The sequence below is a fragment of the Aphanizomenon sp. CS-733/32 genome (assembly GCF_028330045.1).
In the GTDB taxonomy this organism is placed as follows: Bacteria; Cyanobacteriota; Cyanobacteriia; order Cyanobacteriales; family Nostocaceae; genus Dolichospermum; species Dolichospermum gracile.
This window is the reverse complement of the sequence record NZ_JAQMSE010000144.1, coordinates 1-52,944: the sequence shown is the minus strand read 5'-3', so window position 1 is coordinate 52,944 and position 52,944 is coordinate 1. Positions and strand designations below refer to the sequence as shown.

Sequence of the window (52,944 nt, the reverse complement as noted above, 5' to 3'; positions counted from 1 at the left end):
GGTATCCGGTGGTTAATTGTCTGAATCAGGATTTCCAGGATTTCAGGATTTACAGGATGAGGTATCCGGTGGTTAATTGTCTGAATCAGGATTTTCAGGATTTCAGGATTTACAGGATGAGGTATTCGGTGGTTAATTGTCTGAATCAGGATTTCCAGGATTTCAGGATTTACAGGATGAGGTATCCGGTGGTTAATTGTCTGAATCAGGATTTCCAGGATTTCAGGATCGCTGTGGTCAATTGTCTGATAACTTACAGGATGTGATTTATCATTTTAAGCGATCGCTTTCTAGTATCAAACATTAATTATTTAAAAGCTTCAATCTGATCCAAATAAATATTAATTAACTGATGATCAGCCACTAAAATTTCAATTTCTGGCCAAACTCTGGACAGGAGTGAGTGAAATTGACGTTTTCGCACATTCCCAAAGCGTAGATGTACTACTTTAGGCGGGAGTAAATCAACCATCATGCGATCAGAAAAATCTGCATCTTTGGTAACAATTACCAATTTTCTTTCTTTCGCATACTGCCATATTTGGGTATCACTTGGACTGTCACCTAACATGGAAACATGGACAATGGGTAAAGATGGGGTAAATTGAATTTTCACGGGTAGATTTTCATCGAATAAAAACCCATTCATGCGATTTTTCTCACTTCGTAGTGATTCCCCATCAACTTTGCTGCAAATTGAATACAAGCATAAATATCTTCTCGTTGTAGAGAGGGGTACTCTTCCAGAATTTCCTCAATTGAATCACCAGCGCCTAAAAACTCCATAATTGTTTGTACAGAAATTCGAGTATTAGTAATAATGGGTCGTCCATTACAAATGTCTGGATGAATAGTTATTCTACTTTCCATTTTGTTTACTTCTTGTCGTTACTGATTAATTGTAGCATTTGTCTGATAGCGTGGCACAATCCCAGGATTGGAAAGTTGTCAAGTATCCTCTAAATAGTCCCTAATAATCTCTAAAATCACTTGTTCAATCTCTGGAATTTTAGATGGGATAATTTCATCTTTAATATGCTTATGATCTGCGTAGCCCAAATCAGGTTTGTGTTTTGCATTATCATAGCGAAATATTAAGTTGTTTTCATTGTCTTGATAATGGAATGAATAAGAGAGCTTTTCTAATGATTCTTGTAGATCAATATATTCTTTGAAAAATAAGCGACTCCCCCGTGAAAATTCTAAATTTCCCTGGATAAAACCGACATAGTTTGATCTAGCATCTACTGAAAAATTAAAGGATGTAATCCACCCTTGGTTCACATATTTTTGAATAATGACAACAATATTAGCTTGGTAATTGTTGAGTGACATATTCTATGGTATCCAACTTTTGTAAAGCATTAATTAATTTCTCCTTAATTTTAATTTCTCCTGCCCAACTTACATATTCATCGTCCCCTCCTGATAGGTTTTCTGCTGTCCAATTAGTCCAGAAAAATTCCGATGAAACTTGATATTTTGTTTCAAATTCTTGCAATAATTTATTAGTTTTCTCTAAGGATCTTTGTAAATTTTTAATCTCAGATTCAATAGCTCCTTTAATTAGGTTTTGGACGATTTCAACGTCGGGAGCATCAGATTTAATTTGTACTTGTAACATAAGGTTTACTTCTTGTCGTTACTAATTAATTATAGCATTTGTCTGATAGCGTGGGGCAAGCTATATGAGGATTTTCAGGATGAGGTATTCGGTGGTTAATTTGAGCGATCGCTGTGGTCAATTGTCTGAATCAGGATTTCCAGGATTTCAGGATTTTCAGGATGAGGTATTCGGTGGTTAATTGGTGGCGATCGCTGTGGGAATTTGTCTGAATCAGGACTTCCAGGATTTCAGGATTTACAGGATGAGGTTGCTAATTTGAGGATAATTAATGATGAGCGATCGCTGTGGGAAATTGTTTGAATCAGGATTTACAGGATGAGGTATTCGGTGGTTAATTCGAGCGATCGCTGTCCCTAAATCCCTAGATCCCCGATTTCTTCAAGAAGTCGGGGATCTGAATAACCTCACTTGTTGAGCTATTGCACCAAAATTGCTAAACAACACTCAAATTCACTTTCAAAACAACATCGTTGTAATCTTTATCCCCCCCACCTGCTAAATCTTCAAAACCAAAGACGTTATTTCCTAACAGGCGAATATGATCCACTTTATCAGCATTAGCTCCTATATAGGCAAAGTAAGCTTGATCAACTTGTCCATTCAAAACTTGATCCACAGTGCGACCATTAGTAAGAATAAATGGAGCGAAAATACTTCCTCCTGTTAATGTCTTATCTGTAAAACTGGCAGTTCCTTGGTTATCAACTCTGAGGTCAATTCCCGCCACACGATTTTTGATAGCCGCTTGAGCATAACCTGAGTCTCCAGGACGGAAATCAACTGTACCATCAGCATCAACATCAATACCACCATTTTCATCTGCTACTTTATAAAAGCCAACGAAGTTGTTAAAAGCTGCTTCTCTATTCACAGTAAAATCAGCCTTTACATCTTGGGCTATACCTCTTAAATCAAGGACTTCTCCTTGTTGTTTTCCTTGGAGATTTGTACCCAATGGTAATGGGTCATTTGTAGATTTAATGTTGACTACCAAATCTTTGAAGTCAGTATTATTATTAGATCCATCTTTCCAAGCTAAGGAGAAACCATCAGTACCCAAATCTGTAATTTTTTGGCGGGAGAGGTCAGAGAAAAGTATGTCTGAAGTTGGGGTATTGCCATTTTGGACGCTATCAATTGTACCGTTTTTAACTAATAAGAATCTCAGATTATTACCAGATTCAAATTCTAGTATGCTTGTCAGGTTGTTGATATCAAATCCATTGGGAACATTAGCAAGAGTTGAGAAAATCACTTTTGATTTGTTCAAAGCTGCTTGAGTATAACCTGTTTCCCCTGGAGCAATGCCATTAATTTTACCTTGGGCATCGTCAACGGTAAATACAGCCAACTCATTGACTAGATTGGAATTACGTCCCGCAAGGGTAACTTGAAGTTTTGGGTTGCCAGAACCACTAAAAATAGTGAAGATATCATCAGCAGTTTTTGCGAGTGTGGGTGTTGCCAAAGCTGCATTTAAGGTGATAGAGGCTTGGTCATCTTCGTTGGGGTTATTATTATTAGGTGTGGAATCAGGATCGGTTTCATCAACTGCAATCACTTCAGCAGTAATGATGATAGGTTGTACTGAGTTGACAGTTGCTACCATGATCATTTGTACGGTGCTGTTAGGCGCGATATTTCCAACATTCCAGATTCCTGTATTGGGGTCGTAGCTTCCTACTGTGGGAGTGGCTGAAACAAAATCTAATGTTGTTGGTAATATATTCTGTACTTTGATGGCGGTAGCTGTACCAGGTCCTTTATCTGTAAGTTGCAGTGTTAAGGTAATTTTGTCGCCAACATTAGGGTTAGGATTGTCAATGGTTTGAGTCAACTCTAGATCGGCATTAGGGGAGACGATGGAATTAACTTTGTTTATACTCTCAAGAGAATTGTTAGCAGAATTGTAATCTAAGGCATCAGATGTGATACTGGTTTTGCCTAGAAGATTACCCGCAATGAAGGTTTTGCCTGTGAGATTAACAGTTACACTTTTCCCACTATCGAGATTTCCTAAATTAGCTGTCACGACACCATTATTTTGAGTAACTGGTTGGAAATTGGTAGTGGTTGCGGAAAGAAAACTTACTCCTGACGGCAAATTTTCTGTGAGAATGACATTGTTGGCTGTATCGGGACCATTATTGGTGACAGTTAAGCTATAGATGTATTGCTGTCCTAAATCTACTGCTCCTGAGATATCAGTTCGGGTTACTGAAAGGTCAGAACCTACTGGAGTGGTAGGTGTGATTGATAGATTGTAGTTGGTGTCACCATCATATTGATATACTCGAACTAAGTAATTTCCTGCGGCTAAGGCACTAACATGAATAAATTCAGCATCAGAGCCTTGCAATTCAGACATACTGATGATTTCATTAGAGTCAATTACTCCATTATTGTTGGTGTCTTGTGCAAGTTCTACATCTGCATCTCCCGATAGTCCATTGAGTTCTATTTTTAATCCCTTAACATCACCAAGCGTAAACTGATAAAAATCCTCTGGATCGACATTACCGACAAAATCGCTGAAGCTAGCTACTGCATTCAGGGAGCCAATATCAAAGGCGGTGCTTGGTGTATTTCCTGCTTTGTCTGGTGGAATATTTGCTGGGGGTGCAGATAGTTTAAGGTCATAGTTTGTATTACCGCTATTGACTCCCAGATGTAAAATGTATTCACCCGCTGCTAATCCTGTACGGCTTATGCCTTCACTGGTATCTCCTTTTTCGTCAGATGATGCAATGGTTTCATCAAAGTCTAGAATGCCGTCATTATTTTTATCCTGTCCAAGTTCGGCAAATAAATCACCATTTGACAAACCAGTGACCTCAATGCTCAAATCGCTGGTAGAGGATAGAGTGAATCGGTAGTAATCATTGCTATCAACTTGACCGATAAAATCGGATAGCTGAACGTTATTACCAATAACTCCTAAATCTTTGGCAGTATTTACTGTGTTTCCTGCATTATCAGTTGGAACTGGCAGAGGTGGAACAGATAAGTTTAGGTTGTAGTTTGTATCTCCACTTTTTTGAATAACACGGACGTAATAAATATTTGGACTCAAATCAGTTATATTTATCGTTTCGTCGCTATTACCACTCTCTTCAGAACTAGCAACTACCTCATAATCTTGCCGAATATTATCCCCATTAAAATCCTGAATTAGCTCTACATCAACATCAGCACTCAGTCCGTTAAGAAGTAAGCTAAAATCTCGATAAGTGAAGAAATATACTTCGTCCTCTTCTATTGGATTTCCCAATGTGAAACGATAGTAAATTTCTGGATTGGCACTGCTAATTGCCCCAGTCAAATCGACATTGCCTTCAAGCTGACCCAATTCAATAGCATTACTAAAATTGTTATTAACGCTAGAGATTAAAACATTGGTCAAGGGAGAGATTGCCGTGGTGGTATTATTGGCAAGATCAAGCTTAGGTGAAAAGGTTTCAATATTTGAGCTTTGTAAATTAAATCCCGTAGCATTAGCTCCTAATGCTGGAGTTGTGATCTCAAAATGTATGTGTCCATTATGACCCGAATAAAATCCTACAACTCCACCCCAAGTTCGAGGATCGTTGTACAAGACTCTTCCTACTAAGCCAGTATTCTGAAAACTTTGAATTAGAGTTTGTATATCATTTAAATTGTAACCAATATTAGTATTATCTTGAAGAAAGCCACTAATACCATTCAATATTTGCTGATTGTTAAAAGCCTGACTTCCTCTAACTGCATTTACTAAATTCTGAGGAGTAGAAGCAGCAGCTTGATACGTTCCATTAGGATTTCTGATAATAATTTGGTTATTGGATGCGGCTACATACCAAACATTATTAATTCTTGTCTCACGGAAAAAGTTTGCGCCAGGATGGTATCCCTCCTGTGGTCTTGTATCAATATCAACGCCTCTACCTCCATCATGACTGGTACTGGGGTCTCCCGAACCATTACTTCCGGTAACTCCAGTTGAGTTGATATTTATGCCTAAAGCATTCGTTGCACCTTGAATCGCAGAGGCAGAAGAGTTAATCCCAAATCTTCTTTGTGTATCTACAAATGTGAAATTTTGAATGCCGTTTAAATTCGTCCATTTAGGAACATTGCTTGAGTTTATTTCTGATTCTTTCAATGTCGAAGGGTGATTTGTAACCCGACCTCTTCCTCCACTAGCATACGAACCTAGAGGACGCTGACTGGTAGCAATATTAAACAACTGGATTGCCCAAGACAAATCATTATCATTCCCATCCACCACTAAATTATTGCCAGATTGTGGTGGGAATCCTAAATAAGCGAGTCTTTGTTCTTGACGATAAATAGCTAACTTTTTAGTTCCGGTTTCTACCTTATTATCACCAGTTGTAGAAAAACCATCTGTGATATTAAACTTCACAGGAATTTCAATCTTCCCATTAGTTAAAGTTAATGTACTCTGACCAATTCCAACATCATTTCTGGCTTGACCAAATTGAAGGGGAGTTCCAGTTACTTTAGGGACAAAATAGAATATTCCTTTCTGTAAGTTACTAGCATAATCATCAATATTGGTAGCGACACTCCCTCTATCATCAGTGCTTGTTGTGTTTTTTAACCCAAAGCTATTAGGATCTAAATCTAAATCTGAAAGTAAAACCCCAAGTTTTTTTAACTCCTCACCTATATCAACCTTGATAACATCTCCCAAAAGACCATTGACAGTTATTTCAAGAGGAGATGTTGCCACACTAAAATTCCAGGCAGTACCCGCATTAGGTGAAGTAACTTTTATTTCTAATTCATTGGAACTATTTTTTCCGATAATTGTTTTGCCGCTTTTTCCTCCAGGTTGAAGACCTACATCTCCTACAATTCTGTTACCTTCATACAAAATTTGAAACTCATCGGGAATTCCATAGTTTTCCCATGAAAATGTAACTAAGTTGAGATCAGATTGTAAACTAAGCGGATAAATAGATGGAGTTGATCGTTGTCCCCCGCTGTCGGAAACACTTGCTTTTTCAATGTGAATTACTTGCCCATCTAAAGTAATAGTTGTATGATCATCCTTATCCTTCAACTGCTGTAACTGCTCAGGCTCAAATATCTTACTTTGAACAACACCTGAAAAGATCGCTCCTTCATCACCAGAAGCATCTAAAATGTTTATTTTTGCATCTACAGCATGACCAATTTCTTCCAATAATAGTGAAGTAATAGAAGCTATGTTGTTTGAATTTTGGTTGAGATAATCTTGAGATAAATAGATAGTATTAGTGGCTTGAGCATAAGCTCCAATTGCTCCACAAAGTTCAGCCCCAGAAAGAATTTGAATATTGGGAATTACGCTAAAATCTTGATTTTGCCAAGCAATTTGAAAACTATTTGAATCAACTGCAACACCAAAAGCCAATTGCATTTTAGTTTGAAAATCTGGACTATTGGCAAAACTATATAATTGATTCTTTGCTAATTCTAATGCTGATGTTATGATTGATTGATCTTTATCATCGTGTAATAACAAACCGTAATTTTCAGACATTGTATTACCTCACTGGTTTTAGATATATTGATTGCTAGTGAAATTACCCTAAAAATAGGATTAGTTGTCAATTTTTGATACAAAAAATAGTAGCTAGAATAACTAGACTAAAATTCGCTGTATTCAATAACACAAAAGATCCAGTCCCTTTTATAACCCACTGACCTTTTTCCTTTTCTTGATATGTAAATTCGGTTTTTACTCCTTGGGGACCCACATAAATCTTTAGAGCTTGATTAGGAGCAAGTTTTTGGTTTACTCTTACCGTTTTAGAAAACTGACGCCCAATTTTAAAACCGGATTTTTTGGTTTACTCTTACCGTTTTAGAAAACTGACGCCCAATTTTAAAACCGGATTCCGTTTGAAGAAACTTCAAATCTACGGTACCATTCAGACTATATTCATTGGTATACGTTACAGTCTCTGAATATTCACAAGTTCCTCCTTCCACTTTACTCTTACAGACGTGCTTAAGTTCCCCACGACCTTGCAAGAATTGAGTTTTTCCTTTATTAACCCGTTTTTCAGTGCTATTTCTTTGCGAAATACGGTTAGACTGTGGGTTAGCTTTAGAAGAGTTGACATTAACTAAAGTTAAACCAAAGACAGTAGATACAGTAATGGTAGAAACAGCGATCGCAGATGATATGATCTTATTCATGTCAATTCCTCTGTTTAAATAACGTACAAATCTTAATTTTCAGAGATGCCTATTTGATTATTTGATTTTGATAAATCCAGCGTTTTCAATCAGTTCTTGACCCTGATCTGTTAATAACCAACCTGCATAAGCTTTTCCAGCTTGTTCTTCTGATTGACCGTTTTGTTTTATAATCACAAACAAATTGCGGGTGATGGGATAATTTCCATTTCGGAAATCGTCATAGTTAAGTTTGTTACGCCTCTGGGGACATTTGGGTTTTGGTATTACGGGTAATTTATATGGTGGTACCAATGAGGTCTTTATCTGTCCAATTGGCAGGGATTTAATAGTACATTGACTGACAATCTCTGAAGCGGAAGCGTAGTAAATTCCGCCAGGATTACTGGCTATTTCTCTGATGGCTTCCGTAGTTGTACCAATGTAACGAACGTTGTTACCAAATTTATCTTTGTTAAGAACATATTCAATAAAAAAATCTGCCGTACCACTAGCCTCTTGATCACGAGATAAGGGGACAATAGGTAAATCTGGACCACCTAATTCTTTCCAGTTGCTAATCCTACCAGTATAAATATCTTTGAGTTGGGTAATGGTTAATCCAGGAATATTTAAGTTATCATTGACTCCGACCGCAATGGCATCAATTGCTACGGAAATTGCTTTTAAACTAAAACCTTTTTGTTTAGCTTGGATGTTTTCCTCTCGTCTGAAAGAACGAGAAGATTGAATAAAAGCCATTTGATCGTCTATCAGCATTTTAATCCCAGTTACGGAACCTGGGTCACTAGAAGGTGGTTGTATGTAGCGTAAAACAAACTGAGGACAAACTCTTTGCAGTACAGAATCTACTTTTAGGCGAATAGGAGCCCAGCTTGTACTACCACCATAATTAAAAATCCCTTGGGGAATATTGGAGACATCACAATTGTTTTTATGAACAACATTAAACGGTTCTTGAAATTTAGGTAACGGTTTTGCTTGGGACGGTAGTATATTGACATCTAATGTACCCAACAAAATACTAGATACGGTAATGGCAGAAACAGCGATCGCAGATGATATGATCTTATTCATGTCAATTCCCCCGTTTAAATAACGTACAAATTGTTATTGGGAGTAAATGTAGATAAATATGAAATTCACTACCCAACACACAATAAATTACAATAGTTTTCAAACATACTGACTTTAATACGCCCAAAAGAGGATGTCAAGACCTCAAAAGTATGTAAAAACGTGAAAAAGTCTCTAAAAGTAATATTCTGTCACCCATAAAAATCTTTACAAACGCTATTAGTCAAAAATTTATCTCTTACACCAAACCCGCGAAGGCGGGTTTTGTCTGTGTAGCCGTGACTTCCAGTCGCCAGGCTAACAAGTTTCCAACCAGCGCAGATGGGTTTTGTCTGTGTAGTCTCCCCAGAAGATGTATTAAAAGCATGATAGAATATCAAAAAGTCTTGACTTGAAGGGGGGGAGTAGTGTTAAATATTGAACAGATAATTGAAATTGCAGATAACCAAGTCTTTGAGCATCAAGGACAGCATCTCAATGATTTACAAAGAGCTATCCTGGAAGGGACACTACAGGGTAGAACTTACGCAGATATCGCCAAAGAACAGCACCACAGCGAAAAATATATCAAGGATAGCGCCAGTAAACTGTGGAAATCCTTATCTCAAGCAGTTGGGAAAAAAGTTAATAAATTTAACGTCAAGTCAACTTTAGGTAGATGTACTTTCTCTTCAAAAGGTAGATGTAGTTTCTCTTCAACTAATATTTTCACAATCAATAGTGGTAATCTATTTAAAGAATCTGCACCATCACCAGAAAATCATGAAATTATCCATAAACAAGAACAGATAACCTCTCATCTAGATTTAAAAGATGCACCTGAAATCGGTGATTTTTATGGACGCAAAGTAGAATTATCATTACTACAACAAAAAATCCTCCAAGGAAAATGTAATTTAATAACCTTACTGGGTATTAAAGGTATTGGAAAAACTGCTTTAGCTTTAAAATTAGTTGATCATATCAAAGAAAATTTTGAGTTCGTTATTTATAAAAGTTTAAAATCTCTACCCAGTTTAACACAACTAATCACAGAGACAATTTACCCTCATGATCAGCTTATTCCAGATAATTCACCTCATCAACTTTCACAATTTAAAAAAGCCATAGAAAAACACTCTTATCTGATTATCATTGACGATGTTAACTATATTTTTTCAAAGCATCAAGTATCAGGTAAATATCAACCAGGATATGAAGCATACGGGAATCTATTTAAATTATTATCAACAACCAAACATCGAAGTTGTCTAATTATTAATAGTAGTGAGGAAATTCGTGAATTATCGCTCCCTAGATCCCCGACTTCTTTGAGAAGTCGGGGATCTAAATGGGATCTAAATTAAATTGTATCTGGATCAATATTTAATTCTCGCAACTTTGCTGCTAACCGTTGAGCTTTTTCATCAAACATTGTTGCTCTTTGAGCTTCAATTGCTGCTCTTTGTGCTTCAAATTCTGCACTTTCTTCCGGTGTGGGAACTAAAACTCCATCTGGTGTAAAATACCTTAATAAACCCTGAACAATTCCTAAATATAAACCCAGTTCTTGACTCCATAAATGTCCCTTTTCATTCGGTTCTACAACTTGATATTTACCATGTATTAAATAAAAACCTGCAAATTCTAAAGTATAGGGATCAAACCAAAAATACTCAGGTGTGCGGAAAATATCTTGATAAAGTTCTTTTTTAGTTTCTCTGTCAGTTTTCGCTGTAGTTGGTGAAATAATTTCCACAATCAGGTTAGGATATTTACCATTTTCTTCCCACACCACCCAACTTTTTCTAGTTTTTCTTTCTGTTGCTAACACCACGAAAAAATCTGGACCTCTAACATCTTTTGATTTCTTTTGATGGGGACTATAGTAAATACTGAGATTTCCGACAGCATAAAAATCATTTCTCTCTTTCCACAACCATTTGAGAGATTTTATTAAGAGCATTATTTGTTCGAGATGCAGTTCTGTTTCCACGGGAGGTTCATCACTATATAAGTCACTGGGTGGGAAAATTATCTCTTCTGATATATCTTCTAAGGTGTTAGATGGGGATTCTGGCGCTTGAGTAATCATCATGATATGATATCAAGTAGTTATTTGTTGATTATAACATGACTCTGAAAATGTTAAGTTATACCTACACAACACCAAAAACATTTCTAATTATGTTTATGAAAATGTTACGATATCACTGGTAGTAGAGGAGGAAAACAAATGAAAAAAGCATTGATGATCAAAATACTCATTTCATCCCTAACTTGCTTAAATATATTTACTCCTCATCAGGTTGCGGCTCAACTTTTACCACAACCTTGGGTGACGGTGGGAAGTAAAGATAGTGAAGTTACTTATGGTGCGGGTGTTAAGGTTTTAGGTTTTGGTGTTGAAGTAGGAACGGGTCCTCAAGGTGCTATGGGAGCAGATTTTTTAAAATTCTTGAGTTTACCATTTATTTCACCTTATGTCGGAATTGGTTGGTATTCGGAAGATGAAGGAGTGGCTGTTTCTGGTGGTGTACAAGTAGTCACTAGCGATCATGTTTTTGTGGGTGCTGGTTACAATTCTGTGCGAGGAGTTAATGGTCAAATCGGTGTGAAATTTTAGTGAATATTTGGATTTTTTAATTCTTTTTTTCAATTCCCTTGTCGTCCGTTAAGCCTTCTATTTCTTCTTCAGTAAAAATAGGAGGCCATAATTCAGAAACAGCTAATTCCCAACCCGGAAAAAGTTCTGGTAAAGTTAAAATATCGCCATTATGAAAAACTATTGGTTCACCTTGAGAACGATAAACTGTTACTGTTTCTTCATCAGGATCAATTAAAATTCCAATAATTGCACCTAATTTGATCAAGTTGAGAATCTTATTTTTTAATGTTTTAATTCTATCACTTTGAGATTTAATTTCTACTACTAAATCTGGTACAAGTTCGCCAAAATAGCGGGGACTTTGACGCAGACGTACAGCCCGAACAAAAGAAACATCCGGTGCGGTGAGGTTGCTATCAGGTAAAATAAAACCACCAGCAGAATCAAATACTCTTCCTAAGCGACGAGGATTTACCCAAGCGAAGAGAAAAGCAATTAAACGACTGCTAATTTCACTAGATACAATATCTGATGGACCCACAATAGAAATTCTCCCGTTTGTTAATTCAACATCGTAATCTAAACCAGCTTCACTAAAAGCAGTTTGAACTTGTTCTACATCTTTCAGGGTCATGATTGACATAAATTTATGCTCCTTGTTATAAATGTCAGTTATTAATATTTTAAACCATTTGTCAGAATCAGGATATCCAGGATTTTAGGATTTACAGGATGTAATTGATTATTTTTTTGATTTTTTCAAATTATGTTGGGTTGCGCTGTTGCTTAACCCAACCTACCGACTAAAAATTTTATCCTTTGTGCTTTCAACGCTCGTTTGTTAAAATCAGGACTTACGCAAAATATCTCTCAAACCCTCATTTCTCTGTGTTCTCTGTTGTTATGGATATTAATACTAAAAAACACCTAAAACACCTGATATAACTAGGTTTTGCTAAAAAAGAATCAAAAATTTAATAAGAATATGATTTCTGATTATTGAATCCCTTACTATGTAAGGACTTAACCTGATATCAAGTATTAATTTTCTCTAACTAGTCTAGGAGAGCCATTTAGTCTAGAAAATCAAAGCAAAAAAAGTTATTCAATTTTACCAAACCACCAAACATCAAAAATTAATAACTTAATAAAACCTGGAAAAGTCACCCTTTCACCACTTGCAGTTATCCATAAACAATGTTATAATAGAACATAATAAAATCAATTTAGGCTAAAAACTGAAATATCAAAATTGCCCAACTAAAAAACCTCCCAAAAAACCTTAAACTAACGCACCTTTCCAGCAACATAATCAAGTTCGGAGTAATCCCAAGAGTGCATTTGACGGAAAGGAAGACCCATCTTTTGGAAGACATACTTCTCTTTCACACCGGAAGCAACTAAGTCTGGCTTCAATGCTTTGATGAATTCTTCAAATTCGTAAGCGGTAACGTCGTCATAAACGATAGTTCCGTTTTCGATGTAGTGAGTAGTCCGTTTATAGTCGTCACTGTGAGCGAACTCATAACCAGTACCAATCATCTTCATTCCCAAATCTTGGAAAGCGGGAACAACGTGACGGGGACGTAAACCACCAACCATCATTGCAACTGTCTTACCTTCCAAACGGGGGCGATATTGCTTAACGATCGCATCCATAGTAGGTTGGTACTTAGCAATTACTTTCTCAGCATTTGCTTGAATTTTGGCATCAAACTTAGAGGCGATTTCACGTAAAGATGCAGCAATCTTGGTAGGACCAAAGAAATTATATTCTAACCAGGGAAGATAAATCGGCAGTTGCTATAACCCTTTCACAGCGATAGTTTTGATTTGCAGATATTTTTGTGGCTTACTTTTAGCTTAAAACTTGATTATTTTTTATCAAAAACCATGATTTCATCAGCATTGCATCAATCCACGTCGCGGCTTAATTTGCTTACAGAAGCCAAAGAATTGTTACAACAGTTAAAAAACATATTCATCCGTAACATCTTTTATGTTTCCGAGTAAAATTTGACAGCATAGATAATTTTCAAAAATTGAATGTAGTAAAACATTGTCTGATGGTAGCCAGATTTGAAGAAAATATCAAGGTCTTGTCCAAACAGGAAGATGTAGTGGTGGTCAAGCTAAATGAGATAATTTCCGAGTCACGGCAAACAGATAATAAAGATGGCGGAACTGGAAATGTGGTAGTTACTATTTTACGTTGGTCACTGTTCCCGGAGTGCGATCGCTTTTTTCATTCTCATTAAGCATCTGTACTATTGAGAATCAAAAACAACAACTCAAAACCCACAGACAGCCCATGTTCGACATCCTACAGCGATTTCCAATCATATAAGGTACATCTTAGCCCCCTCATCGCTTGCGGGGAGGGGGTTGGGGGTGGGGTTCTTGTTCCGGGTTTGATGACAATTTGCTGTAACATTATTGCAATGCCTCCTACCAGAAATAAAAGTTTCCAAATTGCGCCACGATACAGCGTTATATCCTTGGGCAAATCACGAGGTTGATGAAAGATGGGATCATCCACTCCGTATTCACTTGTGATTTTTTGAGTTAATGGGGACTCAACAACTCAGACACTTGACGACGTGCCAACGTCAACTTATAGAACTCAATCTCAGCCCTCAACCGCGCGTTTTCCTCTCTCAAAGCCTCAATATCATCTTGCTTATTAACAGCCATCTTGATCACCTTTTTGCGATTATCAAGACTAAACCACTTCTGATAAATCTCAGTGTGAATCTCCACTGAATGCCCCAAATTATCAGCAGCCGCTTTAATAGGAACTCCCATAATATGCGCCCTAATCGCCCAAGCATGGCGTAAATCATAGGGAGTAAATGGAATAGTTACCCGCCTAAACCACGATGAACAATTAACTCGAATAGTATTAATATCTGAAAAACTGCTTCTATCATCAGTTTGATTTTTCAGTAGTCGCAAAAACTCAGGATTCTTTAAATCAAATAATTCCACCCAGTCAGGATGTAGGGGTAAAGCTTCTCTATATCCTGTCTTAGTGTCTGGGTGAACCTTCCAAGTATTATCTTTATTTTCGGAACTCAACCACCAATCAATATTAGGGTTTACAAATAATTCTCTAGGACGTAACCCGTATGTAGCAAGCATTCCATACACCCACTGCCACATCTTCCAGCTATCCAAACAACTTTTCTTAATAGATGGTTTTCGAGATTGGGAGTAGTTTAAAAAATTCTGAAAAAACTTAACCACATCCTCATCACTGGGAATATCCCTAGCTTGAGGTTGTGGTTTTTTAATTTTGATGTTTTCTAGACTGAACGTAGTTAAATTTAAAGTATTCCTGAAAACCTTCAGGGTTTTAACAGCATTTTGTTTAGCGTGTTCATTCTGTAAATTTGTAATTACTAAATCTATGGATGCTTGGTCAAGTGCGGTATCTAGTCCAACGTAGCGTTTCAGGTAGTCCAGATAGTAAGAAAATGTGTGTTTGCTTTTTTCTGTCAACTTGTGAGTTCTAAAATATTGTGTTTCAAAATCCTTGAGAGTTTCACCAACAGTTTTGAGATTTTCAGATTTTGACAACTTACCTAAATATTTATCAGTCCACTCAAAGGTTTTTCTGGCGATCGCCTTTCCTAATTCCTGCGCTTCCTCTTCGGCAGTCCGTAAACCATCCAAATTAGCGGGGATACTCAGGGAAATTTTGTACTGCTTGTATCCAGTCCCCTTGGTATCTCTGTCACCGGGCTTGATTGGTAAAGATGCCTGGAGTTGAATAGTTCCGTTACTCACCACCAAACCAACTTTTACCTTCCCTGCCTTGAGCCGGGACTTAACTTTTACCAATTCTTGTTCAAACTTTTTCTCAAGGTGTTGGCGTGTTGCTGACATCTGCTTAATGTTTCCTCTATAAGAGCCATCAGTAGATGCAGGTGGGGTGTAGTCCTCAAAAATGCCCTGATCAGAGATTTCCATCGTGTCTTAAATTTGGCTTAAAATTTGCCCCAATTCTGTCAGTTAAAAACATTGTTTAATTTAAGCAAAGTTATAGCTGGACTAAATTGGGGTTGATAGCCAAATTAAATCATAGTTTGGACAGGGAATACCATAGGCTTCTTCCATGTGACGGCTGATGTAGTTCATCGAGCGGTAACAGTGGATGAGGTTCATCTTCACATTTGGTGTCATCAACATTTCGTTGATTGTACCGTCACCAGACCATTGAGCCACAACGCGCAAACCGATTTCTTCTAAAAGGATACGGCTGGCCCAAGCGTCACCACCGATGTTGTAGTCACCAATAATGGCTACGTCATAAGGAGTGCCTTCAAATTTCAATGTACCGTCTTTCTTGCCTTGATCTGCTTTGGGGAATACCCAGTCACGAATCATGTCGTTAGCGATGTGGTGTCCTAAGGACTGAGACACACCACGGAAACCTTCGCAACGGACAGGAATAACTGGCTTACCGATGGTTTTGGATGTCTTTCTAGCTACTGCTTCGATGTCATCCCCAATCAAACCGATAGGACATTCAGATTGAATAGAAACCCCACGATTTAAGGGGAATAATACATCTAATTCTTCAATTAATTTAGTCAGTTTCTTGTCACCACCAAACACGATATCGCGTTCTTGGAAGTCGGAGGTGAAGTGCATAGTACCGAAGGTATCAACACCTGTTGTACCTAAGTAGTAGTTACGACGACCAGACCAAGACCAGTAACCGCAACCAACAGGACCGTGACTGATGTGGATCATGTCCTTGATAGGACCCCAAACCACACCTTTAGAACCTGCGTAAGCACAACCACGAGCGGTCATTACACCGGGTAAGGATTTGATGTTAGATTTAACACCACAATCAGCCTTACCTTCTTCAAATACGTTTAAATGCTTTTCACGCTTCTTAGCAGCTTTTTCGGGGTAAGCTTTGAGAACTTCTTTAACTAGTTCTTTTCTTTGTTCAACAATCTTCTTGTCATCTGGAGGAGTCATTTTTAGTCTCTCTTGCTCCTAAAGGAACGGAATTAGGGATGAGGTGTTTGGGGACATGAAGTCCCCTGTAGCGATAGGGGAAATGTTGGTCAAAGGTGAGAGCTTTTGATGTGCTGCTCTCTGCCTTTTTCCTGGTGCGAGAAAATTCTTTCTTGGCAGCGAATTATACTGAATTATGCTTTAGCAATCAATTTTGCAGCATTTTCTTCGCTTTCAAGAATACCGAACTCAATCAACAATTCTTCCAACTCTTCCATTTCGATAGGTGTAGGGATGGTGAGGTTGGTGTTGTTGATGATTTTCTTAGCCAGTGCGCGGTATTCGTTAGCTTGTTTGCTTTCGGGTGCATACTCGTTCACTGTCATCCGACGTAATTCAGCGTGTTGAACTATGTTGTCGCGGGGAACGTAGTGAATCATTTGAGTGTTCAAACGTGCAGCCAAGGTTTCGATCAATTCGATTTCTCGGTCTGTGTTACGGCTGTTACAGATCAAACCACCTAAACGAACTCCACCGGAGTGAGCATATTTAAGTACACCACGAGCAATGTTGTTTGCAGCGTACATCGCCATCATTTCACCTGATGTAACGATGTAGATTTCTTGTGCTTTACCTTCACGGATAGGCATAGCAAAACCACCGCATACAACGTCACCCAATACGTCGTAAGATACGAAATCTAAGTCTGTGTAAGCACCGTTTTCTTCTAGGAAGTTAATAGCGGTGATAATACCACGACCGGCGCAACCTACACCGGGTTCTGGACCACCGGATTCCACGCATTTAACGTCGCGGAAACCTTTGAGCATTACTTCATGAAGTTCTAGGTCTTCAACAGATCCTCTTTCAGCAGCCAAGTGAAGAACGGTGGTTTGAGCCTTAGAGTGAAGCATCAAACGGGTAGAGTTATATTAATAATGTGGGCAGTATGAAGAATAATCATGAAAGCAGGTTATGTGAGGGTTTCCACCCGTGAACAGGATGAAGGTAATGCTTTGGAACAACAAACAGCACGAGTAGAAAGGGCAGGTGCTATTGTCATCTTCTCGGATGTTGAGTCCGGGCGCAGCGATCAGAGGAAAGAATTTAATAAAATGATTGCTCAGTGCAAACAGGGCAAGATCACCGAAGTCATCTGCACGAGAATTGACCGACTAGGACGCAGCGTGGTGGGGATTCACAAAGCGATCGCTATCTTTGAGGAGTATAAGGTCAAACTCACGGTTTTGGATGCCCCCGTTGACCCATCTTCCCCCTTTGGGTGGTTTTCTGTGAATCAGATGGCTGGATTGGCGGAATTTGAATCTAGGCTACTTGCGAATCGCATCAAAAATGGCATGAACTTTTTTCGGGAGCAGAAAAAGGCTTCTCCCCGTCCACCTTTTGGCTATTGTCGTGTGGCTGAAAAGTATGCTCCTGATTTATCTGAGATGAATGGAATTACTAAATGGGCGATCGCTCACAAGATGATTGAATATTTCCTTGGTGATGGGGCTACATTGAGGAGTACGGCCCAATATTTACTGCAAACTTATCATCTCAAGTGGACTGCGGCCGGACTGCGTTACTGGCTTTTAAACCCCGTACTCAGGGGCTGTACCGCCTATAATATCAAAGGCAATTTAAACCAACCTGAAAACTGGGATATTCATGAAGATACTCACCAACCCTTAATTAGTGAAAATATATTCAAACGCATAGTTGGAAAACTTGAGGAGAATAAATCTAAATACAGCTACGGTAGGGACAAAAAGGAAACAGAGATTTTCCCACTAGCGGGGCAGATTATTTGCGCTGAGTGCGGTTACAAATGCTTTTGTAAGAAACGAAACTCGACATATAGAGTCCGCTGCAAAAAACATGAAAATATGGGAAATGATTTCTGTGGCAATAAAATTAGTACCTATCTACCAAATATTATTTTGGCGGTAGATCAAACCTTAGTAGATCGCCACAGGGAAATTCAGGAATATGCAATTACAAATTCAAATATTGAGGCAGAAGATAGCCCGGAATTGACTGCTAGGAAGGAGCAACTAAAAGCACTGAGACTTTTACCTAAAAACCCCATAATTCAAGATGCCATTGACCAAACAATTTTAGAGATCAATAAAATCAAACAAAAAGAAACCGTAGTTAACAAAATCAACAGGGAACTATTTGATATTCTTTCGTTTTGTTGTAGCAATATTAATTTTTGGGATGAAACACCCTGGGCTGATAAATCTTTAATATATAAAGAATTAATTGATTACGTAAAAGTTGCCAATGGTGAAATCAAAGAAGTCAAGCTACGGGTTTAAGCAGTCCTTGAAGTTCTACTTCAAATTCTTCCTCTGATAATAACATTAATCTCTTTCTGGTATAAGGATCTAAATACCGAATCCTATACCATTTTTTAGAGACACGAATCAATACTTGAGTCGCTGTTTCCTGCATATCATAATAGGTGAAGTCCTATAGCTACTTTAGCTATTTTTTGATATTTTTGTCTGTTGATAATGAACAGATTTGTTCCTAAACTAATAGGAAAAACCTGATTTTTATATAAACGTTATCATGTTTAACTTTAACTTCATAGCTTTGAAGTGAAATATCTAGGACTGTTAAACATTCACCTGTATTTAAATCATATTTAAATTCATGGGCCGAACAAGTAATAACTCCTTTTTCTACCCTACCTTTATCTAAAGGAAATCCCAAATGGGAACAACGATTCTGATAACAGCTAATATGATCATCTTGTTTATACAGAATCACGTCATGATTATTAACTCTAACTGCTAAAATCCGATTTTCAATTATTTCATCTAATGTGGCCACTTTTACCCAATAAAAATCTAAAGAATTAGCATTATCATTAGTAGAAGTAGGGGAATTATGATTAACAGCAACTACCTTTGTAATTTCTGGACAATGTTTTTTAATTGCTTGTTCTACTCCTTGAGTTAAAGTGAGAGTAGAAGTAGTGCAATTACTACAACTACCAATTAATTTAACTTCAACTGTATCCGGTAGTTTAATTGCTACTAATTCTACATCTCCTTGATGACTTTGTAAACTGGGACGAACTTCTGCTAATGCTGTTTGGATACGTTCTGATAATGGCGGTTTAACTAAATTGTGATATAAGAAAACTGCATAGACAATTTCATCATCTACGGCTTGACGCAAAGCTGATATATTATCTTGTTTAAGACTTTTAATTAAGTTAGTTAGTGCTGCTTTATGTAGAGATTCAATTGCTCTTTGTAACCCCACAGCTACACAACGTTGACTTTCATCCCAGTTAGCAATAATCGCTTCAAAACGATTGATATCTGTAATCAATTCTTCAAGATTATTCATTATTTTTATGGATTTACCTGGGGTTAATTGGTTATTTTGAAATTAGTTTAGGGCGCAGGCCCCGCGCCCCTACGGATTTACTTAGAGAGATTGTTAAAACCTCATTTCATTTTAAAATCTTGCAAGAGAAAGGGCATAATTGCACCTGTCGTTAAACTAGCTACACTAATGGGAATACAGAGGGGAATTGATGCTTGTGCTAATAATACTAATATAGCCGTGCCAATACTACTAGCAATTATGGTTTGACGCAGAAAATATATGGGGTCACGGAATAGTTTACCCTTGAGAAATAATTTAACGGAAAACCAACTTAATTCTAACATATATGCTCCTAATGATTAGCTAATAAGTTTAGGATAAATAACCCTAAAATTACCGCAGGAATTACTCCTGCTGGTGCAAATAAACTACCAATTGTGGCTGCAAATTGATATCCTATATCTTTACCCGCAAGGATAATTCCGCCAATTGCACCACCAATCATTGATAAAATTGCGGCGATGATTAACCAAGTAAATTCTGTGGTAAAATCTAATTCTGTATTTAAACTATGCAAAAATTTGACCACTCCCGGATCATTAACTAAATCAAACATGATTATTCTCCTATTTTGGGTCTAATTTAAGGCAAATGCTTGAATTTCCGCGGTTAAATCTTGTAGGGCTTTAGCTACTATTTCGGCTTGTTGTAATTGCTTATGTTCTGTAAATATTCGCCAAGCTTCTTGATAGTATTCTTCTGCTTTTAAGAGATTTTGAGGATTTCCTAATTCTGGTTTTTCGAGGTTGTCGGGTAAGTTGAAGAGAAGGTTAGCTTTGTTAGAAATTGTATTAGCATATTCTAAGGGTGTATCTTGAAGATTACGCACTTTTAAAGCTTCATCATAAGCTAAAACAGCGCGTAAATTATTTTCCACAGGATGGGAACTCACTAAATATTGTAAGGCATTTCCTAAATTATTTTGCAACATTGCATATTCTTTAGGATGGTCAATTATGTTAATATGTTTGAGGGCGATTTCAAAGGACTGGACTGCTAAACCTTGACGCAAAGATTCTTGTGCCGATGACATGGGCATGGAAAGATAGGCGATCGCTATGTTATTATACAAAATCGCATATTCCTGGGGGTAATCTTCCCAAGTAAACACCCGCAAAGCCTCATGATAAGCATGAATACTCTCAGTTATCCGCCCTAAATTTTCGGGAACAAGAGATTGTAAAACCAATCCCAAATTCATCTGCACTGCGGCTACCTCTGCCGCTGGGGCAAATTGTTGTAAAATGGGCAAAGCTTCCTCATAATCTGCCCGTGCTTGTTGCAAAAGTTGGGAATCACCATCAGGAATCATCTGTAATGTCCCTGCAATGCCCACTTTAGCCCGTGCTTTCAGTAAAAGATACTCCTCCCCACACATCTGATATGCACGCTCAAATAGCCCGATTGCATTGTGTAAATCTTGGGCTGTTTTCGGTTTTTTTTGAAACCCTGTGCCAATTTCTATCAGCATTTGGATTTTTTCTTCTGTTGTTACTGACTCCAAAGATATGGACGCAATAGCAGCTTTTACCGCTGAATCTGTCATACTAGATATCATAATTGGTTTGGGGAATGGGGTCATCAATACCCATACAATGGGATTATTAACTAAGCTAATTTACGCAGTTTTCAAATTTATATAGATTCCTGGATTTATTATAGTTTCATCACTAATTTTCAAAAGACAAGCAGTAGTATTCTGCACTTTTATGATCAATTTCTAAGCTCAAAGCAATAGCATCAATATCCCCCACTATAAAATATTTGTTTGATGAAAATCTAGAGTATATTTACCAATATTAAAATATTAGTCTCAGTTAAAAATAAGGGTTCTTCGGTACTTGTTATACTAACCCGATAAGTTGAGAATAGGGAATAGTTGTGGGTGCGGAAGTCGCAACAAGATACCGGGAATCAATATTCATAATATTTGTATTCTAAGAGGTTGTTTGAAAAGTATTAGATGAAACTAGTACCGCAAGGCGGAAGTCAAAAGTCAAAAGTCAAAAGTCAAAACGAAGACAGTATAGGCTTTTTAACGATTTAGAATGGTTGGTTTATTTACGCCGTGTTGTAAGCTGTTACGCAGCTAAATTTGATAACCATAATTTACTTGAACTTTGTAGTGCGGGCATCTTGCCCGCTAGAATTATACAAACTAAATGCACAACAGCTTACTAGTAATTTCCAAAAACCTAACCCCCCAGCCCCCCTTCCCTGCCAGGGAATGGGGGTTTTAAAGCCTCTCCCCGCCTCGGGGAGAGGTTTGGAGAGGGGTTTATTTATACATTAAAAACTTTTAAAACATCCTCTAAGTAGGTGAACATTAAAAATTATTGTTATGACAAGAGAACAGGGAAAAGGTTTTGGGTAAAAAATTTTCGGGTTACTTAGTCATCTTTAGACGCTATCTGCAAAGAAGCAAGGTACAGGTGAACCCTCTGGGTCTAAATAATGTCCATATTATTAAAACAGGTAGAGTCAGCTTTAGGATCGCAACCGACGATCATGATGCGTTGACCCATTTCAGCCATAGCGGCCAAAGTATTTTGAGAAGTGGTAGATTTACCGATACCGCCCTTGCCGTAGAAAGCTATCTGTCTAATTTTTTCTTCAGTCATTGTTCGTGTTTCCTAGAATTAGTTGATTGGTGGTTTTGTCTGTTGGTTCTCACGGCCAAAGTTCTACGGCGGTGAGCGTGTGTAGAACGTCGCTATTTATGGAGGCGATCGCTCTACGGAAAATCTAGTGGTGTTCATAGTAATTGGGTTGTAAGAATAATTGGTTAATGGGCGTTGAAACCCCGGGGCGTTGAAACCCCGGGGCGGGGAGACCCCGGGGCGGGGAGACCCCGGGGCGGGGAGACCCCGGGGCGGGGAGACCCCGCCCCTACACTGCTTCGACAATAATTTCTTTGCTGATGCGATCGCGTAATCTCGCTTCAATCGCAATCTTTAAAGTGGCTGTGCTGCTAGAACATGAACCGCAAGCACCTTTAAGAATGACTTTAATTTTATCGCCTTCGACATCATAAAGTTCCACATCTCCCCCGTCGGCGATTAAAACAGGTCGGACTTCTTCATCTAATACTTTTTGAATCAGAGCAATTTTTTGAACTGTAGTTAATGGTCTTTGTGGCTCTGAACTAGGAATTTCTGTTTTAGCTTTCGCCTTGTAGCTGTAGAGATTTTTGTTGGCGGCTTCCTGCTTTACTTCCCTTATTATATCATCAATCTTCGTTAAACAAGAACCGCATCCGCCACCAGCTTTTACATAATTTGTTACTTGCTCTGCACTGAAGAGATTGTTTTGTGCAACTGCTTTCTTGATCTTAGCATCAGTGATTCCGAAACAGCTACAGATGAGGACACCTTCTTCATCGTCATGTGCCTCTAGAGGAATGCCACGATAATTATAAATGGCAGCTTCTAAAGCCTCTTGACCCATAACAGAACAGTGCATTTTCGCTTCAGGTAAACCACCTAAATAATCAGCGATTTCCTTATTTGTCACTCCTAAAGCTTCATCTAAAGTCAAACCTTTGACCATTTCAGTTAAAGCGCTCGAAGATGCGATCGCACTTGTACAACCAAAAGTTTGAAACCGAGCATCGAGAATTTTATCTGTTGCTTCTTCAACTTTCAAATGTAATCTTAAAGCATCACCACAAGCAATACTTCCTACTTCACCAGTTGCCACCTTCACACCAGCTTCGCCAGTTTCTTCAATTGCCCCTTGGTTTTTAGGATCGTAAAATAACTCTAATACTTTATCAGTGTAGTCCCACATAGTTAATTTTAGATTTTGGATTTTAGATTTTGGATTGGTGATTTGTCATTAGTTAGTAGTAAATGAAAACTGACCACTGACTAATGACTAACTACTAATGACTACTGACCATTGACTGTTGTTTTAACCAATCAGCATGATCATTCTTGAAGGGAGATAAAGCCCGAAGACGGTCAACAATTTCCGGCATTACGGCGATTACTTGATCAATTTCCGCCTCAGTTGTGTAGCGAGAAAGACTGAAGCGAATCGAACCATGTAAAGTAGTATAGGGCAAACCCATAGCTCGTAAAACATGAGAAGGTTCTAGAGAACCAGAAGTACAAGCAGAACCAGAGGAAGCGCAAATACCGTACTTATTTAAAGAAAGCAAAATGGCTTCACCTTCAATATATTTAAAACCGATATTTGTAGTATTTGGTAATCTATTTCTAGCATCACCATTTACTTCACAATCAGGAATTTTGGATAAAAGAGACTGTTCCAAGCGATCGCGCAACTTTGTTAATCTCTGAGTTACTTCCTCTAAATGTAACAGTTCTAATTCCGCAGCTTTTCCTAAAGCAATAATTCCGGGAACGTTCTCTGTACCTCCTCTCCGTCCTCGTTCTTGGTGTCCACCAACTAATAGAGGACGGAAACGAACCCCACGTCTTACATACAAAGCACCAATACCTTTAGGAGCATGAATTTTGTGACCAGATATAGTTAACATATCTATGGTGCTGGTCTTCATATTCAAGGGTACTTTACCTACCGCTTGCACTGCATCAACGTGGAAGAGAGCGCCGTATTCCTTAACCATAGCACCAATTTCTTCAATTGGAAAGATAGTGCCGGTTTCATTATTGGCATACATTACTGTCACCAAAGCAGTGTTACCAGTTAGAGAAGCTTCTAACTCACTCAAATCTATTTGTCCCTTAGCATTTACTGACAAATAAGTAACTTGATAACCTTTAGATTCTAATTGTTTGCAGACATTTAAAACTGCCGGATGTTCTACTTGGGAAGTGATGATGTGACGTTTTTCGGGTTGAGCTAATAACGCCGCATGAATAGCCGCATTATCACCCTCAGTTCCGCAACTGGTAAAAACAATTTCTGATTCTTCTGCTCCCAGCAAAGCAGCAACTTGTTCTCTAGCTTTTTTTACAGCCTTACCAAGTTGTCCACCAAAAGTGTGCATACTAGAAGGATTAGCATAATAGTCCGTCAAATAAGGCATCATTGCCTCAACAACTTGAGGATCTATTTTAGTGGTGGCATTATTATCAAGATAGATACAATTATTTTGCATGATTTTCTCTATAAAAGTATAAAGTGATAAAGAAGGAGTCAGGAGTCAGGATTATGGCTAACGCCACGCTATCAGGAGTTGGAATAAAGATAAAGATAAATATTCCCTATTCCCTATTCCCTATTCCCTATTCCCTATTCCCTATTCCCTATTCCCTGTTAACTGTCACCTGTCCCCTGTCCCCTGTCACCTATATAATTGCTTCTCCTTGCTGCTTTTGCAACTGTTCGGAAAACTTCTGAGAATAGGACTTATACCAATTTTCCCAGTAGTCTTGTTTATTGGTTAACTTTGCTAAAACACGGTGGTAATTAGCAAACCAACTTTCCCAATAATCACTAGGTTGTTTAACGCAACCATCAACAGTAGGACAACTGGCTTTACATTGAGGTACAGTGTGAATACTACCAGCGCAATTTGTGCAAAGTTTAGAGTCAATCCAATAATTACCGTCAACTTCTTGAATTGCACCGGTAGGACAAACAGATAAACACAACTTGCAGGAAATACACTGGCTAGTAATTTCGTAAGCCATGATTATTTACCTTTGTGGGAATTGGTGAAGAGGTAATAGGTAATAGGTGGTTGGTGATTGGTGATTGGAACAATATTACCTATGACCCATGACCTATTACCAATTACCCATTAGCCTGAACATATTGCTCGTAAAATTCTAAAGCAACCTTTTCAATTACATCATAGGCTTCAACAGTTTTTATTCCTGCTGCTTCTAATTTTTCCTTGGGACAATTGCCTATTTTTGATACCAAGACTGCTTTACAATCTGCGATCGCCTTCATTATATTATCTGCGGTAGCTTCTTCGCTGTAACCACCTTGACAATATTGATCAATCTTGCGGTGACTAACAAAACGGACTTCATTTCCATCAACTTCATAGACTTGAAATTCCTTCGCGTGTCCGAAGTGTTGGTTAACTAATCCACCACCTTTTGTGGCTACTGCAACTAATATTTTAGGACTATTAGCAGATTTTTTGCCAGTTGATGCTTTATCTTTGGCAGCCTTAATTTCTTCTCTAAATTTCTCAATCCCTTCGTGAACTTCTTGACGGGTTTCAAAGTTATATTCTGGAGCCATTTCCATGAACTTATCTTTAGTAAATTCTTGGCTACGGTCTTCTCCTAATAATCCTACCGCATCGGCTCGACACTGGCGACAGTGGCGCATCATTTTCATGTTACCAGAGCAATTGTCTTGGACTTCTTTCAGTTCTTTTCCTGTTGGTCCACGTTGACCAGTTAAACCAAAATGAGTCCCATGTTCTGGCGCAGAAATCAGCGGCATAATATTATGCAAGAATGCGCCTCTCTCCCGAATAGCCTGATTAACTTCTACCAAATGTTGATCATTAATTCCGGGAATCATCACGGAATTAACTTTGCATAAGATATCAGCTTCTTTGAGAGCTTGCAATCCTTCCAACTGTTTTTCTAGGAGAATTTTTGCTCCTTCTACCCCTCTGTAACGTTTGCGTTTATAGTGAACCCAAGAATAGATTTGTGCGCCTATTTCGGGGTCAATGGTATTAAGGGTAATAGTAACGTGATCTATATTTAATTGTTTGATGCGATCAATATGTTCTGTCAGCATCAAACCGTTTGTGGATAAGCACAATTTAATATCTGGTGCTTTGTCTGCAATTAATTCAAAAGTCCGAAAAGTTTTTTCTGGATTAGCTAAAGGATCACCAGGTCCAGCAATTCCCAACACAGTCATTTGGGGAATTTTTCCGGCAATTACTAACACTTTATGGGCAGCTTCTTCCGGTGTGAGTAATTCACTCACTACTCCCGGACGACTTTCGTTAGCGCAGTCATACTTGCGGTTACAATAGTTACATTGAATATTGCAGGCTGGAGCAACGGCAACGTGCATCCGTGCATAGTGATGATGAGCTTCTTCACTATAACAGGGGTGTTTAGAAATACGCTCTATGAGTTTTTCGTCCATTTCTGGAGTTGTGCTGCTGTCGCAACCACAATTACCAGATTTAGCGGGGATGATAAGGGAATCCTGATGGTCGGAGGTGAGAATATCTGTAGCAGGTAGTGTCATTGAATTTCGCTGTTGGAGGTGGACTTGAGAGCCACTGTGGGAGATGCTTTTACTACTGACAATATCTAAATTATTTTAGATATGGTGCTAATCTCATCCCTCCACTCACTTTTGACTGTTAACTTGGTTTTGTTAAGGAGCGTTAAGTGATTGGCGATAAATGATTTATAGCAGCCCTTTTTTTGCCCCCTTTGGTTTACACCAGGATAGAACTTATTGAATTTATTATGTTTGTACTCAAATCCTTAAATCCTTGCATTGCAACGATACAAAAGTTAAAAAACATTTTTTCGGGTTGGGGTGCGAGTATTTATAGTTAGGGGTACGAGTATTTATAGTTAGGGGTTCAGGATTTCTTTGTACTCATCTCAAACTCAATACCTGCAAGGGTTTTAGCTATATTTTTAGCGAATTTTCCTGATATTCGACTGTACTCAACTTTCCTACAACTTCTCCTGGAAACTCTTGTTCTTCAGAGATTTGAGGTGAAAAAACTGGAGTCAAATCGGCCCGATTACTCCAGATACGTGCGAAATTCAATTCTGTATACAACCTATCATTTTTTTTGGCGTAAAAATGCCATTTATATTTTTTTAAGTTTTTGATTATTCATGATATTCTTATAGCTGTGTTGCTTGCCATACAATAAATACAGCCTAATTACACCATCTATATTAATGCAGATATTTTGCAAAAGATTTAATTTTTTGATCATTATTCTTTGATGATATTGATAATTATGTTAGCCATGAACTTTCCCCCATCACTAGACTATAAATATAGTAAACAAAGCAAGTTACGAAAAATGTGATCAAAGCTATTAGACATCTCCAAAAAAGAATGTAGAGACGTTCCATGGAACGCCTCTACAAGGGTTCTAGGATACGCATATTTAATTTCTGGAGATGTCTATTGTTGTCGGGAGCATCCCAATTTTGCAGAAATAAGCTGGCGATTAGAAAGATGCCTCCGGCTCCCGTCAGGGATACACGGCTATACAAACAAAGTCCGCCTACGCGGACTAGGGAAATTTAAAACGTACGCAGGTGGGTTTTGCCTGTGTAGCCGTGACTTCCAGTCGCCTGGATTCTATATTTTGGGTAAATTTGCACATTTTTAGTTATTGATTAATTATTGATTTTTGACATTTTGTTACTTTCTGTTATATTTACAAAAGTGTCTGTTAGGTAATTCACAAAGTCGGCGTTGCTAAATTGAAGCATGAAATTCCCAAATTGAACCTTGAAAACTCTTACCTTTGCGCCTTTGCGTGAGACTAAAATTCATACCCTTAATCAGCAACTCCACAAAATCTAACTTGACAACATTACGAAGTAACATATTAGTTCTATTTAATAGAGGGTAAATGAATGAAGAAAAAGTTAAACATTGCGTTGCAGAAAACATCAAGTCTGGGGCTAATGTTACTACTCCCTATATTGGGAAATTTACTCTTTCTAGCTAATGCTAAGGCAGAGTTGAATAGTAGTCTGACAATTGAAGTAGAGGGACTCAAAAACAAATCTGGACAAATTTGTGCGACTATTTTTGATAAGAGTCAGGGATTTCCTCGTGATAGCAAAAATGCTTTACAATCCCAATGTATCAAGATCACAGAACTATCTCAAAAACTGACTTTCAATAACTTGAAAGCAGGTAGTTATGCTGTTGGATTAATTCATGATGCCAATGAAAATGGTAATCTTGATACTGGTGCTTTTGGTGCGCCCATAGAAGGTTTTGGGTTTTCTAACAATCCAGAGGTTTTCACTGGACCGCCTAAGTTTAATGATTCGGCTGTTGCTGTATCTAAAAATACTACTGATATTAAGATTAAGATGAAATATTTCTTTGGTTCTTGATTGATATAGCAATCGTTCATACCCAGATCCCCGACTTCTAACATTGATTTATTATTTACGGACAGAATGAATCAAAGAAGTCGGGGATCTTATTACAATTTTGTATCCCCATATACAGCAAACAAATCCAAAAACAAAATAAAGAAATCCACCTTTCGACTACCAAAATAATAAAATAATAATAGTAGTAAGTAATACATAAAATCTATACTTACTGTCATCAAAACAATGTTTATCAGGAAATGAGTACAACTAAATATATGGAAAAATATCTTGGCTAAATAGCTGCAAAGTCCTACAGGTTAAGAGGTTTCTGGTGAGTACAAAAAAGCTGCATCCCTGATCTGAAAATACCAGTACCCCTGTGATCAAAAGCTAGTCCCCCTACCCCAAGAGAAAATGTAAAGTTCTGTTAAATAGGGTTTTAAACCTATTGAGTACAAGCTTAATAAATTTAATAAATCTAATCTGCGTTGCTAATTCTGTCTGTTTGGAAGTTATCTGCTATAAGCATGAAAACAGTACAGGATTTTTTCACCTAACAATACCAATGCACCAGTCATTAAACAGGATCAGTAAGACTGAGACTGTAAATACAAAGCTACGCAAAAATGAAGGTTCTAGATTTTTTTTAGAATCATTAATCAGTGATTTTCGGATTATTTTTGAGCGTGATCCAGCAGCACGTAATTGGTTAGAGGTCATATTTTGTTACCCCGGATTTCATGCTCTGTGTTTACATCGTCTTTCCCATTGGTTACATATCCATAAAGTGGGTTTTATTCCCCGGTTGATTTCTCATTTAGGACGGTTTTTCACAGGTGTTGAAATTCACCCAGGGGCAAAAATTGGTAAGGGTGTATTTATTGATCATGGCATGGGTGTTGTCATTGGTGAAACTGCCATTGTGGGAGATTATACACTCATTTATCAGGGTGTAACATTGGGAGGAACTGGGAAAGAAAGCGGTAAACGTCATCCGACATTAGGTAGTAATGTTGTTGTCGGTGCGGGTGCGAAAGTATTAGGAAATATTCAAATTAGCGATCGCGTCCGTATTGGTGCAGGGTCAATTGTCTTGCGTAATGTGCCTCCAGATGCCACTGTGGTGGGCATTCCTGGACGGATTATCGCTCCTAAGTCTAGTAACCTCATTTCCCCCTTAGAACATGGCAAATTACCCGATATAGAGGCAGGTGTAATTCGTTCTTTACTCTCGCGGATTGAGCAGTTAGAACAACAAGTCCAAACTCTCACCAATCATCACCAAGATGATCAATCAAGTTAACTCCATAAATTGTGAATTACTGATGTCACCAAATTGTAACTTTTTAACTGTCGGTGAACAAATTTTGCAAGTTCCTTTAGGTGATAGATGGTGTATTTATCATCGGTTGCAAGAGTTGATGATTTCCTGTTCCTGTCCCCCGGATGGGTCGTTGCGTGTGCAAGTTAATAACCTAGAAGAAGCGATTCTTGTGCGGAGTACATTGATGCAATTTTTTGCTTCCCGTCATCAATTGGTAACATGGTTAGAAAATTGTTTGTGTAATGGTATGGAGTAAAGATAACTGAAAACCATGATCTTTGTTTGGTATTACTAATTACAATTGATAATTTTGAGAATGTCTAATCAACAGCATATCAAAGATTAATTCTGGATGCAAGTCTGATTGATCTCAAGTCATTATTCACTCACAAACTATCTTGCATATTCAAGATAATTCACATAAGCTAAGGTTCACCCAGTTTGCTAAAACTAAAAAAATTAGTAATTGCTGATGGGAATAACTTGTACCTTATGTTGATTGCAATTGTCAATGTCCAATTATGGTGATTAATCGTATTGATAGGAAGTTACTGCAATTTCTTCAAAAAGAACTGGCACTTTCCCAGGCTGATATTGCTGTAGCAACGCGACATCCTGAGTTCAATCATGGACCTTTACCGATGCTGCTTTGGCAATATGGTTTAGTGGATTTACAACAACTAGACAGAATTTTTGATTGGCTTGCAGAACATCCTGAATTGAGGTAAATGAAAAATTATCAGTAAATATAACAGGTAATAATTATGATTACTAAGTAGGTGAAAATAATAAAACCAAAGTGTGTAAAGAAAAGTAAAATCGCCTAAAGCTTCTTCACTCTTGCCTCTTGCCTTTTGCCTCTTGCCTCTTGCCTCTTGCCTCTTGCCTTCCCAAAACGACAATTTTCAATGCTAACCTACTTAGTTTGATTTCTGCCATGAGTATGTTATTTTTTACAGGATTTACTAATACTTGTCTGGGTTATTGGCTATTAACAAAATCCACAAATAATACCACAAAAAATATTGGATAAATTATACTTATTTTTTGTTTCTTGTCATACAGATGCAACAGCAATATTTAGTTAATAATTAAGGATCGTAAATCATGAATCATGATTTATTCGCTCAATTAATAATTTACTACCCATCTACCACCATGAAAAATTGTAGCGAACAAGGATATTACAAAAAACTCCGCTAGAGGGACCTTGAAAATGTATCAAATCATGATTAATGATACGACATTACGTGATGGGGAACAGGCAGCAGGTGTTGCTTTTAACTTAGAAGAAAAAGTAGCGATCGCTCAATTCCTAGATACCATTGGTGTCCATGAATTAGAGGTAGGAATTCCGGCAATGGGAGAAGAAGAAATTCGCGCCATTGTTGCCATTCGTAACTTAGATTTAAAGGCTAAATTATTAGGTTGGAATCGCGCTGTATTATCAGATATAAAAGCTTCTATAGCCTGCGGACTAGAGCGAGTACATATTGCTATTCCTGTGTCTGGAGTGCAAATTGCCGCTAAATTTCATGGACAATGGCGAGTAAGTTTACAAAAACTCAAAGACTGTATTAGCTTCGCCTTAGATCAAGGTCTTTGGGTATCAGTTGGCGGTGAAGATTCTTCTAGAGCCGACGAAAACTTTCTCCAAGATGTTGCCATGTTATCGCAAGAATGGGGAGCATCTCGCTTTCGGTTTTGTGATACTGTTGGGGTACTTGATCCCTTCCGAACTCACCTGAAAGTTAAGCATTTAGTATCAACTCTATCAATTCCTATTGAGATTCACACTCATAATGATTTTGGACTAGCAACTGCTAACGCCTTAGCTGGAATCAAAGCTGGTGCTGTATCTGTAAATACTACCGTTAATGGACTAGGAGAAAGAGCCGGAAATGCAGCTTTAGAAGAAGTAATCATGGCTCTAAAATGTATTTACGGTGTTGATTTGGGAATCCAAACTCAACACTTGTTAAAACTATCTCAATTAGTCGCTAAAGCCTCCGGTGCTAATGTTCAACCTTGGAAAGCAATTGTGGGTGAAAATACCTTTGCTCATGAGTCTGGTATTCATGCTCATGGTGTTCTGCAAAACCCCGTTACTTATGAACCTTATGCTCCTGAAGATGTGGGTTGGGAACGGCGTTTAGTCATCGGTAAACATTCTGGTCGGCATTCATTATCTAATCTATTAGAACAGCATGGCATCTTTCTTGATTCTCAAGAAACCCAAGCTATTTTAGATGTAGTCCGTCAGCAATCAATCCTCAAAAAACGCAGTCTCACTACAGAAGAATTATTAAATTTAGTCAGCGAAAAAAGGTATTCCCATGCAACGTGATGAAATAGAACTGGACTCGCAACCCATTTTTGAAATTGGTCAAAAAGTTCGAGTTAAGAAACTAATCAAAAACGATGGAACTTTTCCAGGTAGAGAGATTGGGGAAGTTTTAGCAAACATTGGTGATGTTGGTTATGTCTCCAGCATTGGTACATTTTTGCAAGCTTATTATATCTATGCTGTCCATTTTTTGGAAACAGGGTACATCATCGGTTGTCGAAAAAGAGAACTAGAATCTGCTGAGGAAACACATGAAAGTAATGCTCCGAATGAATGATGCTGGTACTTTAGTTGTCTACGTCCCTAAAAAAGACTTAGAAGAAGAAGTAGTTAAAGAAATAGATGGTGAAGCAGGTAAAATTCTCACTTTAACTAATGGTTGGGAATTAGAAGTTAGTGAATTTCCCGATAAAAGTCGTTTACCAGTAACAGTGGAAGCTAAACGTCTTTCTTAACATTTCAATCCATCACCAGAAGGGAAAAGGTAAAAATCTCTTTTTCCTCTTCCTTCTTGATGGAAATCATCAACATGACCCCAGATAATACCGTTTCACTTTAATAATGAAACAAATACGTGGTGTCAATTTAAGCCCCGGCGACTAGAAGTCGCGGCTACACAAACAAAGTCCGCCTGCGCGGACTAAGGATTTGAAACCCACACAGGCGGTCACTGAGCCTGCCGATAGCGTAGCGTGGCGTTAGCCATAGTGTGGGTTTTGCCTGTGTAGACGCGGTTTCTAACCGCCCGTTTAACTAAACCCCTACGACCATCTATATGTATATGTATCAAGAGTTTAGTGAAATAGTATAAATGGGGTTGATTATTTTCTCTTGAAAAAATTGGGTTATCACAAATGGGTGAAAAATATTTGACTTTATCGGAATTGAATATTGAAGGACAGTTTTTAGGGTTTGTGGGTAAAGATGCTGGGAAATGTAAACATTTACAGTTAGCAGTTCCTGGGGGAAATATCAAACTAAAAATTCCGAAGAATTTACGTTGTTCCCTAGGTTTATCCTTAGTTCCTGGTGAACAAATTCGCATAGATGCTATTAGTAAATTAAATCTCCGTAACAATAAACTCAAACTGCAACTTTATCAAATTCAAGCCATTGGTTTTTGTGTGCTGGAAAATTTCCTTCCGCAACCCAAAGCCAAAATTATGGTATGTCAAAAATCTGGTTGTCTGAAACGGGGTGGAAAGGGGTTATTGTCAGACCTAGAAAAAACTTTAGGCGATCGCGGTTTATCTGATCAAGTAACTATCGAACACACCGATTGTCAAAAACGCTGTAGCAGCGCTCCCAATTGTGTTTTAATGTTAGGTAAAAAACAATACAAGAAAGTTCAACCAGAAGCGATCGCGTCCTTGCTAGAGAATCATTTGAGTTAATAGTTATTAATTAACCTCGGCGATTATAAATCGCGTCTACACAATCAAAGTCCACCTGCGTGGACTAAGGAAAGTATTTTAACCCGCGCAGGCGGGTTTTGTCTGTGTAGCCGCGAATTACATTCGCCAGGCTTCCTCAAAAAGTCTATTAATAAATCGAACAATATATCGGTAAGCCTATTAACATAAATAGAATTTCAGTTTAATTTATTAAATGAAGTAAGTAAGTGAACAGAAAATTTTAAAGGTATATAATGGCTCGTAGTTAGGGCTTTAGCCCTACTTTCAGGTCTAAAGACCTTACTACAAACCTTTAATTATTTACGTTAACCTACTTACATCTATTGTAATTGAATCTTCATCTTGAGATATAAGATAATGTTTTGGTATTTTGATTAATAGCACAGTTTGATACCCCTGGTTATCAGATGAAATCTTGAGGATGAATGATGGTAATTTCGGGAACAGCTATAAAATCATAAAACATTGACCACCTTGTAATAAAATTTCAGAAATAGTATTCTGTATAAGGTTATATTCCAGAGATTGAGAATTTGCAAATCTAAGAATAATATTGGTATCAAGTAAATAGCTTTTCATATTCCTCTATCATCATAAATATTTTCTCGACGCAGTGATTCATCTGATAGGGTAATACTAGTTTGAGGAAATTGAGATAACCATTCCTGAAATTGTGCTACTTTTTCCGCTGATGTTAAATTTTGCTGTTCTGCTGACGGAATTATATTTCTATGAGAAAGTTTAGACAAGAAAAGTTGTTTTTCTTCGGGAGTTAATTTGGAAACAATTTCTACAAGGGAATCAACAAGTTGTACATTCATAATTATCTATGTTATTTACTAGGTTATAGGCAATATCACACTCTATGTCAATTATAAACTCTCAACTGTCAGAATCAGGATATCCAGGATTCAAGGATGTACAGGATTGTTATTTGATGGTTGATAGATGAGACTCATATATTTATTCTTATATTATATCTCATAAATATTTGCTTCTCTCCATACTAATCATCAAAAAGCTACATCCTGAAAATCCTCAAATCTTGGACATCCTGATATGGCTACGCCACGCTTCGCTATCAGACAAAAATTATCTAAATTACCAAAAACATCATCCCTTATCCACCAAACCCTCCAGCACCTGTTGTAAATCAGTAGTCAACTCAGCCACAGATTGTCTAGCCGCAACTCGACTACTTTTATAAACTGCATAACGTCCAGAAACAGAAATTGGTTCACCCACAGTTATTCTCACCTGCTGCTTACCCAATTGTGGACGATTCAAAGGATTATTACCCCTGATTTTGTTAACCATATCCCATAAAAGTAAAGTCATTTCAGCAAATCTTTCCACAGTTGGTTTTTCGCGGATATACATCCCAGAAACAGCCACAAAACTCTCAACTAATCTCATGTGCCACATCCGAAAAAATGCTTCTTCAGCAACTCTATCTCCCAAACTTTTCTCAATGGGTGATAATGATTTAATATCCTTAAAATCTTCCCTAAATATATAATTCCAACCGGCTTGTTCCACCCGTCTACATCTATCGTTCCAATTCCCTCTGGATGGTAAATCAAAATATTGTTCAGCAATAAATAAAGCAATATTCATCACAGATTGTAACCGATAAGCTAAAGCCTCATTTCTATCGGTAATTTCTCCATTAGTAATTTTCTCATCTGGTAATGTTTGATGATAAAATTTAGTATAAAATTGCTCCATTACCGATAATAAATGTTCAGCCAAACCCAACAATCGGGGATAAAGTGTAGTAAAATTAGCCTCAGTTTTCTCTTGATTTACCAATAAACCACTAGCCGCTTCCAATTCAGTTAACAAATTTGCTATATTATCCCAAGGCTGATTAACATAACTATATTTAATGCCAATTGGTACAATTAAAACCTCCTCATCTCTTCCCGCTTTTTGCAAATCTTCCGCACACCAAAAACCCATCTGTGCGATACCCGGTTCTAAGGGACTAATAATCTCCGATAAACCATTTGTAGCGCCTTCTGGCGCAGCAGCCATGGGAAACTGACCATTAGCATACAAATCCCGCACCGAACGCAACCCAGTCCAGTCAGCTTTACCGCGTTGAATCGGAGTTCCCCCCAAATGGGAAATTACCCAACCAACTTGAGAACCAGCCCAGAGAGGAATGCCCCGATCATAGATAAAATGAGCATGAAGCGGATATTGTAGCTGTGTACCACCAACTTGTGCTACTTTAGGCAAGATTTGGGACAGTAAATAGGTTAAACAAAGAGGGTCTGCTGTTTGAGGATGACGAAACGCCAACATCAACCGGATCTTACCATCTTGAAACCGCCGATAACAATCCGCCAAAGTTTCAACGTTGTCTGCTTCAATGTTGCTAATCGGTGTTTTCCAGCGAATCCAGTTAGGTAGCACAAAATGTACCAACTTTAACAACAAAGGGTTAAAAGCTGGCGGAATAAATTCTAAAGGTGGTTGTGCTTGATACATTGCTTCAGACACAGTAATTATCTCCTCAAGTTATAGCAGGTGACAGGTGACAGGTGACAGGTGACAGATTACAGGTGACGGGTTACAGTTGACAAAAAAATGCTTAAAAGTCCTTCTGTATCTGGGGTGGATTTTCACTGATTTGAAAAATTAGCAAATATTAGCAAGTAAAGGTAAAAACAATGCGATTATCACAAATGTTATTTGTTACACTGCGGGATGATCCGGCTGATGCGGAAATACCCAGTCATAAATTATTACTCCGTGCTGGATATATCCGTCGCATTGGTGGTGGGATTTATGCTTATCTTCCCCTAATGTGGCGGGTTTTGCAAAAAGTTTCCCAAATTGTCCGGGAAGAAATGAATGCTACCGGCGCACAAGAATGTTTATTACCACAGTTACAACCTGCGGAATTATGGCAGGAGTCGGGACGCTGGGACACCTATACTAAAGCTGAGGGAATTATGTTTTCTCTTGTGGATAGAAGAGAACAACAATTAGGACTAGGACCAACTCACGAAGAAGTAATTACCACAGTTGCCCGTGATATGATTCGTTCCTATCGTCAATTACCTGTACATTTATATCAAATTCAAACTAAGTTTCGGGATGAAATTCGTCCTCGCTTTGGTTTAATGCGCGGACGAGAATTTATTATGAAAGATGGTTATTCTTTCCATGCTGATGAAGAAAGTTTGAAAAAAACTTACCAGGAAATGTCCACTGCTTACAGTAATATGTTGCGGCGTTCTGGTTTGGCTTTTCGGGCTGTGGAAGCTGATTCTGGGGCTATTGGTGGTTCTGGTTCTACAGAATTTATGGTCTTAGCAGAAGCAGGAGAGGATGAAGTTCTCTACACTGAAGATGGTAAATATGCCGCAAACGTAGAAAAAGCAGTTTCTTTACCAGCAGATGCGGAAACTTCACCTTTTACAACTTACGAAAAACGGTCAACTCCAGGAACAGAAACTATAGAGAAAGTTTGTAATTTATTGAAATGTTCTCCTACCCAAATTGTCAAAAACGTTTTATATCAAATTGTTTATGATAACGGGTTAACTGTTTTGGTGTTAATAAATATTCGCTCAGATCAAGAAATCAATGAAGTTAAATTACAAAATGAATTAACTAAGTTAGCTCCTCAATTTGGTGCTAAAACTATTCTGACTTTAACTGTACCAAATGCTGAGGCTCAAGCAACATGGCAAGCAAAATCTTTGCCTTTGGGTTACATAGCACCTGATCTTAGTGATGATTATATTGCGGAAAGTAAACAGGTAAGTTCTCAGTTTGTGCGGTTGGTGGATAAAACCGCTGTGGAGTTAAAAAACTTTGTCACTGGTGCAAATGAAGCTGGTTTTCATGTCGTTGGCGCAAATTGGGGTGAGCAATTTAAGCTACCTGCACTAACCGTAGATGTTCGTAAAGCTAAATTAGGCGATCGCTCCCTGCATGACCCAAGCCAAACCCTACAAACAGCTAGAGGCATCGAAGCCGGTCACATCTTCCAACTGGGGACAAAATACTCCCAAGCGATGGGTGCAACTTATACCAACGAACAAGGGGAAGAAAAGCCCTTAGTTATGGGTTGTTATGGTGTGGGTGTGTCACGTTTAGCACAATCAGCCGTAGAACAATCCTATGATAAAGATGGCATAATTTGGCCAATAGCGATCGCCCCCTATCACGCCATCATCACCATTCCTAACATTAAAGATACCCAACAAATAGAAGTTGCGGAAAAACTTTACACAGAACTCAATCAAGCAGGAATAGAAACCTTATTAGATGACAGAGATGAACGGGCCGGTGTTAAATTCAAAGATGCTGATTTAATCGGTATCCCCTTCAGAATCGTCACCGGTAGAGCCATTACAAATGGTAAAGTCGAAGTAGTCAAACGCGCAACCCGTGAATCTCAAGAAATTGCCATTGACGAAGTGATCAATACATTGCAACAATGGATTAAAGACGCAATAGAAGGGTAAAATATAAATCTTGTGGGGCAGGCATCTTGCCTGTCGCTACTGCCGTTAAGATTTGTTTATAAGTCTTGGTTAATTTTCCAATTTTATGCAAACAAGTAAATCATAACAAAAAGGACAAGTAGGATGAATACAAATAAATTAGTCTTTAACTTGTTTATCCATTCGTGCTATTTGTTAAGGACTTCTATATTTATTTTGTTAATACATTGTTCTCCATCTGAAGAAACCCTTTTTATCTTTATTCGTAAAACTCCTAATGGACAAACTCAAAATAACTTCTGAATCTAAATTCATACTCTGGTTTTACTCAAACTTTCAAAATGTGATCACTCAGCTATTATATTGTATAATTAAGTGATATAGATTAAACTGACGGAAGGAAACCCAACATTAGGAAGGTAAAATAAAATGGCCGCAACAGAAGTCAAATTTACCCTCACATTACCCGAAGTCCCAGAAATTCATCGTTTAGAAGCAGAAAAAAAAGCCAAAGAAGCATACATCATGACATTATTACGTCATGGAGATATTAGTGCTGGACGTGCAGCAGAATTATTAGAAATTGGACAATGGCAACTTTCTGATTTAATGGATATTTACCAAATATCTCCCTTCCCCAGTCAAACAAAGGAAGAACTACAGCAAGAAGTTACTCAAACACTAAAAATTTTAAGCCAGTATAAAAAGTGATTATTGTCTCCGATACAACTCCCTTGAGTGAATTAGCAAAAGTTGGACAACTCAATTTATTGCGGGATATTTTTGGTAAAGTAATTATTCCGCAAGAAGTTTATTATGAAGTAACAACAGGTACACATCCAGCCGTTAAATTAGTCAAATCAGCAGATTGGATAGAGATAATATCTGTTAAGGATTTAGAAAAACTATCTAATCTCAAAAAGGCAACAAATCTAGGTGCAGGTGAATGTGCTGCGATGATTCTTGCTGAAGAGTTATCATCTGATCAATTATTAATGGATGACTTGGATGCTAGACGAGTTGCTTTATCTAGAAACTTAAAGATTATTGGCACAATTGGCATTTTATTAGTAGCAAAACAACAAGGGTTAATTCCGACAATAAAAGATGTTTTAGATGGGTTAATTACACAAGGTAAACATATTAATTCACGACTATATGAAGAAGCTTTATTAGCTGCACAAGAGTGATGTAATCATAATTAGACATCTGGTGAAAATGATTGTAGAGACATTCCGCCGGAACGTCTTTACATGGGTTTCCAGCCATGTACATTTCATTTTCGGAAATGTCTATTATTTACAAAATTTGATTATGTTATTTTCTCGCCAACCTATATCACTGCTAAAATGTGACTATAATTATCCATATAATTACTTACTAGCATTTATGAGTCAGTGCCTTAACCCCGCGTGTCTACAGCGAAACCCACCAAAAACTATTCTCTGTCAATCCTGTGGCAGTCAAATAGTGCTGAAAGAACGGTATCGCGCCGTCCGCATCATTGGTGAAGGTGGTTTTGGACGGACATTTTTAGCAGTAGATGAACAAAGATTAGATACCCCCTGCGTAATTAAGCAATTTTTACCCCAACAATCAGGCAGTGCCGCGCTCAAAAAAGCCACAGAGTTATTTGAACAAGAAGCATTCAGACTCAACGATTTAGGGAAACATCCCCATATTCCAGATTTACTCGCCTTCTTTCCCCAAGAAGGCAGACTTTATCTAATTCAAGAATTTATCGAAGGTCAAAATTTATTAAGTGAACTGCGACAAAAGGGAAAAATTAGCGAATTTGAAGTAAAAAAAATATTAATTGAATTATTACATATTTTACAATTTGTTCATGACAATAAAGTAATTCATAGAGATATTAAACCAGAAAATATTATTAAACATTCGCAAACAGGTACTTTATTTTTAATTGATTTTGGAGTCTCCAAAGACGTAGGTAACAACGTCCTCACAAAACTGGGAACAGTTACAGGTACACCTGGTTATGCACCACCAGAACAATTTCGCGGCATAGTTTATCCCAACAGCGATCTTTATAGTTTAGCTGTAACTTGTATTCGATTACTAACAGGATATTTCCAAAGACCCGATGGTACTGATCCACTATTTGACTTAACAATCATGCAATGGATATGGAAAAAATATATATTTGTAAATCATGACTTAGAAATAATATTAGATAAAATGCTGCAAGACCTACCCTCAAATCGGTTTCAGTCGGCAACAGAAATTTTATCAGTATTGCAACCACAGCAACTTTCACAAATAACCATTTCTTCTAGTCACTCTCAGCAAGTTACAACAACAATTGTTTCCCCAAAACAACCCATAGTTTTTAGAGACAATTTAGGAAATAATTTATTTCTGGAAATGGTCGGTATTCCTGGTGGCACATTCTCTATGGGTTCACCAGAAGGAGAGGGATATAAAAATGAAAAACCCCAACATCAGGTGACAATTTCACCTTTCTATATCGGAAAATACCCAATTACCCAAGCACAATGGCAAAAAATCGCCAGTTTACCCAAAATCAACATAGATTTAAACCCCAAACCCTCACACTTCCAAGGTGCAAATCTGCCAGTGGAAAAAATATCATGGTTAGATGCCCAAGAATTTTGTGCTAGGTTGGGGGAATACACAGGTAAAATGTATCGCTTACCCAGCGAATCTGAATGGGAATATGCCTGTAGAGCCAACACCACAACTCCATTTTACTTCGGTGAAAGCATTAATACAGATGTAGTTAATCATCATAATAAATACAAACAAACTACAGATGTAGGCGGATTTCCCCCTAACGACTTTGGTTTATATAATATGCACGGCAATGTATGGGAATGGTGCGAAGATACTTGGCATAAAGACTATACAGATGCACCTAATGATGGTAGCGTTTGGACTAGTAACGACAGCAAACGCATATTACGCGGCGGTTCTTGGCTGCAAGAGTCAGGAAACTGCCGTTGTGCCTATCGTCACTATATAGTTGCCAGTGGCAGTAACTACGGTAGTGGTTTTCGAGTCGCGTGTTCTTCTGGGTGATTCCTAATCTCCAATTCCCGCATCTCGTAATCTTTTCTCCAACTCCCCTAACCGTTGTAAAGCTCTCTCCTTTTCTCGTCTTTCTTGTTCTTTTTCTCGTCTTTCTTGTTCTTTTTCTCGTCTTTCTTGTTCTTTTTCTCGTCTTTCTTGCTCTTTTTCTCGTCTTTCTTGCTCCTTTTCTGCGCGTTCCTTCTCAACCGACTCAAACCCCCACAATAACAAATTACCTTCCTGATCCCACCAGCGCAACCAATAACCATCACGGTTTTCGCGCTTTCCTTGCCATACACCAATAAATAAATCCATTTCCCCTATCCAATAACGGTTATTTTCATCAGGGGAACGTAATTGATATTTTCCTGAACTTTGTAACCGATGAAATTCTAAAACACCCGTATCAGGCGCAAAAATTAGATAATTTGCAACTTCTAAAACCTCTTCATAAAAAAACCATTTACCAGGGGGAAAAGTCCGTTTACTGGAATATTCACTCCCATTTACGTCAGAAAGAAATTCCATCACCACAACCGGTATTTCACCCTGTTTGTGAGGAGTATAACTACGTTGTATTTGCTCTCTAGGTACGGTAATTTTGGGTATGTAAGCCCAATCAGGTGCTTTGATGACAATTTTGCCATTAACTGCGGTACAGATGCCGTAATTAGTCGTAGCCAGGGCTGTTTCTGGAAGTTTTCCTGCCAGTTGTAGGCTTTCCGTCAGTGCAGCAGCTAAAGAAGGTTGATTAACATTATCCACTGGTTCATCTTCTAAAACAAAATCTTCAGGCAAGAGTTCCCAGGTAATCTTGTGGGTCGAAGCAGTAACAACCATAACAACCACAAATAAGGGATTAATTACCTATTATAGTATTTATCAATTCATTTTTCGGGAAATTGCCATTGAAAAGTTGATTAATATAGCAAATATGTATGGTGTGTAAAGCCATTGAGGGCATGGCTACGCTTCTTAGAGCGACAGCACAACGTACCATTATTGAAAATTTAATGCCAAGTAGGTGAACACAATAAAACCAACCTGTGTAAAGAAACGTAAAATCGCTGAAAACTTCTTTACTCTTGCCCCTTGCCTCTTGCCTTGCTATAACGACAATTTTCAACGCTAACCTACTTATTTGATCTGCTTACCATATTTTACTCAAGTCTAATTTAAAAGTTTTTTCAAGAAACCATAGGATTTAGATAAAGGGAAAGGTAACGGACTTGTAAAGATCACTCTACAATTGAAGTGGCAAGAGGCAAAACTGGCAATAAAAATTCGTGTCCAAATCAAAAGCCAAGATTTGCACCGGGGATATAACGTTTATAAACAGGCTACTTATCTTACAAATACTATTTCCATCCTCAATCTAGTAGGTTTTATATTGTCAGTAACCCAGCCCTAAAGGAACTGAGCTTGCAAGAAATTGCAAGCTGTACTGACCAGACCACCCTAAGCGTAGTCTAAGGGTAGCCGTTATTTGAGTCACGACACCTCGAAATGCGTAGCCAGTTTCCCGCTCTGTCGCTGTAAGTTAAACAGTTCTAAGGTCACTGGAACAGTGCTTTCAGCCTAACAAGCTCTTATAACAGGTCAAGGCTAACATTACCCCAGAAATGGGAGTTGGTTTCCAGATTCCAATCAAACATCTGGTTTCAATTTTAACATCCACAGCGGTCAAAACCGCTCGTGTCGCTTCCCTCTCAGGTCTAAAGACGCTGAGTTTCCCACTTACCGCGAGGTTTTATGAATAACCAACAAAGAACTAACGGCGTTTCTTCTGGTCTGATAGCAGCTATTTTCGTAGCAGTGGTGGTGGTAAGCGGTGGTATGGCTTGGTTTTCTGCCCAGACTCCCAATAATTCTACACCTGATAACTCTTCACAAACCATTAAACAGCCTATCAAGCAATCAACAACCCAACAAGGTAATGAACAGACTGCTAGTATATACTGGCTCAGATCCAAGGAAAATCACCTGGATTTAGTTCCCCAACCCTTTAAAGTTGCTGCTACCCAACCCAATCAAGTTTTAGAAGCAGCATTTAAAACTTTATTAGCCGGTCGAAGTGAAGGCACAGGCTCCACTACTATTCCCCAGGGTACTCAACTATTGGGACTCAAAGCAGAAAATAATGATGTTCACGTGAATTTGTCTGAACACTTTACCACTGGTGGAGGTAGCACTTCTATGATGGGGCGTGTGGGACAAGTTGTATATACTGCTACCAGCTTGAATCCTCAAGCTAACGTATATATCGAAGTCAATGGCAAACTTTTAGAAGTTCTAGGGGGTGAAGGTGTGGAATTACAACAACCTCTCACCCGTGAAAGTTTTCAGAAAAATTATCCGCTTTAGTCATTGGTCATTGGTCATTGGGAAATATATTCCCCCTGCCCCCTGCTCCCTATTTAATACTTAATCAGGGTTAATTCTCATTAAAGGCTGACCATATTCTACTGGTTCACCATTTTGAACTAAAATTTCCATCACTTGTCCAGAGACTTCGGCTTCAATTTCGTTCATTAGCTTCATAGCTTCAATGATACAGACACTTTGACCAGCTTTGACGCGATCGCCTACCTCCACAAACGCTGCTTCTCCTGGGGCTGGGGAACGGTAAAATGTCCCTACCATTGGTGATGGTACTTCAACTAATTTTTGATTAATTGGTGAAGAAGAATGAGGAGGTTGTGCGACTGAATTATCAACAACTTTATTGGTTACAGCCCCCTCAGTGGAACTTGGTAAGGCTGTAGATGCTAACTGGGTGACACCAGCACTCACCACACCACTAAATGTTCCCGGAGCATTATTGTTAAAACTGACAGCTTTACGGACTGTTAGCTCAAATTCATTATTTTTGAGAGTAACTTCCGCAATATCTGTTTGGGCAATAGTTACTAATAGCTGACGGATTTCATTAAAGTCTAATGTCACAATTATTTTACCTCGACCTAATTGTTAAATTAAAATTCTCAGTAAGGCAGGGATTTAATCCCTCTATAAAAAAGGGATTGAAATCATGAGCACCAATTTTAGATTTGGGATTTTAGATTTGGGATTTTATGGCAACTTTCCAGGTGATTAGGAACTCAATTAACATGAATGAAACTTAGCCACAACCGGGTTTTACTCCTGACGCTGACTCCTAATTGCTGACTCCTGCTGTATTCCTCACTATTCCAAATTGGTATCAAAAAATAGGAAAATTATTCCCTGCCTAAATACTTGTCTTCTCTGGTATCAATCTTAATCCGTTCACCTTGGGCAATAAACAAAGGAACCATGATAGTTGCCCCAGTTTCCAGAATTGCAGGTTTAGTACCACCTGTAGCAGTATCACCTTTGACACCAGGATCTGTCTGCACAATTTCCAAAACCACAGAATTAGGAAGTTCTACTTCCAGCACTTGTTCGCCCCAGCGAATTACGTTAACTTCCATACCATCTTTGAGGTACTTAACGCGATCGCCAATTTGCGCTGAAGTTAATCTACCTTCCTCATAGGTTTCCATATCCATAAAGACAAACTCATCGCCTTCTTTATAGGTATGTTGCATCGTCACCTTTTCCAAAGTTGCCTGGGGAACGCTTTCTCCAGCCCGAAAAGTTTTTTCTAACTGTTTCCCACTTTGGACATTTTTCAGTGTTGTCCGCACAAAGGCAGAACCCTTGCCTGGCTTAACGTGAAGGAAATCTACCACGCGCCAAACCGAACCATCTAATACAATTGAAACACCAGGTCGAAAGTCGTTACTAGAGATCATGAAACTTTCAAATTTTGCAAGACAATCGGCATTTATTGTACCCTTCTAGCGTCATAATTGGTTAATTGTTAGTTGTCAGTTGTCAGTTGCAAAAGAATATTTCTCTCCTCTGCTCCCCTGCCCCCTACTTCCCCTGCCTCCTCCATTCCTAGTCCCCCAATGTGGGAAGATAATCAATGAGTTACTTCCAGTCAACACTTTGATGCTGAAGAAAGGGAAATTTCATGTTGAACTTATTTAAGTCCTGGGTGAAGAACAGCCTAAAGGTAATATTGCTATTAACAATATTTTTAGGCACAGGTACGGCTGGGTGGACTCCCACTAGTAACGCCGGCTTACCAGCAGGAAACGCAATTACCGACGGTAAGGCTTTGTTGCGCTATGCACTGCCAATAGATAATCAACCTGTCCGTAAACTGCAAAACCGTTTAGAGGATATTTCTAACCAACTGCGGGCAAATAAACGATGGGGTGCAGTTAATAATGACCTCAAACAGGCATTGCGGATACTCGATAAACCTTCCCAAATATTAGCAAGCGTTCCGGAAGAACGCCAACCTCAAGCCGCAGCTTGGATGACTGAATTGAAATCTGGCATCATAGAACTGCAAGAAGTGGTTAAAACTAAACAAAAAGAACCCGTTCTTGACGGCAGAGCTAAATTACTCAATCTTGTCAGCTTGTTAGAAGAATCAATGGTGAAGGAATTCCCCTTTGAAGTTCCGGCTGAGTATAGTAACTTACCTCAACTCAAAGGACGCGCTAGGATTGCTTTCAAAACTAATAAAGGTGATTTGACTGTAGTTGTAGATGGCTATAGCGCCCCTGTGACTGCTGGTAATTTTGTGGATTTGGTACAAAGAGGTTTTTATAACGGTTTAGAATTCACCCGTTCGGAAGAATCTTATTTCTTGCAAACCGGAGATCCTGTAGGTAAGGAAGTCGGGTTTATTGATCCTCAAACTGGCAAATATCGGGCTATTCCTCTAGAAATTTTAGTCCAAGGTGAAAAAGAACCCACTTATGGCATTACTCTCGAAGAAGCTGGGCGTTATTTAGATATGCCTGTTTTACCATTTTCGTCTTTTGGCGCTTTAGTGATGGCACGTCCAGAAAATGAAGCTAATGGTGCTTCTTCGCAAATTTTCTTCTTTTTGTTTGACCCAGAACTTACTCCCGCCGGACGTAATCTTTTAGATGGTCGTTATGCTGTGTTTGGTTATCTGACTGAAGGGAGAGAGATTTTAGATAAACTCAAAGCTGGTGACAAAATTGAATCAGCAACCGTTGTTCAAGGCGGAGAAAATTTAGTTCAGCCTCAAGCAGCTTAATTAATTTTAGATTTTAGATTTTGGGTTAATTCTAAAATCTAAAATCTATTAATTTTTGCAAGACTAACATTGAGGATATCCAGATCGTTGAAACTGTTCCCAGTTAAGAGTTAAGAGTTCCCTGTTCCCTGCCTTCACAGGCAACTTATTCAGCAAACCCTAAATAATAAAGGTGTGACGCATTCAGAACAACCTGGAAATTTAGACATACGTGTTAACCCTTGAATTAATCCTTTCAAACTTTTTCTAAATTGTGATTTGATGCTTTTCAGTAAAACACATAGCAGTACCTTTTTCGTAATAAGCAGCTTCGTTAATAAAGATTGGATAAACAGTAGAGTTTCCTTCATAGCTAATTGTCTGACCATCAAATGTTAAAAACATAGGATCACCGGGATGCAAAACTTCATAATCTTTAAACTGAAGAGCAGGATGAATCATAGCTTGAATTTCTCCGTGTCCGTTTCTCGGATAATCAATTTTTTCTATATATTCGTAGCAGATTAGGTTATTTGAAAAAGATGGAACTTTTCCCTGGTTGCACAGTTCCAAATAATCTAAAATTGTGTATATTATGGCTTCAGTTTTCAGAAAAAACTCTGCATTCAAAACACCTTGAGCAACAGATCCCACCTCAATACAAATTCCAAACTTGCCAAGCGATCGCAGCGCATTATGACCTCGTCCAGAGTTTCCCAAATTACAAACCTTGATTGCAGGATTAATATAATTGAGATAGGCGGCTAATTGCAGATTGAAGGGTTGATCATTGTCTACAATTATGGTTATGCCCATGTTGGCAGTTGTACTATGTAAATCCAAGATAAAATCAACAGGAGTTTTACCATTTTGTCCAAAAAGATGGTTAATCTCTTTAGCTCGTAAATCCTCATAACTAGATAGTGTTAAATCCTCTAAATTTTCAGGTAGGAAGCAGCGATTCAAATCTTTATTGATGTATCGTCTTACTGCTGTAAAGGCTTGAGGATTAGCCAACAACGTCAGTGTTTCAAAACTGGATCTATTAATTAATTGAGGGAATTGCTCAAACTTTTTAATCAAGTATACTCCAGTAAACTCATTCCCGTGAGTTCCACCGACAATCAACACCCGACTCAGTTTATTTTCAGGCTTCATTTTTGGTTCTCTAGTGACAAATTGTTGTGTTGTTCTGAATATATCCGAGAAAACCATGATAGGATGACTTTATTTATGCAACATTCCATGACTAAAACGTCATAATGCCGATAAAACAAGTATATTTAGCTCCATGACCAAGATAAAGCACGATAGTCTACACAATCTTTAGTCAGATGATAAAGGTCAGTTAGACTATATTTCTTACCAGTACCAAAGAAGTGTTGACGACAAATGTAATTAGCCCCATTGTATAAGTTCTTTGAGAGGAAGGATAGTTGATCAATTTCTTGCCAATGTTGGTGAGATTGTTTAATGATATGTCTTTCAACTAATATCATTTCTTCTCTTCTGGACTAGGTACATCTTCCAACCCAACAGCGCGAGGGAAAGTAGACCCATCATCAAGTTCAAACTCTGTAGAACTAACAGGTACAACTTTCTTCCTTAACATAATCTCGACCTCAATACTATGGTCATAGCATAGCATGAGGAGATTTGTAAATGTTTTAATTGAAATGTTAAGATATTTGTTTTACGGACTTAACCCCTAAAAATTTGGGTCATACTCTAAAATAATCAAATTGTAGGCATTTATATGGATAAAAACCAAGTATTTCAAGTCAATAGTCCTAAAATTGTTTCTGAAACTATTGATGGAGAAGTTATAGTTGTTAATATTGATCGGGGTTACTATTACAGTCTACTAAAAACTGGTGCAGATTTGTGGAGTTGTATCGAAGGTCATCTTGATTCGCAGAGTATGATCCAAGAAATTGGAAAAAAGTATGATGGCAGTATCGAAGAGATAACTGCGGCAGTTGATGAATTTCTGGACAAATTGCAACATGAAGACTTAATTATTGCTAATGCCATTATTACACCTGGAGCTATTAATCATCAGGAATCAGCTACCGGTAATGAAAAGCCCAAATTTGAGAAACCGATTTTAGAGAAGTTCACAGATATGGAAGATTTACTGTTACTCGATCCTATTCATGAAGTAGATGTAGATGCTGGATGGCCAAATGTGAAACCAGTTTCATAGTGCAATACTGTAACCAAAACCCTGAAACCCTATTGATATAGTCACGATTTTATTGGGTTTCAGACCTAGTTTGGAAAATTGGCTACAGTATTTTAATGAATACAATAAGTAGGTTGGCGTTGAAAATTGTCGTTATGGCAAGGCAAAAGGCAAGAGGCAAGAGGCAAGAGTGAATAGGGTTTGGGCGATTTTACGTTTCTTTACACAGTTTGGTTTTATTGTGTTCACCTACTTATATTGATTTTACATGAATTTAGACTTGCTCGATGGCGTAGCCGCCCGCCAAGGGCTTCGCTTGGCTTACTTTGATAGTTATCGACTAGAACTATCCCATAAGCAATTACTCAAAGCCACACTGTTAAAAGAGCAGGCAATGTTAACGGCTTGGCAAGATTGGCGCGATTCAGTTGATATAGAAACTTTAGACACTAGTTCCTATTCATTGTTGCCACAACTTTACCAAAATTTATTAGCTCATGGCGTTGATGACACTGAGATGTCCAGGCTAAAGGGGATCTATCGCCGCAATTGGTATGCTAATCAATTGAAGCTCAAGTCCCTAAAAGCAATATTGTCTAGTTTAAAGGATATTGGTATTGAGGCGATTGTGCTGGGGGATGCTGCTTGGGGTGGGATAGGTAAAAATAAAATTGAGAATTATCGCTCAATTTCTAGCTTCCATCTCTTGGTTGATGGCAATTATTTAGAGACAGCAATCGAGCATTTGATCTCGCTTAATTGGCATAGCGTTGATGGGACCAGCCAACAATTTAGGGAATTACGCAACAATTGTGATTCATCGCTGAATTTACCGCTTTATTTGCAAGGACATCTGTTTTGGGCAATTCCCCAAGACTATACAGATGGGCAGGTGTGGCATTATGCGACTGCGGATTGGAGCAATGAAGCAGGTTGGCATCTGAGTCCAACGGATCAGTTCCTGGATGGATGCGCGCGAATGTTTTTTAGACAGCGATTGCCCAAATCATCGAATCCACAAATACACAGGATTGCAGATGCTTTCCTGTTAATTGCGAATCTCCCAAACAACGATTGGATCAGGTTGATCACACAAGCACAACGATATCAAGTGATCTTGCCTGTGCAGAATATGTTGCGGCTTTTGCAGCAGTTATTTGCATTAGAATTACCAACGTGGGTATGGCCGGCTCTCTGGCAAATGCCGATCGCCAATATGGAGTGGCTAAAGTATCGAGTTTTATCCGGTGATCGCCGTTCTCTGATGCGTTCAACCATTGTGCAATCGCTACAACTGTTGACTCTTTCAAAGTAATTGTTTCTTAACTAGATTTCAGTGATTTTTATGTACCCTAACCCTGATCTGAGTATTGCTCAGAGCGATCGCCTTGCTTATTTCCAACTGGTATATACAGGCTTTGAAAGAGCCGCTCAGATTGCTGGCGAGGTGCAGTATTTTTATACCATCGGTAAGTATAATCTCTGTCTAAGGTTTGCAGGAGAGGGGCTGATTCCCCAGATTACCCCTGCATTGTCCCATTTGGCGATAGCCCCAGTTCCCCAGCCCCATCTAACGATTTGCTTATGGGATAATACCTCAACTAAAACACAATTGCCATTATTAATTGATAGCCTGTTATCCCTAATTAGAAGACATTGGGCAGATTATCTCGGTCCACGCAAAGAGATCAAAGCCTATGATGGCGATCGCATTCGTTCCAATTTTCATATCGGTCCGAATATTCTCAGTGTCCTAGATCGAGAACAGAATTTAGCTTGTTATTGGATTGATGATGCTAAAGATATTCCTTATTGGGAAAAAGGATCTCCTCTGCAAACCATTTTGAATTGGTGGACAAGCGATCTCCAACATCAATATGTTCATGCAGGGGCGATCGGTAATCTGGATGGGGGAGTTTTAATTGCAGGAAAAGGCGGTTCTGGTAAATCCTCTACTTCCCTAACTTGTATTAATAGTTCACTCCTCTATGCCAGTGATGATTATTGTTTACTTTCCACTGATCCCAAGCCCTATGTTTATAGCCTTTACAACACCGCCAAATTAAGAGGACAAGCGGATCTAGAACGATTTCCCCATTTAGCGGATCTCATTGATAATTGCGATCGCTTAGAGAATGAAAAAGCAATGCTATTTTTACATCAACACCATCCGCAAAAAGTTGTACTAGGATTTCCGATTAAAGCGGTTTTAGTTCCCCAAATTACCGGGAAATCAGATACCGACATCCGTCCTATCAGTGGGGGATTAGCCTTACGCGCCCTAGCTCCTAGTAGCATCTTTCAATTAGCTGGTAGTGGACAAACAGCATTAAAAATCATGTCAAATTTAGTTAGACAAGTTCCTTGTTATGTTTTGCAACTTGGCACAGATATGGTACAAATTCCCGATGTAATTCTACGTCTACTATCGCAAATTTAAATCTGGGTAACTTAAACTTAAAAGAGAAGTCTATAAAATGGGGTATCTACGGCGAAAAATGATTGAGGGCTTAACTAGATTTGTACCGACAATTCTTCCTGCCCAAAGGCAATACTATAACGAAACCAATAATGATCGATGGATTGCTGAATATGTCTTTCCCAATAAACAGGACGGTTATTTCTTAGAAGTTGGAGCAGCGAATGGTAGAGAAGCAAGTAGTTGTTATGTCCTTGAGAAAGAGTTTGGATGGAAAGGAATTTGTGTTGAACCGAGTGATTACTTTTTTGAGCAATTGGTTCGCAATCGTCCCAATAGTATTTGTGAGCAAGTCTGCTTATCCAATCAAGTAGGAACTGTAACTTTTATCGAAGGCAGCGATGAGACGGTTAGCCCTTATTTAAGTGGCATCAAATCGAACTTAGAAACAGTCAAATATCAGGGGAAAGAGGTTGTCGCCAAAGGCAAAGAAGTTAAAAAGGAGGCAGTAACCTTAGAGGTGCTGCTTAAAAAATATCATGCTCCTCAAGTGATTGATTATGCTGCTTTTGATATTGAGGGCAGTGAGTTGGATGTTTTAGCAGTTTTTCCCTTTGAGTCTTATGTCTTTCTAGCTCTGAGTTTGGAATGTGATGGTTCTATCCGTTTACCCATTTCTCAGTTATTAGAATCCAATGGCTATCGACGCGCTAAAAATCCATTTAATCGGGATAAACCTTGGGAAATGTATTGGTTACATCAGAGTGTTTACTAGTTTGGTTACTCTTAAATATCTGTGAACAGATTTTTGGTATCATCTTGAGATTCGTATCCTAACAGTTTTTGGGCATTAATGAATAATTTACCTTTAGTAACTGTCATTATCCCTGTATATAATTACGCTAATTATATAGGCGTAACACTTGACAGCGTATTTGCTCAAACCTATCGCCCAATCGAAGTCATTGTTGTGGATGATGGCTCAACAGACAACAGTGCTGACATTGTACGTGGTTATCCAGAAGTACAGTATTTTTATCAATCAAATCAAGGTGTGTCAGTTGCTCGCAATGTGGCGATCGCTGCTGCAAAGGGTGAATATATTGCTTTTCTGGACGCAGATGATCTCTGGAAACCTGATAAACTCAGTCTTCAAATTGCCTATATGCTGGAAAATCCTCATATTGGGATCACAGGTACAAAGGCGATAAATTTCTTAGATTCAAATACTCAACTTCCGCCTTGGCTGAGAGATGATCCCAGTTGGGAAGAGGTGACAGTGATCATTCCTAGCACAATAGTGGTTCAGAAATCTGTTTTTAGTCAAATCGGGGTTTTTTCTCCTGATTATCGTGCCAGCGAGGATACACAATGGCTATGGCAAGCCAAAGATGCAAAGATCCCCATGTTTAAGATCAATGAAATCCTGACATTAAGACGATTTCACGGCTCCAATGTATCATGGCTGATGGCAGCAACTCTCAAATCTAGGATGTTGAGAATTATCAAGGAATCGATCGCTCGTCAATCGCGCCAACCTGAATGAGCTAATCTATTTTATAGAATTAAACATCTGTGAGCAGATTTTCGGCATCATCTTCATGTTCGTATCCTAACAGTTTTTGGGCATTACTGATGTCCCAATAGCGGCGAGTGTTACCTGAAATAGCATAAAAAATTTGAAAGCCAAGGTTTTCATGCTCTAGCGATCGCCTGACTATTTGTGGTGACGTACTCCACACACTCACCTGAAAGGGAGTGTGTGGAGT

At 38.3% G+C, this 52,944-nt stretch carries 50 protein-coding genes and 5 pseudogenes; 23 read left to right on the top strand and 32 right to left on the bottom strand.

Features of this window, described 5'->3' with window-relative positions:
- Positions 1-307: 307 nt before the first annotated feature.
- The 7 genes from PN471_RS11355 to PN471_RS11325 all read right to left on the bottom strand — a co-directional run bounded on the left by PN471_RS11355 (position 308) and on the right by PN471_RS11325 (position 8,896).
- Entirely contained in the window at positions 308-649 is a 342-nt protein-coding gene (locus PN471_RS11355; RefSeq protein ID WP_271776934.1) for a DUF5615 family PIN-like protein, read from the bottom strand.
- Entirely contained in the window at positions 646-870 is a 225-nt protein-coding gene (locus PN471_RS11350) for a DUF433 domain-containing protein (RefSeq protein ID WP_039201637.1), read from the bottom strand. Before PN471_RS11350 ends, PN471_RS11355 begins: the two co-directional genes overlap by 4 nt.
- A gap of 78 nt (positions 871-948) precedes the next feature.
- Positions 949-1,335 (bottom strand): toxin-antitoxin system TumE family protein, encoded by a 387-nt coding sequence (locus PN471_RS11345; RefSeq protein ID WP_271776933.1) that lies wholly within the window; start codon positions 1,333-1,335, stop codon positions 949-951.
- Positions 1,310-1,624, bottom strand: a complete 315-nt coding sequence (locus tag PN471_RS11340) for a hypothetical protein (protein ID WP_271776932.1) — start codon at positions 1,622-1,624, stop codon at positions 1,310-1,312. The genes PN471_RS11345 and PN471_RS11340 overlap by 26 nt, the downstream gene beginning before the upstream one ends.
- Before the next feature lie 436 nt (positions 1,625-2,060).
- Positions 2,061-7,157 (bottom strand): DUF4114 domain-containing protein, encoded by a 5,097-nt coding sequence (locus PN471_RS11335; protein ID WP_271776931.1) that lies wholly within the window; start codon positions 7,155-7,157, stop codon positions 2,061-2,063.
- A gap of 290 nt (positions 7,158-7,447) precedes the next feature.
- A complete protein-coding gene (locus tag PN471_RS11330) occupies positions 7,448-7,819 on the bottom strand; it encodes a hypothetical protein (protein ID WP_271776930.1) in 372 nt (123 codons plus the stop codon).
- 57 nt (positions 7,820-7,876) lie between these two features.
- Complete coding sequence (locus PN471_RS11325) at positions 7,877-8,896, bottom strand: substrate-binding domain-containing protein (RefSeq protein WP_271776929.1); 1,020 nt, start codon at positions 8,894-8,896, stop codon at positions 7,877-7,879.
- 407 nt (positions 8,897-9,303) lie between these two features.
- On the opposite strand from PN471_RS11325, the gene PN471_RS11320 reads away from it, so the two are divergent.
- Entirely contained in the window at positions 9,304-10,242 is a 939-nt protein-coding gene (locus tag PN471_RS11320) for an NB-ARC domain-containing protein (protein WP_271776928.1), read from the top strand.
- On the opposite strand, the gene PN471_RS11315 is transcribed toward PN471_RS11320, so the two are convergent.
- Positions 10,239-10,973: a Uma2 family endonuclease gene (locus PN471_RS11315; RefSeq protein WP_271776927.1), complete on the bottom strand. Its 735-nt coding sequence runs from the start codon at positions 10,971-10,973 to the stop codon at positions 10,239-10,241. The genes PN471_RS11320 and PN471_RS11315 overlap by 4 nt on opposite strands.
- A gap of 138 nt (positions 10,974-11,111) precedes the next feature.
- Here PN471_RS11315 and PN471_RS11310 point away from each other — a divergent pair, with 138 nt between their 5' ends.
- Entirely contained in the window at positions 11,112-11,501 is a 390-nt protein-coding gene (locus tag PN471_RS11310; RefSeq protein ID WP_271776926.1) for a hypothetical protein, read from the top strand.
- 16 nt (positions 11,502-11,517) lie between these two features.
- Here the strand turns inward: PN471_RS11310 and PN471_RS11305 are convergent, their stop codons facing one another.
- Positions 11,518-12,126, bottom strand: a complete 609-nt coding sequence (locus tag PN471_RS11305; protein ID WP_271776925.1) for a Uma2 family endonuclease — start codon at positions 12,124-12,126, stop codon at positions 11,518-11,520.
- Positions 12,127-12,770: 644 nt separating this feature from the next.
- Positions 12,771-13,271: pseudogene (locus tag PN471_RS11300) on the bottom strand (nitrogenase component 1); the annotation flags it as partial.
- Between the two features lie 254 nt (positions 13,272-13,525).
- Between PN471_RS11300 and PN471_RS11295 the strand changes: the two are divergent.
- Positions 13,526-13,741, top strand: a complete 216-nt coding sequence (locus PN471_RS11295) for a hypothetical protein (RefSeq protein ID WP_271776924.1) — start codon at positions 13,526-13,528, stop codon at positions 13,739-13,741.
- Positions 13,742-14,048: 307 nt separating this feature from the next.
- Here PN471_RS11295 and PN471_RS11290 read toward each other — a convergent pair whose 3' ends face one another.
- From PN471_RS11290 to nifH, 3 genes and pseudogenes are all read right to left on the bottom strand, one after another.
- Entirely contained in the window at positions 14,049-15,455 is a 1,407-nt protein-coding gene (locus PN471_RS11290; protein WP_271776923.1) for a site-specific integrase, read from the bottom strand.
- 108 nt (positions 15,456-15,563) lie between these two features.
- Positions 15,564-16,478: pseudogene (locus PN471_RS11285) on the bottom strand (nitrogenase component 1); the annotation flags it as partial.
- A gap of 173 nt (positions 16,479-16,651) precedes the next feature.
- Positions 16,652-17,386 (bottom strand): annotated as a pseudogene (gene nifH, locus PN471_RS11280) (nitrogenase reductase); the annotation flags it as partial.
- Between the two features lie 33 nt (positions 17,387-17,419).
- Between nifH and xisF the strand changes: the two are divergent.
- Positions 17,420-18,781: a fdxN element excision recombinase XisF gene (gene xisF, locus PN471_RS11275; protein ID WP_271776922.1), complete on the top strand. Its 1,362-nt coding sequence runs from the start codon at positions 17,420-17,422 to the stop codon at positions 18,779-18,781.
- Here the strand turns inward: xisF and PN471_RS11270 are convergent.
- From PN471_RS11270 to PN471_RS11220, 11 genes and pseudogenes are all read right to left on the bottom strand, one after another.
- Positions 18,765-18,917 (bottom strand): hypothetical protein, encoded by a 153-nt coding sequence (locus PN471_RS11270; RefSeq protein WP_193896016.1) that lies wholly within the window; start codon positions 18,915-18,917, stop codon positions 18,765-18,767. The genes xisF and PN471_RS11270 overlap by 17 nt on opposite strands.
- Positions 18,918-18,995: 78 nt before the next feature.
- Positions 18,996-19,826: a NifU family protein gene (locus PN471_RS11265; RefSeq protein WP_271776921.1), complete on the bottom strand. Its 831-nt coding sequence runs from the start codon at positions 19,824-19,826 to the stop codon at positions 18,996-18,998.
- 101 nt (positions 19,827-19,927) lie between these two features.
- Positions 19,928-20,152 (bottom strand): hypothetical protein, encoded by a 225-nt coding sequence (locus PN471_RS11260; RefSeq protein WP_271776920.1) that lies wholly within the window; start codon positions 20,150-20,152, stop codon positions 19,928-19,930.
- Between the two features lie 8 nt (positions 20,153-20,160).
- Positions 20,161-20,424 carry a hypothetical protein gene (locus PN471_RS11255; protein ID WP_193896022.1) on the bottom strand — a complete coding sequence of 88 codons (264 nt, stop codon included), beginning with the start codon at positions 20,422-20,424 and terminating at the stop codon, positions 20,161-20,163.
- 21 nt (positions 20,425-20,445) lie between these two features.
- Positions 20,446-21,426 carry a hypothetical protein gene (locus PN471_RS11250; RefSeq protein WP_193896024.1) on the bottom strand — a complete coding sequence of 327 codons (981 nt, stop codon included), beginning with the start codon at positions 21,424-21,426 and terminating at the stop codon, positions 20,446-20,448.
- Between the two features lie 916 nt (positions 21,427-22,342).
- Positions 22,343-22,489 (bottom strand): annotated as a pseudogene (locus PN471_RS11245) (AAA family ATPase); the annotation flags it as partial.
- Positions 22,490-22,757: 268 nt separating this feature from the next.
- Positions 22,758-23,657, bottom strand: coding sequence for a Fe-S cluster assembly protein NifU (gene nifU / locus PN471_RS11240; protein ID WP_193896026.1), 900 nt, complete (start codon positions 23,655-23,657; stop codon positions 22,758-22,760).
- Positions 23,658-23,751: 94 nt separating this feature from the next.
- Positions 23,752-24,957 carry a cysteine desulfurase NifS gene (nifS, locus tag PN471_RS11235; protein WP_271776919.1) on the bottom strand — a complete coding sequence of 402 codons (1,206 nt, stop codon included), beginning with the start codon at positions 24,955-24,957 and terminating at the stop codon, positions 23,752-23,754.
- 190 nt (positions 24,958-25,147) lie between these two features.
- On the bottom strand, positions 25,148-25,492 hold the full coding sequence (locus PN471_RS11230) for a DUF362 domain-containing protein (protein WP_193896030.1): 345 nt from the start codon (positions 25,490-25,492) through the stop codon (positions 25,148-25,150).
- Positions 25,493-25,595: 103 nt separating this feature from the next.
- A complete protein-coding gene (nifB, locus tag PN471_RS11225; RefSeq protein WP_193896032.1) occupies positions 25,596-27,035 on the bottom strand; it encodes a nitrogenase cofactor biosynthesis protein NifB in 1,440 nt (479 codons plus the stop codon).
- Positions 27,036-28,244: 1,209 nt separating this feature from the next.
- On the bottom strand, positions 28,245-28,376 hold the full coding sequence (locus PN471_RS11220; protein ID WP_271776918.1) for a hypothetical protein: 132 nt from the start codon (positions 28,374-28,376) through the stop codon (positions 28,245-28,247).
- Between the two features lie 80 nt (positions 28,377-28,456).
- Here PN471_RS11220 and PN471_RS11215 point away from each other — a divergent pair, with 80 nt between their 5' ends.
- From PN471_RS11215 to PN471_RS11180, 8 genes are all read left to right on the top strand, one after another.
- Positions 28,457-28,897: a DUF2141 domain-containing protein gene (locus tag PN471_RS11215; protein WP_271776917.1), complete on the top strand. Its 441-nt coding sequence runs from the start codon at positions 28,457-28,459 to the stop codon at positions 28,895-28,897.
- Between the two features lie 550 nt (positions 28,898-29,447).
- Complete coding sequence (cysE, locus tag PN471_RS11210) at positions 29,448-30,185, top strand: serine O-acetyltransferase (protein ID WP_271776916.1); 738 nt, start codon at positions 29,448-29,450, stop codon at positions 30,183-30,185.
- A 22-nt stretch (positions 30,186-30,207) separates the two neighbouring features.
- Positions 30,208-30,462 (top strand): Asr1405/Asl0597 family protein, encoded by a 255-nt coding sequence (locus PN471_RS11205; protein WP_271776915.1) that lies wholly within the window; start codon positions 30,208-30,210, stop codon positions 30,460-30,462.
- 265 nt (positions 30,463-30,727) lie between these two features.
- Positions 30,728-30,934 carry a DUF2949 domain-containing protein gene (locus tag PN471_RS11200; RefSeq protein ID WP_027404318.1) on the top strand — a complete coding sequence of 69 codons (207 nt, stop codon included), beginning with the start codon at positions 30,728-30,730 and terminating at the stop codon, positions 30,932-30,934.
- A gap of 488 nt (positions 30,935-31,422) precedes the next feature.
- The gene (gene nifV / locus PN471_RS11195) at positions 31,423-32,553 is read left to right on the top strand and encodes a homocitrate synthase (RefSeq protein WP_271776914.1); all 1,131 of its coding nucleotides are present in this window, start codon (positions 31,423-31,425) and stop codon (positions 32,551-32,553) included.
- Positions 32,543-32,830: a nitrogen fixation protein NifZ gene (locus PN471_RS11190; RefSeq protein WP_096665361.1), complete on the top strand. Its 288-nt coding sequence runs from the start codon at positions 32,543-32,545 to the stop codon at positions 32,828-32,830. Before nifV ends, PN471_RS11190 begins: the two co-directional genes overlap by 11 nt.
- Positions 32,805-33,008 (top strand): putative nitrogen fixation protein NifT, encoded by a 204-nt coding sequence (gene nifT / locus PN471_RS11185; protein WP_271776913.1) that lies wholly within the window; start codon positions 32,805-32,807, stop codon positions 33,006-33,008. The genes PN471_RS11190 and nifT overlap by 26 nt, the downstream gene beginning before the upstream one ends.
- Positions 33,009-33,407: 399 nt before the next feature.
- Positions 33,408-33,947, top strand: coding sequence for a (2Fe-2S) ferredoxin domain-containing protein (locus tag PN471_RS11180; RefSeq protein WP_271776912.1), 540 nt, complete (start codon positions 33,408-33,410; stop codon positions 33,945-33,947).
- A gap of 596 nt (positions 33,948-34,543) precedes the next feature.
- Here the strand turns inward: PN471_RS11180 and PN471_RS11175 are convergent.
- Both PN471_RS11175 and PN471_RS11170 read right to left on the bottom strand, forming a co-directional pair.
- Positions 34,544-34,789 (bottom strand): hypothetical protein, encoded by a 246-nt coding sequence (locus PN471_RS11175; RefSeq protein WP_271776911.1) that lies wholly within the window; start codon positions 34,787-34,789, stop codon positions 34,544-34,546.
- Positions 34,790-35,081: 292 nt separating this feature from the next.
- Entirely contained in the window at positions 35,082-36,464 is a 1,383-nt protein-coding gene (locus PN471_RS11170) for a 1-acyl-sn-glycerol-3-phosphate acyltransferase (protein ID WP_442867148.1), read from the bottom strand.
- Positions 36,465-36,646: 182 nt separating this feature from the next.
- Here PN471_RS11170 and PN471_RS11165 point away from each other — a divergent pair, with 182 nt between their 5' ends.
- The 4 genes from PN471_RS11165 to PN471_RS11150 all read left to right on the top strand — a co-directional run bounded on the left by PN471_RS11165 (position 36,647) and on the right by PN471_RS11150 (position 41,494).
- Positions 36,647-38,455, top strand: a complete 1,809-nt coding sequence (locus tag PN471_RS11165; protein ID WP_271776909.1) for a proline--tRNA ligase — start codon at positions 36,647-36,649, stop codon at positions 38,453-38,455.
- Positions 38,456-38,863: 408 nt separating this feature from the next.
- Complete coding sequence (locus tag PN471_RS11160) at positions 38,864-39,145, top strand: UPF0175 family protein (RefSeq protein WP_271776908.1); 282 nt, start codon at positions 38,864-38,866, stop codon at positions 39,143-39,145.
- A complete protein-coding gene (locus tag PN471_RS11155) occupies positions 39,142-39,624 on the top strand; it encodes a DUF3368 domain-containing protein (protein WP_271776907.1) in 483 nt (160 codons plus the stop codon). Before PN471_RS11160 ends, PN471_RS11155 begins: the two co-directional genes overlap by 4 nt.
- A 199-nt stretch (positions 39,625-39,823) precedes the next feature.
- Complete coding sequence (locus PN471_RS11150; protein WP_271776906.1) at positions 39,824-41,494, top strand: bifunctional serine/threonine-protein kinase/formylglycine-generating enzyme family protein; 1,671 nt, start codon at positions 39,824-39,826, stop codon at positions 41,492-41,494.
- A gap of 3 nt (positions 41,495-41,497) precedes the next feature.
- Here the strand turns inward: PN471_RS11150 and PN471_RS11145 are convergent, their stop codons facing one another.
- Complete coding sequence (locus PN471_RS11145; RefSeq protein ID WP_271776905.1) at positions 41,498-42,325, bottom strand: Uma2 family endonuclease; 828 nt, start codon at positions 42,323-42,325, stop codon at positions 41,498-41,500.
- 912 nt (positions 42,326-43,237) lie between these two features.
- Between PN471_RS11145 and PN471_RS11140 the strand changes: the two genes are divergently transcribed.
- Complete coding sequence (locus PN471_RS11140; RefSeq protein WP_271776904.1) at positions 43,238-43,849, top strand: GerMN domain-containing protein; 612 nt, start codon at positions 43,238-43,240, stop codon at positions 43,847-43,849.
- Positions 43,850-43,909: 60 nt separating this feature from the next.
- Here the strand turns inward: PN471_RS11140 and accB are convergent, their stop codons facing one another.
- Positions 43,910-44,431, bottom strand: a complete 522-nt coding sequence (accB, locus tag PN471_RS11135) for an acetyl-CoA carboxylase biotin carboxyl carrier protein (RefSeq protein ID WP_271776903.1) — start codon at positions 44,429-44,431, stop codon at positions 43,910-43,912.
- Between the two features lie 272 nt (positions 44,432-44,703).
- On the bottom strand, positions 44,704-45,261 hold the full coding sequence (efp, locus tag PN471_RS11130; RefSeq protein ID WP_271776902.1) for an elongation factor P: 558 nt from the start codon (positions 45,259-45,261) through the stop codon (positions 44,704-44,706).
- Positions 45,262-45,485: 224 nt separating this feature from the next.
- On the opposite strand from efp, the gene PN471_RS11125 reads away from it, so the two are divergent.
- Complete coding sequence (locus PN471_RS11125; RefSeq protein WP_271776901.1) at positions 45,486-46,592, top strand: peptidylprolyl isomerase; 1,107 nt, start codon at positions 45,486-45,488, stop codon at positions 46,590-46,592.
- A 246-nt stretch (positions 46,593-46,838) separates the two neighbouring features.
- Here PN471_RS11125 and PN471_RS11120 read toward each other — a convergent pair whose 3' ends face one another.
- Both PN471_RS11120 and PN471_RS11115 read right to left on the bottom strand, forming a co-directional pair.
- The gene (locus tag PN471_RS11120; RefSeq protein WP_271776900.1) at positions 46,839-47,729 is read right to left on the bottom strand and encodes an aspartoacylase; all 891 of its coding nucleotides are present in this window, start codon (positions 47,727-47,729) and stop codon (positions 46,839-46,841) included.
- A gap of 125 nt (positions 47,730-47,854) precedes the next feature.
- On the bottom strand, positions 47,855-48,070 hold the full coding sequence (locus tag PN471_RS11115; RefSeq protein WP_271776899.1) for a hypothetical protein: 216 nt from the start codon (positions 48,068-48,070) through the stop codon (positions 47,855-47,857).
- Between the two features lie 257 nt (positions 48,071-48,327).
- On the opposite strand from PN471_RS11115, the gene PN471_RS11110 reads away from it, so the two are divergent.
- The 5 genes from PN471_RS11110 (at position 48,328) to PN471_RS11090 (ending at position 52,721) form a co-directional block, all read left to right on the top strand.
- The gene (locus PN471_RS11110) at positions 48,328-48,777 is read left to right on the top strand and encodes a PqqD family protein (protein WP_271776898.1); all 450 of its coding nucleotides are present in this window, start codon (positions 48,328-48,330) and stop codon (positions 48,775-48,777) included.
- A gap of 247 nt (positions 48,778-49,024) precedes the next feature.
- The gene (locus tag PN471_RS11105; protein WP_271776897.1) at positions 49,025-50,071 is read left to right on the top strand and encodes a nucleotidyltransferase family protein; all 1,047 of its coding nucleotides are present in this window, start codon (positions 49,025-49,027) and stop codon (positions 50,069-50,071) included.
- Between the two features lie 30 nt (positions 50,072-50,101).
- Positions 50,102-51,196, top strand: a complete 1,095-nt coding sequence (locus PN471_RS11100; protein WP_271776896.1) for a serine kinase — start codon at positions 50,102-50,104, stop codon at positions 51,194-51,196.
- 37 nt (positions 51,197-51,233) lie between these two features.
- Entirely contained in the window at positions 51,234-51,950 is a 717-nt protein-coding gene (locus PN471_RS11095; protein WP_271776895.1) for an FkbM family methyltransferase, read from the top strand.
- Positions 51,951-52,028: 78 nt separating this feature from the next.
- Positions 52,029-52,721, top strand: coding sequence for a glycosyltransferase family 2 protein (locus PN471_RS11090; RefSeq protein ID WP_271776894.1), 693 nt, complete (start codon positions 52,029-52,031; stop codon positions 52,719-52,721).
- A 19-nt stretch (positions 52,722-52,740) separates the two neighbouring features.
- Here PN471_RS11090 and PN471_RS11085 read toward each other — a convergent pair.
- A pseudogene (locus PN471_RS11085) lies at positions 52,741-52,944 on the bottom strand (hypothetical protein); the annotation flags it as partial.

What these genes read in the sequence shown, in the direction of transcription:
- PN471_RS11350 (WP_039201637.1), bottom strand. Translation starts at nt 870, where the DNA reads ATGGAAAGTAGAATAACTATTCATCCAGACATTTGTAATGGACGACCC.
- PN471_RS11335 (WP_271776931.1), bottom strand. Translation starts at nt 7,157, where the DNA reads ATGTCTGAAAATTACGGTTTGTTATTACACGATGATAAAGATCAATCA.
- PN471_RS11165 (WP_271776909.1), top strand. Translation starts at nt 36,647, where the DNA reads ATGCGATTATCACAAATGTTATTTGTTACACTGCGGGATGATCCGGCT.
- PN471_RS11205 (WP_271776915.1), top strand. Translation starts at nt 30,208, where the DNA reads ATGTCACCAAATTGTAACTTTTTAACTGTCGGTGAACAAATTTTGCAA.
- PN471_RS11180 (WP_271776912.1), top strand. Translation starts at nt 33,408, where the DNA reads ATGGGTGAAAAATATTTGACTTTATCGGAATTGAATATTGAAGGACAG.
- PN471_RS11315 (WP_271776927.1), bottom strand. Translation starts at nt 10,973, where the DNA reads ATGATGATTACTCAAGCGCCAGAATCCCCATCTAACACCTTAGAAGAT.
- nifT (WP_271776913.1), top strand. Translation starts at nt 32,805, where the DNA reads ATGAAAGTAATGCTCCGAATGAATGATGCTGGTACTTTAGTTGTCTAC.
- nifS (WP_271776919.1), bottom strand. Translation starts at nt 24,957, where the DNA reads ATGCAAAATAATTGTATCTATCTTGATAATAATGCCACCACTAAAATA.
- PN471_RS11265 (WP_271776921.1), bottom strand. Translation starts at nt 19,826, where the DNA reads ATGAATAATCTTGAAGAATTGATTACAGATATCAATCGTTTTGAAGCG.
- PN471_RS11170 (WP_442867148.1), bottom strand. Translation starts at nt 36,464, where the DNA reads ATGTATCAAGCACAACCACCTTTAGAATTTATTCCGCCAGCTTTTAAC.
- cysE (WP_271776916.1), top strand. Translation starts at nt 29,448, where the DNA reads ATGCACCAGTCATTAAACAGGATCAGTAAGACTGAGACTGTAAATACA.
- PN471_RS11290 (WP_271776923.1), bottom strand. Translation starts at nt 15,455, where the DNA reads ATGGAAATCTCTGATCAGGGCATTTTTGAGGACTACACCCCACCTGCA.
- PN471_RS11190 (WP_096665361.1), top strand. Translation starts at nt 32,543, where the DNA reads ATGCAACGTGATGAAATAGAACTGGACTCGCAACCCATTTTTGAAATT.
- PN471_RS11150 (WP_271776906.1), top strand. Translation starts at nt 39,824, where the DNA reads ATGAGTCAGTGCCTTAACCCCGCGTGTCTACAGCGAAACCCACCAAAA.
- efp (WP_271776902.1), bottom strand. Translation starts at nt 45,261, where the DNA reads ATGATCTCTAGTAACGACTTTCGACCTGGTGTTTCAATTGTATTAGAT.
- PN471_RS11175 (WP_271776911.1), bottom strand. Translation starts at nt 34,789, where the DNA reads ATGAATGTACAACTTGTTGATTCCCTTGTAGAAATTGTTTCCAAATTA.
- PN471_RS11140 (WP_271776904.1), top strand. Translation starts at nt 43,238, where the DNA reads ATGAATAACCAACAAAGAACTAACGGCGTTTCTTCTGGTCTGATAGCA.
- PN471_RS11100 (WP_271776896.1), top strand. Translation starts at nt 50,102, where the DNA reads ATGTACCCTAACCCTGATCTGAGTATTGCTCAGAGCGATCGCCTTGCT.
- PN471_RS11105 (WP_271776897.1), top strand. Translation starts at nt 49,025, where the DNA reads ATGAATTTAGACTTGCTCGATGGCGTAGCCGCCCGCCAAGGGCTTCGC.
- xisF (WP_271776922.1), top strand. Translation starts at nt 17,420, where the DNA reads ATGAAAGCAGGTTATGTGAGGGTTTCCACCCGTGAACAGGATGAAGGT.
- PN471_RS11145 (WP_271776905.1), bottom strand. Translation starts at nt 42,325, where the DNA reads ATGGTTGTTACTGCTTCGACCCACAAGATTACCTGGGAACTCTTGCCT.
- PN471_RS11115 (WP_271776899.1), bottom strand. Translation starts at nt 48,070, where the DNA reads ATGATATTAGTTGAAAGACATATCATTAAACAATCTCACCAACATTGG.
- PN471_RS11230 (WP_193896030.1), bottom strand. Translation starts at nt 25,492, where the DNA reads ATGGCTTACGAAATTACTAGCCAGTGTATTTCCTGCAAGTTGTGTTTA.
- PN471_RS11305 (WP_271776925.1), bottom strand. Translation starts at nt 12,126, where the DNA reads ATGTCAATCATGACCCTGAAAGATGTAGAACAAGTTCAAACTGCTTTT.
- PN471_RS11095 (WP_271776895.1), top strand. Translation starts at nt 51,234, where the DNA reads ATGGGGTATCTACGGCGAAAAATGATTGAGGGCTTAACTAGATTTGTA.
- PN471_RS11110 (WP_271776898.1), top strand. Translation starts at nt 48,328, where the DNA reads ATGGATAAAAACCAAGTATTTCAAGTCAATAGTCCTAAAATTGTTTCT.
- PN471_RS11255 (WP_193896022.1), bottom strand. Translation starts at nt 20,424, where the DNA reads ATGTTTGATTTAGTTAATGATCCGGGAGTGGTCAAATTTTTGCATAGT.
- PN471_RS11220 (WP_271776918.1), bottom strand. Translation starts at nt 28,376, where the DNA reads ATGTTACTTCGTAATGTTGTCAAGTTAGATTTTGTGGAGTTGCTGATT.
- PN471_RS11310 (WP_271776926.1), top strand. Translation starts at nt 11,112, where the DNA reads ATGAAAAAAGCATTGATGATCAAAATACTCATTTCATCCCTAACTTGC.
- PN471_RS11340 (WP_271776932.1), bottom strand. Translation starts at nt 1,624, where the DNA reads ATGTTACAAGTACAAATTAAATCTGATGCTCCCGACGTTGAAATCGTC.
- PN471_RS11200 (WP_027404318.1), top strand. Translation starts at nt 30,728, where the DNA reads ATGGTGATTAATCGTATTGATAGGAAGTTACTGCAATTTCTTCAAAAA.
- PN471_RS11330 (WP_271776930.1), bottom strand. Translation starts at nt 7,819, where the DNA reads ATGAATAAGATCATATCATCTGCGATCGCTGTTTCTACCATTACTGTA.
- PN471_RS11120 (WP_271776900.1), bottom strand. Translation starts at nt 47,729, where the DNA reads ATGAAGCCTGAAAATAAACTGAGTCGGGTGTTGATTGTCGGTGGAACT.
- nifB (WP_193896032.1), bottom strand. Translation starts at nt 27,035, where the DNA reads ATGACACTACCTGCTACAGATATTCTCACCTCCGACCATCAGGATTCC.
- PN471_RS11345 (WP_271776933.1), bottom strand. Translation starts at nt 1,335, where the DNA reads ATGTCACTCAACAATTACCAAGCTAATATTGTTGTCATTATTCAAAAA.
- PN471_RS11270 (WP_193896016.1), bottom strand. Translation starts at nt 18,917, where the DNA reads ATGCAGGAAACAGCGACTCAAGTATTGATTCGTGTCTCTAAAAAATGG.
- PN471_RS11125 (WP_271776901.1), top strand. Translation starts at nt 45,486, where the DNA reads ATGTTGAACTTATTTAAGTCCTGGGTGAAGAACAGCCTAAAGGTAATA.
- PN471_RS11355 (WP_271776934.1), bottom strand. Translation starts at nt 649, where the DNA reads ATGAATGGGTTTTTATTCGATGAAAATCTACCCGTGAAAATTCAATTT.
- PN471_RS11090 (WP_271776894.1), top strand. Translation starts at nt 52,029, where the DNA reads ATGAATAATTTACCTTTAGTAACTGTCATTATCCCTGTATATAATTAC.
- PN471_RS11160 (WP_271776908.1), top strand. Translation starts at nt 38,864, where the DNA reads ATGGCCGCAACAGAAGTCAAATTTACCCTCACATTACCCGAAGTCCCA.
- PN471_RS11215 (WP_271776917.1), top strand. Translation starts at nt 28,457, where the DNA reads ATGTTACTACTCCCTATATTGGGAAATTTACTCTTTCTAGCTAATGCT.
- PN471_RS11325 (WP_271776929.1), bottom strand. Translation starts at nt 8,896, where the DNA reads ATGAATAAGATCATATCATCTGCGATCGCTGTTTCTGCCATTACCGTA.
- nifU (WP_193896026.1), bottom strand. Translation starts at nt 23,657, where the DNA reads ATGTGGGACTACACTGATAAAGTATTAGAGTTATTTTACGATCCTAAA.
- PN471_RS11260 (WP_271776920.1), bottom strand. Translation starts at nt 20,152, where the DNA reads ATGTTAGAATTAAGTTGGTTTTCCGTTAAATTATTTCTCAAGGGTAAA.
- nifV (WP_271776914.1), top strand. Translation starts at nt 31,423, where the DNA reads ATGTATCAAATCATGATTAATGATACGACATTACGTGATGGGGAACAG.
- PN471_RS11250 (WP_193896024.1), bottom strand. Translation starts at nt 21,426, where the DNA reads ATGATATCTAGTATGACAGATTCAGCGGTAAAAGCTGCTATTGCGTCC.